General features: G+C 70.2%; 49 protein-coding genes (1 of these 49 running past the window's edge). 26 read left to right on the top strand and 23 right to left on the bottom strand.

Features of this window, described 5'->3' with window-relative positions:
• From AB0395_RS13845 to AB0395_RS13820, 6 genes are all read left to right on the top strand, one after another.
• A protein-coding gene (locus tag AB0395_RS13845) for a biotin carboxylase N-terminal domain-containing protein (RefSeq protein WP_366280596.1) crosses the window boundary here: on the top strand, window positions 1-1,150 show its 3' portion. 887 nt of this gene lie to the left of the window's left edge; 1,150 of the gene's 2,037 nt are visible here — the last part of the coding sequence; the start codon falls outside the window, past its left edge; it ends in the stop codon at window positions 1,148-1,150.
• On the top strand, window positions 1,147-1,959 hold the full coding sequence (locus tag AB0395_RS13840) for an enoyl-CoA hydratase family protein (RefSeq protein WP_366280487.1): 813 nt from the start codon (window positions 1,147-1,149) through the stop codon (window positions 1,957-1,959). Before AB0395_RS13845 ends, AB0395_RS13840 begins: the two co-directional genes overlap by 4 nt.
• On the top strand, window positions 1,959-3,842 hold the full coding sequence (locus AB0395_RS13835) for an acyclic terpene utilization AtuA family protein (protein ID WP_366280485.1): 1,884 nt from the start codon (window positions 1,959-1,961) through the stop codon (window positions 3,840-3,842). Before AB0395_RS13840 ends, AB0395_RS13835 begins: the two co-directional genes overlap by 1 nt.
• 167 nt (window positions 3,843-4,009) lie before the next feature.
• Window positions 4,010-4,234 (top strand): hypothetical protein, encoded by a 225-nt coding sequence (locus AB0395_RS13830; protein ID WP_366280482.1) that lies wholly within the window; start codon window positions 4,010-4,012, stop codon window positions 4,232-4,234.
• Between the two features lie 138 nt (window positions 4,235-4,372).
• Entirely contained in the window at window positions 4,373-5,224 is an 852-nt protein-coding gene (locus AB0395_RS13825) for a helix-turn-helix transcriptional regulator (RefSeq protein WP_366280480.1), read from the top strand.
• Window positions 5,225-5,291: 67 nt separating this feature from the next.
• The gene (locus AB0395_RS13820; RefSeq protein WP_366280478.1) at window positions 5,292-5,552 is read left to right on the top strand and encodes a hypothetical protein; all 261 of its coding nucleotides are present in this window, start codon (window positions 5,292-5,294) and stop codon (window positions 5,550-5,552) included.
• Window positions 5,553-5,576: 24 nt separating this feature from the next.
• On the opposite strand, the gene AB0395_RS13815 is transcribed toward AB0395_RS13820, so the two are convergent.
• On the bottom strand, window positions 5,577-5,957 hold the full coding sequence (locus AB0395_RS13815; RefSeq protein ID WP_366280476.1) for a hypothetical protein: 381 nt from the start codon (window positions 5,955-5,957) through the stop codon (window positions 5,577-5,579).
• A 219-nt stretch (window positions 5,958-6,176) separates the two neighbouring features.
• On the opposite strand from AB0395_RS13815, the gene AB0395_RS13810 reads away from it, so the two are divergent.
• Window positions 6,177-7,520, top strand: a complete 1,344-nt coding sequence (locus AB0395_RS13810) for an FAD-binding oxidoreductase (protein ID WP_366280474.1) — start codon at window positions 6,177-6,179, stop codon at window positions 7,518-7,520.
• Between the two features lie 60 nt (window positions 7,521-7,580).
• Here the strand turns inward: AB0395_RS13810 and AB0395_RS13805 are convergent, their stop codons facing one another.
• The 6 genes from AB0395_RS13805 to AB0395_RS13780 form a co-directional block, all read right to left on the bottom strand.
• Window positions 7,581-8,237, bottom strand: a complete 657-nt coding sequence (locus AB0395_RS13805) for a TetR/AcrR family transcriptional regulator (RefSeq protein WP_366280472.1) — start codon at window positions 8,235-8,237, stop codon at window positions 7,581-7,583.
• A gap of 90 nt (window positions 8,238-8,327) precedes the next feature.
• Window positions 8,328-10,424 carry a glycosyltransferase family 39 protein gene (locus AB0395_RS13800; RefSeq protein ID WP_366280470.1) on the bottom strand — a complete coding sequence of 699 codons (2,097 nt, stop codon included), beginning with the start codon at window positions 10,422-10,424 and terminating at the stop codon, window positions 8,328-8,330.
• Window positions 10,421-11,629, bottom strand: a complete 1,209-nt coding sequence (locus AB0395_RS13795) for a bifunctional glycosyltransferase family 2/GtrA family protein (RefSeq protein WP_366280469.1) — start codon at window positions 11,627-11,629, stop codon at window positions 10,421-10,423. Before AB0395_RS13795 ends, AB0395_RS13800 begins: the two co-directional genes overlap by 4 nt.
• Before the next feature lie 160 nt (window positions 11,630-11,789).
• Window positions 11,790-13,190 (bottom strand): HAMP domain-containing sensor histidine kinase, encoded by a 1,401-nt coding sequence (locus tag AB0395_RS13790; protein WP_366280467.1) that lies wholly within the window; start codon window positions 13,188-13,190, stop codon window positions 11,790-11,792.
• A 13-nt stretch (window positions 13,191-13,203) separates the two neighbouring features.
• The gene (locus AB0395_RS13785; protein ID WP_366280465.1) at window positions 13,204-13,917 is read right to left on the bottom strand and encodes a response regulator transcription factor; all 714 of its coding nucleotides are present in this window, start codon (window positions 13,915-13,917) and stop codon (window positions 13,204-13,206) included.
• A gap of 102 nt (window positions 13,918-14,019) precedes the next feature.
• A complete protein-coding gene (locus tag AB0395_RS13780; RefSeq protein ID WP_366280463.1) occupies window positions 14,020-15,234 on the bottom strand; it encodes a cytochrome P450 in 1,215 nt (404 codons plus the stop codon).
• A gap of 104 nt (window positions 15,235-15,338) precedes the next feature.
• Here AB0395_RS13780 and AB0395_RS13775 point away from each other — a divergent pair, with 104 nt between their 5' ends.
• On the top strand, window positions 15,339-15,896 hold the full coding sequence (locus AB0395_RS13775) for a helix-turn-helix domain-containing protein (protein WP_366280461.1): 558 nt from the start codon (window positions 15,339-15,341) through the stop codon (window positions 15,894-15,896).
• Here the strand turns inward: AB0395_RS13775 and AB0395_RS13770 are convergent.
• Together AB0395_RS13770 and AB0395_RS13765 are read right to left on the bottom strand one after the other, a co-directional pair.
• Complete coding sequence (locus tag AB0395_RS13770) at window positions 15,885-17,399, bottom strand: NAD(P)/FAD-dependent oxidoreductase (protein WP_366280459.1); 1,515 nt, start codon at window positions 17,397-17,399, stop codon at window positions 15,885-15,887. The genes AB0395_RS13775 and AB0395_RS13770 overlap by 12 nt on opposite strands.
• A 261-nt stretch (window positions 17,400-17,660) precedes the next feature.
• On the bottom strand, window positions 17,661-18,578 hold the full coding sequence (locus AB0395_RS13765) for a LysR family transcriptional regulator (protein ID WP_366280458.1): 918 nt from the start codon (window positions 18,576-18,578) through the stop codon (window positions 17,661-17,663).
• Window positions 18,579-18,648: 70 nt separating this feature from the next.
• On the opposite strand from AB0395_RS13765, the gene AB0395_RS13760 reads away from it, so the two are divergent.
• From AB0395_RS13760 to AB0395_RS13740, 5 genes are all read left to right on the top strand, one after another.
• A complete protein-coding gene (locus tag AB0395_RS13760) occupies window positions 18,649-19,935 on the top strand; it encodes a putative sulfate exporter family transporter (protein WP_366280456.1) in 1,287 nt (428 codons plus the stop codon).
• A 117-nt stretch (window positions 19,936-20,052) separates the two neighbouring features.
• The gene (locus tag AB0395_RS13755; RefSeq protein ID WP_366280454.1) at window positions 20,053-20,991 is read left to right on the top strand and encodes a pseudouridine-5'-phosphate glycosidase; all 939 of its coding nucleotides are present in this window, start codon (window positions 20,053-20,055) and stop codon (window positions 20,989-20,991) included.
• A 7-nt stretch (window positions 20,992-20,998) separates the two neighbouring features.
• Window positions 20,999-21,949, top strand: a complete 951-nt coding sequence (locus AB0395_RS13750) for a sugar kinase (RefSeq protein ID WP_366280452.1) — start codon at window positions 20,999-21,001, stop codon at window positions 21,947-21,949.
• Window positions 21,950-22,013: 64 nt separating this feature from the next.
• The gene (locus tag AB0395_RS13745) at window positions 22,014-23,657 is read left to right on the top strand and encodes a hypothetical protein (protein ID WP_366280450.1); all 1,644 of its coding nucleotides are present in this window, start codon (window positions 22,014-22,016) and stop codon (window positions 23,655-23,657) included.
• Between the two features lie 58 nt (window positions 23,658-23,715).
• A complete protein-coding gene (locus AB0395_RS13740; protein ID WP_366280448.1) occupies window positions 23,716-25,269 on the top strand; it encodes an MFS transporter in 1,554 nt (517 codons plus the stop codon).
• A gap of 25 nt (window positions 25,270-25,294) precedes the next feature.
• Here the strand turns inward: AB0395_RS13740 and AB0395_RS13735 are convergent, their stop codons facing one another.
• From AB0395_RS13735 to fxsA, 3 genes are all read right to left on the bottom strand, one after another.
• The gene (locus AB0395_RS13735) at window positions 25,295-27,316 is read right to left on the bottom strand and encodes a hypothetical protein (protein ID WP_366280446.1); all 2,022 of its coding nucleotides are present in this window, start codon (window positions 27,314-27,316) and stop codon (window positions 25,295-25,297) included.
• Window positions 27,313-28,203 carry an SIR2 family protein gene (locus AB0395_RS13730; RefSeq protein ID WP_366280594.1) on the bottom strand — a complete coding sequence of 297 codons (891 nt, stop codon included), beginning with the start codon at window positions 28,201-28,203 and terminating at the stop codon, window positions 27,313-27,315. The genes AB0395_RS13735 and AB0395_RS13730 overlap by 4 nt, the downstream gene beginning before the upstream one ends.
• A 207-nt stretch (window positions 28,204-28,410) precedes the next feature.
• The gene (gene fxsA, locus AB0395_RS13725; protein WP_366280445.1) at window positions 28,411-28,566 is read right to left on the bottom strand and encodes an FxSxx-COOH cyclophane-containing RiPP peptide; all 156 of its coding nucleotides are present in this window, start codon (window positions 28,564-28,566) and stop codon (window positions 28,411-28,413) included.
• A 191-nt stretch (window positions 28,567-28,757) separates the two neighbouring features.
• Between fxsA and fxsT the strand changes: the two genes are divergently transcribed.
• Window positions 28,758-31,286, top strand: a complete 2,529-nt coding sequence (fxsT, locus tag AB0395_RS13720; protein WP_366280444.1) for an FxSxx-COOH system tetratricopeptide repeat protein — start codon at window positions 28,758-28,760, stop codon at window positions 31,284-31,286.
• A 73-nt stretch (window positions 31,287-31,359) separates the two neighbouring features.
• Here fxsT and AB0395_RS13715 read toward each other — a convergent pair whose 3' ends face one another.
• The 4 genes from AB0395_RS13715 to AB0395_RS13700 form a co-directional block, all read right to left on the bottom strand.
• Entirely contained in the window at window positions 31,360-32,799 is a 1,440-nt protein-coding gene (locus tag AB0395_RS13715) for an HEXXH motif domain-containing protein (protein WP_366280442.1), read from the bottom strand.
• Complete coding sequence (locus AB0395_RS13710; protein WP_366280441.1) at window positions 32,796-33,938, bottom strand: FxsB family cyclophane-forming radical SAM/SPASM peptide maturase; 1,143 nt, start codon at window positions 33,936-33,938, stop codon at window positions 32,796-32,798. The genes AB0395_RS13715 and AB0395_RS13710 overlap by 4 nt, the downstream gene beginning before the upstream one ends.
• A gap of 505 nt (window positions 33,939-34,443) precedes the next feature.
• Window positions 34,444-35,253, bottom strand: coding sequence for a hypothetical protein (locus AB0395_RS13705; RefSeq protein ID WP_366280440.1), 810 nt, complete (start codon window positions 35,251-35,253; stop codon window positions 34,444-34,446).
• A gap of 190 nt (window positions 35,254-35,443) precedes the next feature.
• Window positions 35,444-35,875: a DoxX family protein gene (locus tag AB0395_RS13700; RefSeq protein WP_366280439.1), complete on the bottom strand. Its 432-nt coding sequence runs from the start codon at window positions 35,873-35,875 to the stop codon at window positions 35,444-35,446.
• A 79-nt stretch (window positions 35,876-35,954) separates the two neighbouring features.
• Between AB0395_RS13700 and AB0395_RS13695 the strand changes: the two genes are divergently transcribed.
• The gene (locus AB0395_RS13695; protein WP_366280437.1) at window positions 35,955-36,509 is read left to right on the top strand and encodes a MarR family transcriptional regulator; all 555 of its coding nucleotides are present in this window, start codon (window positions 35,955-35,957) and stop codon (window positions 36,507-36,509) included.
• Window positions 36,510-36,627: 118 nt separating this feature from the next.
• On the opposite strand, the gene AB0395_RS13690 is transcribed toward AB0395_RS13695, so the two are convergent.
• The 4 genes from AB0395_RS13690 to AB0395_RS13675 are packed head-to-tail and all read right to left on the bottom strand — an operon-like array spanning window position 36,628 to window position 42,332.
• The gene (locus AB0395_RS13690; protein ID WP_366280435.1) at window positions 36,628-37,791 is read right to left on the bottom strand and encodes an acyl-CoA dehydrogenase family protein; all 1,164 of its coding nucleotides are present in this window, start codon (window positions 37,789-37,791) and stop codon (window positions 36,628-36,630) included.
• Entirely contained in the window at window positions 37,788-38,732 is a 945-nt protein-coding gene (locus AB0395_RS13685) for a hydroxymethylglutaryl-CoA lyase (RefSeq protein WP_366280593.1), read from the bottom strand. Before AB0395_RS13685 ends, AB0395_RS13690 begins: the two co-directional genes overlap by 4 nt.
• Complete coding sequence (locus AB0395_RS13680; protein ID WP_366280433.1) at window positions 38,732-40,756, bottom strand: biotin carboxylase N-terminal domain-containing protein; 2,025 nt, start codon at window positions 40,754-40,756, stop codon at window positions 38,732-38,734. Before AB0395_RS13680 ends, AB0395_RS13685 begins: the two co-directional genes overlap by 1 nt.
• Before the next feature lie 7 nt (window positions 40,757-40,763).
• Window positions 40,764-42,332, bottom strand: coding sequence for a carboxyl transferase domain-containing protein (locus AB0395_RS13675; RefSeq protein WP_366280431.1), 1,569 nt, complete (start codon window positions 42,330-42,332; stop codon window positions 40,764-40,766).
• Window positions 42,333-42,433: 101 nt separating this feature from the next.
• Here AB0395_RS13675 and AB0395_RS13670 point away from each other — a divergent pair, with 101 nt between their 5' ends.
• Window positions 42,434-43,033: a helix-turn-helix domain-containing protein gene (locus AB0395_RS13670; RefSeq protein ID WP_366280429.1), complete on the top strand. Its 600-nt coding sequence runs from the start codon at window positions 42,434-42,436 to the stop codon at window positions 43,031-43,033.
• Window positions 43,034-43,207: 174 nt separating this feature from the next.
• On the opposite strand, the gene AB0395_RS13665 is transcribed toward AB0395_RS13670, so the two are convergent.
• On the bottom strand, window positions 43,208-44,560 hold the full coding sequence (locus tag AB0395_RS13665; protein WP_366280427.1) for a hypothetical protein: 1,353 nt from the start codon (window positions 44,558-44,560) through the stop codon (window positions 43,208-43,210).
• Between the two features lie 253 nt (window positions 44,561-44,813).
• On the opposite strand from AB0395_RS13665, the gene AB0395_RS13660 reads away from it, so the two are divergent.
• The 3 genes from AB0395_RS13660 (at window position 44,814) to AB0395_RS13650 (ending at window position 48,651) form a co-directional block, all read left to right on the top strand.
• Window positions 44,814-47,024 carry a thiamine pyrophosphate-dependent enzyme gene (locus AB0395_RS13660; RefSeq protein WP_366280426.1) on the top strand — a complete coding sequence of 737 codons (2,211 nt, stop codon included), beginning with the start codon at window positions 44,814-44,816 and terminating at the stop codon, window positions 47,022-47,024.
• Window positions 47,025-47,157: 133 nt separating this feature from the next.
• Window positions 47,158-47,604 carry a DUF16 domain-containing protein gene (locus AB0395_RS13655; RefSeq protein ID WP_366280424.1) on the top strand — a complete coding sequence of 149 codons (447 nt, stop codon included), beginning with the start codon at window positions 47,158-47,160 and terminating at the stop codon, window positions 47,602-47,604.
• A gap of 357 nt (window positions 47,605-47,961) precedes the next feature.
• Window positions 47,962-48,651 carry a hypothetical protein gene (locus tag AB0395_RS13650; protein ID WP_366280422.1) on the top strand — a complete coding sequence of 230 codons (690 nt, stop codon included), beginning with the start codon at window positions 47,962-47,964 and terminating at the stop codon, window positions 48,649-48,651.
• 63 nt (window positions 48,652-48,714) lie between these two features.
• On the opposite strand, the gene AB0395_RS13645 is transcribed toward AB0395_RS13650, so the two are convergent.
• Both AB0395_RS13645 and AB0395_RS13640 read right to left on the bottom strand, forming a co-directional pair.
• Window positions 48,715-49,854 (bottom strand): magnesium and cobalt transport protein CorA, encoded by a 1,140-nt coding sequence (locus AB0395_RS13645; RefSeq protein ID WP_366280421.1) that lies wholly within the window; start codon window positions 49,852-49,854, stop codon window positions 48,715-48,717.
• A 10-nt stretch (window positions 49,855-49,864) separates the two neighbouring features.
• Window positions 49,865-50,341: a nuclear transport factor 2 family protein gene (locus tag AB0395_RS13640; protein WP_366280419.1), complete on the bottom strand. Its 477-nt coding sequence runs from the start codon at window positions 50,339-50,341 to the stop codon at window positions 49,865-49,867.
• A 419-nt stretch (window positions 50,342-50,760) separates the two neighbouring features.
• Between AB0395_RS13640 and AB0395_RS13635 the strand changes: the two genes are divergently transcribed.
• The 7 genes from AB0395_RS13635 to AB0395_RS13605 form a co-directional block, all read left to right on the top strand.
• On the top strand, window positions 50,761-51,474 hold the full coding sequence (locus AB0395_RS13635) for a M50 family metallopeptidase (RefSeq protein WP_366280418.1): 714 nt from the start codon (window positions 50,761-50,763) through the stop codon (window positions 51,472-51,474).
• A gap of 300 nt (window positions 51,475-51,774) precedes the next feature.
• On the top strand, window positions 51,775-52,479 hold the full coding sequence (locus AB0395_RS13630; protein WP_366280416.1) for a histidine kinase: 705 nt from the start codon (window positions 51,775-51,777) through the stop codon (window positions 52,477-52,479).
• A gap of 147 nt (window positions 52,480-52,626) precedes the next feature.
• Window positions 52,627-55,287: a class III lanthionine synthetase LanKC gene (gene lanKC, locus AB0395_RS13625; protein WP_366280414.1), complete on the top strand. Its 2,661-nt coding sequence runs from the start codon at window positions 52,627-52,629 to the stop codon at window positions 55,285-55,287.
• 6 nt (window positions 55,288-55,293) lie between these two features.
• Window positions 55,294-55,425 carry a SapB/AmfS family lanthipeptide gene (locus AB0395_RS13620; RefSeq protein ID WP_366280413.1) on the top strand — a complete coding sequence of 44 codons (132 nt, stop codon included), beginning with the start codon at window positions 55,294-55,296 and terminating at the stop codon, window positions 55,423-55,425.
• Between the two features lie 32 nt (window positions 55,426-55,457).
• The gene (locus AB0395_RS13615; RefSeq protein ID WP_366280411.1) at window positions 55,458-55,589 is read left to right on the top strand and encodes a SapB/AmfS family lanthipeptide; all 132 of its coding nucleotides are present in this window, start codon (window positions 55,458-55,460) and stop codon (window positions 55,587-55,589) included.
• Between the two features lie 61 nt (window positions 55,590-55,650).
• Window positions 55,651-55,782, top strand: coding sequence for a SapB/AmfS family lanthipeptide (locus AB0395_RS13610; protein ID WP_366280410.1), 132 nt, complete (start codon window positions 55,651-55,653; stop codon window positions 55,780-55,782).
• A gap of 97 nt (window positions 55,783-55,879) precedes the next feature.
• A partial coding sequence (locus AB0395_RS13605; RefSeq protein ID WP_366280408.1) for an ABC transporter ATP-binding protein occupies window positions 55,880-57,671 on the top strand: 1,792 nt, incomplete at its 3' end.

Here is a 57,671-nt window from a genome sequence, read left to right as displayed (position 1 = left end):
CACGGTCGCGTTCCTGGAGATGAACACCCGCCTCCAGGTCGAGCATCCGGTCACCGAGTGCGTGTACGGCGTCGACCTCGTCGAGCTCCAGCTCAGGATCGCCGAGGGGGAGCGGCTCCCCGAGTCTCCGCCGCGTCCCCGCGGCCACGCCGTCGAGGTGCGGCTCTGCGCCGAGGATCCGGCCCGTGATTGGCTGCCGCAGAGCGGCGTCCTGCACCGTCTCGCCGTCCCCGGCGTCGGCCGCCGCCTCTCTCCTGTGCCGCACGGGCCGTACGGCCTGCGCCTCGACTCCGGTGTCGAAGACGGCTCCGAGGTCGGTGTGCACTACGACCCGATGCTCGCCAAGCTGATCTCCTACGGCGCGGACCGCGCCGACGCCGTGCGGAGACTCGCGACGGCCCTGTCGAACGCCGCGATCCACGGGCTCGTCACCAACCGCGATCTACTGGTGCGGGTCCTGCGCCACGAGGCGTTCCTCGCGGGAGCCACCCACACGGGCTTCCTCGACGAGCACGACCTCACCGGACGCGTCCACGGGGGGCGGGAGCCGTTGCCGCCGGGCACGTCCGCCGTGGCGCTCTCCGCCCTCGCGGCGGCTCTCGCGGGAGCGGCGGCGAACAGGGCGGCGGCGGCCGTACAGGCCGGGCTGCCGAGCGGGTGGCGCAACGTGGTCTCGCAGCCGCAGCGGGTTGCCTTCGCCGAGGCGGAGGTCGCCTACCGGATCACCAGGGACGGCCTGCTGGCAGAGGGGTTCCCCGGCACGGTCCTGGTCAGTGCCACGCCCGGCCTGGTCGTCCTGGAGACCGCCGGGGTGCGGCACCGATTCGCCGTCGCCCGCTACGACGGCGTCACGCATGTGGACTCCCCCCTCGGCCCCGTACGGCTGACGCCACTGCCCCGGCTGCGGGAGCCGGTGGAACAGGTGGTCCCGGGCTCTCTGCTCGCACCCATGCCCGGTACCGTACTGCGCGTCGACGTCGAGCCCGGCGGTCCCGTCGTCGCGGGCCAGGTCGTCGTGGTGCTTGAGGCCATGAAAATGGAGCACCCCGTCACCGCGCCCGCGGCGGGCACGGTGTCGGCGTTGAACGTGACAGCGGGCCTGCGGGTCGAGGCGGGAGCCGTACTGGCCGTGATCAAGGAGCAAGGTTGAACACCGACGCGGGTTGGCCAGTGGAACGCCTGGTGCACAAGGAGGTGTCCGGCGGGGTCGCCACGATCACCCTGGACTCTCCGCGCAACCGGAACGCGCTGTCCGTACGGCTCCTCGGCGACCTGGAGGAGCGGCTCAACCAGGCACTCGCCGACGAGAGCGTGCGGGTCATCGTGCTCACCGGGACCGGGCCCGTCTTCTGCGCGGGCGCGGACCTCAAGGAGCAGCGGGTGGAACCGGGCAACGCCCACGAGGCGCCGGTGACCGCCTCGTTCCCGGAGATCATGAGCCTGATCTGGGAGAGCCCGAAACCGGTCGTCTGCCGGTTGAACGGCACCGCGCGCGCCGGGGGCCTCGGCCTGGTCGCGGCCTGTGACTTCGCCATCGCGCCCGACTCGGCGTCGTTCGCGTTCACCGAGGTACGGCTCGGCGTGGTCCCCGCGATGATCTCGGTGACCGTGCTGCGGCGGCTCGACCCCCGGGCCGCGGCCGAGTACTTCCTCACCGGCGAGACCTTCGACGCCGCGAGGGCGCAGGAGATAGGCCTGCTCACCCGGGCCGTGCCCGAGGAGGCCCTGGACGACACGGTCGCCCACTACACCGGGATGCTGCTGCGCGGCGGCCCGGAGGCGCTGGCGCTCACCAAGCAGCTGGTGCGGACGGTGCCGGCCCTCAGCGTCGAGGAGGGCATGCGCCGCATGGCCGAGCTGTCCGCCCAGCGGTTCACCTCCGCCGAGGGACAGGAGGGCATCACCGCCTTCATGCAGAAGCGTCCTCCTTCCTGGGTCCCCGGAACCAACGAGGGCTGATGCTGCGGATCGCCAACTGCTCCGGCTTCTACGGCGACCGGTTCTCCGCCGCGAGGGAGATGGTCGAGGGCGGCCCGATCGACGTGCTCACCGGCGACTGGCTCGCCGAGCTGACCATGCTGATCCTGGCGGGCAACCGGCTGAAGGGCCGCCCCGGCTACGCGCCGACCTTCCTCGGGCAGCTTGAGGAGGTCCTCGGGACCTGCCTGGACCGGGGAATCAGGATCGTCTCCAACGCGGGCGGCCTGGATCCCGCCGGGTGCGCGGGCGCGGTGGCCGAGCTGGCGGACCGGCTCGGGCTGCCCGCCAGGGTCGCGCACGTCACGGGGGACGACGTTTCCGGGCACGACCTGCGTGGCGCGCGGAACCTGGACACCGGGGAACGATTGTCCTGCGCGCCGCTGACCGCGAACGCCTATCTCGGCGGCAGGCCGATCGCCGCGGCCCTGTCGGCGGGGGCCGACGTGGTGGTGACCGGCAGGGTCACCGACGCCGCGCTCGTGACGGGACCGGGGATCTGGCGGTACGGCTGGCGGCCCGGCGACCACGACGCGCTGGCCGGTTCCGTGGTCGCCGGGCACGTCATCGAGTGCGGCTGCCAGGCGACCGGCGGGAACTACGCTTTCTTCGGCGAGGTGCCCGGCCTGGCGCGCTGCGGGTTCCCGATCGCCGAGCTGCACGCGGACGGCTCCAGCGTGATCACCAAGCATCCGGGGACGGGTGGGATGGTCTCGGTGGGCACGGTCACCGCGCAGTTGCTCTACGAGATCGGGTCTCCCCGGTACCTGGGCCCCGACGCGGTCGCCCGGTTCGACACGATCCGGCTGGAGCAGCTGGGGCCCGACCGGGTCCGGATCTCGGGGGTGCGGGGCGAGGCCCCGCCGGACACGCTGAAGGTCGCGATCACCTATCTTGGCGGCTACCGCAACTCCATGACCATGGTGCTGACCGGCCTGGAGCTGGAGGCCAAGGCGCGGCTCGCGCAGGAGGCCATCTGGTCGCGCGTGCCCAGGGACTCCTTTGAGCGGGTCCACGTCGAGCTGATCCCCCTGTCGGGCACGGTCTCCCCCGCGGACGCCCCCTCGACGGGCGCCCGGTCCCACGGTGTGCCCGGGGACGTCCCTGAGGGGGACAGCACGCCTCACGGGACCGACTCCCTGACGGAGGTCCTCCCCACGGAGGCCACCTCCTGCGGCACCGCGCTGCTCCGCGTCACCGTGATGGACTCCGACCGACGCAGGGCCGGGCGCCTGTTCTCCTCCGCCGTGGTCGAGACGGGGCTGGCCAGCTACCCGGGCTGCTACGGCCTCACCCCTCCCGGTGACGCCTCCCCCTACGGCGTTCTGTGGCCCGCTCTCATCCCGGCGGACGCCGTACAGGCGCGGGTCCGGCTGGACGGCCGGGAGGTCGAATTCCCCGGGCCCGACGCCGCCGAGCCCGGCGGCCACGGGTCTCCCCCGGCCCCGGACGCGCTCCCCACGCCGCCGATGCCGCATGAGGCGCCCGGCGCCCCCAACGGCCGTGAGCGGGCCGCAGGAGACGATGAGCGGCCGGTCAGGCGGGTCCCGCTGGGCACGATCATGGGGGCCCGCTCAGGGGACAAGGGCGGCAACGCCAACCTCGGTGTCTGGACCCGCACCCCGGAGCAGTACGCCTGGCTTTCGACCTATCTGACGGCCGAACGTCTCGGGGAGTTGCTGCCCGCCACGGCCCGCCTGAGAGTCGACCGCTTCGAGCTGCCCAACCTCAACGCCCTGAACTTCGTCGTCCGCGGTCTCCTCGGCCGAGGTGTCGCCGCCAGTCCTCGCCTCGACGCCCAGGCGAAGGCCCTGGGCGAGGAGCTCCGTGCCAGGTACGCGGACATCCCCCCGTACCTGCTGTGACGCTCGTGACCTCTGTCCTGTTCACACCCTCCGTGAACGGACATCCCTTTCGCCGACCCGATGGGGGAAATATGCATATTCTAGTGATTGCAACCCTCCTGCAACCTTCCAAACTCTAGTATTGCGTGCAATTGCACGAAGATGCTGGATCGGGGAAGGAATCAGTCATGCGCTTGCGGTTTCTCGGCTCCACTTCGGAGGCGGGCGCCTGCCCCTCCCTCTACGAGACCGATCGCGGCACCATCGTGGTTCAGGGACTCCGGGTCGTCGACACCGAGGCCCTGTCCGATCTCCGCCACGTCCTGGAGGGCGAGACGGCGGTCGAGGTTCCCCGGGAACTACTCTCCGATATCGCCCGCCGGGTGCTTGCCGTACATATTGATCACGATTGAGGGGTCAGCTATGGCATGATCCGCCTGCTCGGTCTACCCTCATGCGCACCATGCGGAGGATTGGGCGAACGCACGGAGCGGACAAGCCGGCGGGCACGGAGGCACCGCGCCCGGGTTGGCCCGCGAAGGAGAGATCGGGTGAGCGAGTTCCAGCAGGGCCGCACGGAGCTGGGCGCCCAGCTCCGGCAACTGCGCGAGGCGGCACACCTGTCCGGAAAAGAGCTGGCCGAACGGCTGAGATGGCAGCCGTCCAAGGTCTCCCGGATCGAGAACGCACGTCAGACCGCCACCGAGGACGACGTCACCCTCTGGGGGCAGGCCGTCGAGGCCGCCCCCGAGGTCGTCGAGGAACTGGTCGAGCAGGCCTCGGCCCTACTGGAACGCCAGGACTCCTGGCGGCAGCGGCACCGCAGCGGCCTGGCGGCGCTACAGGAGGACATCCGTGACCTGGAGTCGCGGACCATGATGTTCCGGGTGGTCGAACCCGGAGTGATCATCGGCCTGCTGCAGACCACCGAGTACGCCAGGAGCATCTTCACCCGGATCAAGCGCCTGTACAACGCGCCCGACGAGGTCGACGCCGCCATCAGGGTGCGGATGCGGCGTCAGGAGATCCTTTACGACCAGAGCAGGAAGTTCAGGTTCATCATGTCCGAGGCCGCGCTGCGCTACCGGCTGGCACCGCCGGACGTGATGTGCGGCCAACTCGACCGGCTGCTCGCGGTCATCGCGCTGCCGAACGTGGAGTTCGGGGTGCTCCCCTTCGAGACCCAGCTGCCGTCCGCGCCGATCAACGGCTTCTGGATCTACGACAGGAGCCAGGTCGCGGTGCCGACGAGGACCCGTGATCTGATCCTGCGTGACCCCGAGGACATCACGTTCTACGAGCGGAGCTTTGAGGAGTTCTGCGAGGTCGCGGCCTTCCGGGAGGACGCCAGGGCGGTGATCGTCAGGGTGTTGGAGGATTTCACAAAACAATCCTCGGATTAGTATCCGCAATTGCTTGATTAACCTCCCAAGATCGTGCAATTCTCTGTCGAGACGGAGGTGACACACGATGCTGGACACGCTGTCTTGTCTCGAAAGGTTCGCCGCGGCGGCGCGGCGGCATGCCGATCTGGCCGTGCAGAGGGTCTCGTTCGACGATCCCGCATACGTGTCCGTCCGCAACCGCTTCAGCAGCACGCTGACCGAGACCGTGACATGCTCCCAGGACGGTGGATTCATCACCTCGTGGGGTTACCGGCTCGGCAGTGCCGACAACATCGAGGACGCCGCCGCACGTCTGGCCTTCCTGCTCGCCGCGATGCCCGCCTGATCTCCGCACCGCCGTCGGCCCCGCTCAGCAGGACCTCAGCGACCGGACGCCCCGCTCCCTGACCCACTGTTCGAGATTGCCGACGTGGCCGCCGAGGATCTCGGTGATCCCGTCCTGGTGACGGGGGTGTGAGTACAGGCACCACGTGTCGCCGCTGATGTCCCCCACCGACCAGGCGCGGCCGCCGAGTCGCCCCCGCCCGGCGGCGGGCGGGCCGGACGCCGCTGCGCCGGAGGCGTCCCAGTCTTCGCCGTCGTCGGACGCGCGGACGCAGAAGGCCCACGGATCACAGTTCCGGTCGCCCGCCCGCGTGTTCGCCGCGGTCGCGCTCGCGGTCGTTCCCGCGGTCAGGATCACCAGTGCGGACAGGGCGCTCTTCACCCGCAACGTCCGAAGAGCACTCATTTCCGTCTCCCATGAGATCGCCCCGGACCCGCACCGGAGACCGACGCGACAAGCCTTGCTCACCCTCCGTGTTTTCAGCGCCGCGCAGAGAAAGTGTCCGTAACCGGCCATGGCCGCCGGACGGCGTCCATCCCCGACTTGAGGACGGCCTCAAACGAATCCCAAGTCGCGCTCAAATCCGGCGCGACAGAGTGAGGAAACCGACCAAGGGGAGAAATCATGACCATCGGGAACGACCTGCGACGCGCGGTCAAGGGACAGGTGCTGGTCTCGGGTGACGACACCTTCGATCAGGCCAGGCGGCCATGGAGCCTCGTGGTCGACCAGCCCGTCCTGGCCGTGGTCGAGGCCGAGGACGCCGCCGACGTGGCGGCGCTGGTCCGCTACGCCCGCCTGGCCGGACTGTCCGTCTCCGCACAGCCGAGCGGCCACGGAGCGACCGGCGCCGTGGAAGGCGTGATCCTGCTGCGCACCGGACGGCTCGGCGGCGTCGAGATCCGGCCCGGACAGCGAACCGCCAGGGTGGGCGCGGGCGTGCGGTGGAGCGAGGTGCTGTCCGCCGCGAGCCCCCACGGCCTGACCGGGCTCGCGGGCAGCTCGCCCGTGCCCAACGTGGTCGGATACACCCTCGGCGGCGGGCTGAGCTGGTTCAGCCGCCGTCACGGGCTGGCCGCCGACAGTGTCCGCGCCTTCGACGTCGTTGACGCCGAGGGCGTCATGACCAGGGTGACCGCAGACTCGGATGCCGAGCTGTTCTGGGCGCTGCGTGGCGGTGGCGGCGACTTCGCGCTGGTGACGGCTCTGGAGTTCGACCTGTACCCCGCTCCCCACCTGTACGGCGGTCGCCTGATATGGCCCGCGGAACGGGCCCGCGAGGTGCTGGCCGCCTTCAGGGAGGTCACCGCGGAGGCCCCCGAGGAGCTCGCCGTCTGGTTCAACCTGCTGGACTTCCCGCCGCTCCCCTTCCTCCCCGACGCCCTGCGCGGCAAGGCGCTGGTCGCGATCGACACCGCTTTCCTGGGAGAGGCGGGCGAGGGGCGGGCCCTGCTGCGCCGCTTCGAGGAGATCGGCGGGATGACCGACGACACCCGCAGACCGCTGGCGGTCGCCAACCTGGGGGACATCTGCGCGGAGCCGACCGAGCCGACCTCCGGCGTCGGCCACGCCGAGTTGCTGACCGGCCTGGACGACGCGGCGGCCGAGGTGCTGCTGACCGACCCCATCGCCCCGCTGCTCAGTCTGCAGATCCGTCATCTGGGCGGGGCGCTGGCCCGTCCCGTGCCCGGCGGCGGGGCCTGCGGCCACCTGTCCGAGCCCTACTCGCTCTACATGATCGGCGTCACGCCGACAGCGGAGGCCGTCGCCGCCGCCGAGACCCGGCAGAAGGAGATCGCGGGCGCGCTGGTGCCGTACACCAGCGGTCGTAAGCCGTACACCTTCCTGGGGGTCGGGGAGCGGGCGGCCGCGGCCTTCCCCGGCGACGTCCTGGCCCGGCTGCGCGGCGTCAAGCGGGCCCGCGACCCCCGCAACGTGTTCCGCAGCAACTACCCGGTCCTTGGCTGACGGCCGCCCTGCGGCCGTCAGCACGCCGGAGTGGGCGAGCCGGTCCCGGCGGGCGCGAGGTCAGCTCTCGGAAACGGGAGGGCGATCCTCGAAGGTCGCGGGGTCCAGGCCGACCTCGCGGGCGGTGGCGACCCTGGCGTGGTGCAGCAGCCTGCCCCGGGACATGTTGCCCGCGTGCAGGGTGTAGCGGACCACCAGGCCGTCGAGCATCCCGTCGATCCGCTCGGCCGCCCCCTGGGGGTCGTCGCAGGCGAACTCGCCCGCCGCGACGCCCTGTGTGATCACCCCTGCCAGGATCTCGATCCAGGCGCCCTCAAGTTCGAGCAGGATCACCCGGACGTGCGCCTCGCGCACCCCGACGGCCCAGGCGTCGAGCCAGAGGATCCAGCTCTGGTCGGAGCGGGACGCCGGGATGTAGAAGCGCAGAACGCGGTCGAGCCGCTCGACGGCGGTCCCCGGCTCCGCGACGATCTCCCTCAGCCGGTGGATCTCCGACTCGCTGGTGCTGCGGAGCATCTCGGTGATGAGGTCGTCCTTGGTGGCGAAGTGATAGTGGATCAGACCACCGCTCACATTGGTCGCCCTGGCGATGTCCGCGACGCGGGTGCTGGCCAGCCCGCGCTCCAGCACGACCCGCCGGGCGGCTTCGAGCAGCTCCGCCCGGCGCTGGTCCGCCTGGTCCGCGCGGCTGCCGCGCGCCCCTCCTCCGCTTTGCACTGCGCAAGACTACAGCAGCGCGGCTCTGCGACTTCAATACTACTGACTAGCCGTTCAGTCAATAGCTTTCCGCCAGGTTCGGACCGCGTTTCAGCCGCAGCGGTAGAGCGACTGGCCGTCCTGAGTGCCGCCGTACTCGGCCGCGGCGACGGCGGTGCAGTTGGCCTGCACCCAGGTGTTCACCTCCGAGCCACCCGCGTCGGGGCCGCCCCGGTCACCGCCGGGGATCACATAGCGGAGTTCGCCGGAGGCGACGAGTCCTTTGAGCCGGTCGACGGTCATGGCCGGGTCGCTGCCGGTGAAACCGCCCATGGCGATGACAGGCAGGCCGGTCGACAGAATGACCGACGAGGCGCTCTGCGCGCTGCTCACCGCGACCAACCAGGTCGCACCGCCCATGTTCTTTCTCAGGAAGGCGATCATCTGCTCGCTCACGCCCCCGCCGGGGCCACCGAACCCGCCGCGCATGCCGCCGCCGGGGCCACCCTGGCCCGGGTACCGGCCGCCCGCCCCGTCGCCGGGGAATCCCTCGGGGAAACCGCCTTCGGGAAGACCGCCCTCACCGGCGCCGGGCAGGCCGCCCCGCATTCCGCCGGGCATCCCGCCGGGTCCCCGCATGCCGCCGAAGCCGCCGCTTCCCTCGGGGCCCGCGGTGGGGTTGGTGCCGTTGACCGCTGAGCCGAGCGGAGTCAGGGCGTAGGCCGTGGGACCCGCGAGTCCGGCGACCAGCCCGGCGACCAGTGCGACCACCGAGAAACGCCGGGCGAGAACCCGTCCAGGCCCGGCCAGGAGCAGTCCGGCCGCCGCGACCGCCGCCGTTCCCGCGACCGCCCACGCCAGCCAGGGCACGAACTCAGGGGTACGGCGGAGCACCATGAAGGACCACGCTCCGGTGACGGCGAAGGCCGCGGGCAGCACCCACACCCAGGCAGGGGACTCCCGGTGGGCCCGCCACATCAGCACCCCGCCGAGACCGGTCAGCGCCGCGACAGCCGGAGCCATGGCGGTTGAGTAGTACGGGTGGAAGGTGCCGCTGGAGAAGCTGAACACCACGTAGTGGACCACGAGCCAGCCGCCCCACAGCAGCAGCGCCACGCGGGTCTCGCGGAGGGGGCGGCGGGCGGTCAGCACCAGCCCTGCGACGAGGGCGACGGCCGCGAAGGGCAGCAGCCAGGAGATCTGCCCTGCCATGACCTCGTTGAACAGGCGCCCGGCCCCTGACTCGCCGCCGAACCCCGCTCCCCCGCCGAAGCCGCCGCGCCCGCCGCCGGTGACGTTCTGGCCGAGGACACGGCCGAGGCCGTTGTAGCCGATGACCAGGTCCCAGACGGAGTTGTCCGTGCTGCCGCCGATGTAGGGGCGGCTCAAGGCGGGCCACAGGTCGACGACCACCATCCACCAGGCGCTGGAGACCACGAGCGCGGCCCCCGCGGCGAGCAGGCGGCCGAGACGGCGCGGCACCGTGCCGGGGGCCGTGGCGAGGTAGACGAGGGCGAAGGCCGGGAGCACCAGATAGGCCTGGAGCATCTTGGTGTTGAAGGCGAGGCCGACGAGGACGGCCGACAGGACGAGGGCGCGCGTCCGCCCGGTGCGGATCGCCTCCTGGCAGAACCAGGCCGCCAGGACCAGCAGCAGCACCAGGACGGTGTCGGGGTTGTTGTCCCGGTTGATCGCCACCGTGATCGGGGTCAGCGTCATCACCAGCGCCGCGACCAGCCCGGCCGCGTGGCCTGGGGTGCCGGGCAGCGCGCGCCGTACGGCCGAGTGCACCACGCCGACGGCGGCGACGCCCGCGACGGCCTGGGGCAGGAGCATGCTCCACGTCCCGAACCCGAAGATCCGCGCGGAGATCCCCATCACCCACAGCGCGAGCGGCGGCTTGTCGACGGTGATGAACGACCCGGCGTCCAGGGCTCCGAAGAAGAACGCCTTCCAGCTCCGGGTGCCCGACAGGATGGCCGCCGAGTAGTAGGAGTTGGCGTAGCCGTTGCGCCCGAGCGCCCACAGGTGGAGGACCGCGGCCAGCGCGAGGACCGCCCACAGGGCCGGGCGTGCCCACCGGGGGTCGCCGGGGGCGCCGAGCAGCGCCCTGCGCACGGCGGCGCGCGGTCCCGTGCCCTCCCCTCTCGTGGTCGCGGCCGGGGCCGTTTCTTCGGCGAGGGAGGGGTCGTGTCCCAGAGTGGTCATCGGCCTGTTCCCTTCACTCGGCGCGGATTGAAGACCCAGGTGCGCATCAGCAGGAAGCGGACCAGGGTCGCCAGGGCGTTGGCGACGACGACCGCGGCGACCTGGGCGGTCGCCGACGCCTCCGGCAGGAGGTAGCCGAGCAGGGCCAGGCCGCCGGTGCTCAGCAGCAGGCCGATGAGGAAGGCCATGCCGCCTTCGAGCTGGTGGCGCAGGGCGCCGGTGCGGCCGGTGACGCCGAAGGTGAAGCGGCGGTTGGCCGCGGTGTTGGCCACGGCGGTGACGAACAGGGCCACCGCGTTGGCGGCCACGGCGGACATCCCCGTCCGCAGGAGCACGAACAGCCCCAGGTGGGCCAGGGTGCAGAGCACGCCGATCACCGCGAAGCTGGGCAGCTGGCGGCCCATGCCGGTGGGCAGCTGGGCCCGCTGGACGCGCGGCGGGACCGGGATCCTGGCCGCGCCCGACAGTGCCTTGCGCGCGACCCTGGCCATCCCCTTCAGGTCGTCCCGCACCGTCCTGAGGATGTCCACCCGGCTGTCCGGGTCGTCGACCCAGTCGACGGGCACCTCGTGGATGCGCAGGCCGTGCCTTTCCGCCAGAAGCAGCAGCTCGGTGTCGAAGAACCACTCCTCGTCCTCGACGGCGGGCAGCAGCGCCTGGACGATCTCGGTGCGCGCCGCCTTGAACCCGCACTGGGCGTCGGAGAAGCGGGCGCCCATGGCCGAGCGCAGCAGCAGGTTGTAGGTCCGTGAGATGAACTCCCGCTTCGGGCCTCTGACGACGTTCGCGCCCCTGGACAGGCGGGTGCCGATGGCCAGGTCGCTGTGGCCGGACAGCAGGGGGGCCACCAGCGGCAGGAAGGCGTCCAGATCGGTCGAGAGGTCGACGTCCATGTAGGAGACCACGTCGGCGTCGCTGGAGGACCACACCTTGCGCAGAGCCCGCCCGCGTCCCTTCTCGTCCAGGTGGACGGCGTTCACGTGGGACAGTTCCCTGCCGAGGCCGGTGGCGATCTGCCAGGTGGCGTCGGTGCTGGCGTTGTCGGCGATCGTGATGCGGAAGCCGTAGGGAAAGGTGCCCGTGAGGTAGGCGTGCAGGCGCCGGACGCTCTCCGCGAGCACGCGCTGCTCGTTGTACACGGGTATCACGATCTCGACCAGCCGGGTGCGCACGGGCGCGGCCATCTGCTTCACGCTGTCCCCCATGGATGACGCCTCAGATCTCTCATGGCCCCAGGCTCATCAAGTGATCTTGAGTGATCCTGAGCCGCTCATTAACAGCCGGTGAGAAAACCAGCGGATCCAAGAGTGGCGTGAAATAGCTTGATATAACCGAAAAATCACTACGAAAGGGACGGCCTTACCGTCAGGCCCTGACGGCGGAGCCGGGCAGCCGCATCCTGGCCAGGGTGCCGCCGCCCTCCGCGTTCTCCAGGGTGACCTCTCCCCCCGCCTCCCGTACGGCCTGCGCCACGATGGCCAGTCCCAGCCCCGAGCCCGGCATGCTCCGCGCCGACGACGACCGCCAGAAGCGGTCGAAGACGTAGGGCAGCTCCTCCTCCGCGATTCCGGGACCGTGGTCCCTGACGGTCAGCTCGCCGCCGCCGAGCCGTACGACGACCGAGCCCGCGGAGAACTTCACCGCGTTGTCGAGCAGGTTGACCACGGCCCGCTCAAGGGCGGCCTGGTCTCCTCGCACGTACCACGGCTCAAGGTCGACCTCTATCGAGGTCTCCTGGGCGCGGAGCGCGGCCCTGCGCACCGCGGCCCCGACCACCTCGTGGAAGGCGACCTCGACGTGCGGTTCGTGCTCGCTCTCCGAGCGCGAGAGCTGGAGCAGGTCCCCGACCAGCGTGGACATCTCCTCGAACTGGGCCTTGAGGCTGGCCAGCAGCCTGCGCTTCGGGGCGGGGTCGAGCGGGCGCCCGGTGTTCTCGCTGCGCAGCAGCAGGTCGATGTTGGTGCGCAGGCTGGTGAGCGGGGTGCGCAGCTCGTGCCCCGCGTCGGCGATCAGCCTCCGCTGGCGCTCGCGGGAGGCGGCCAGCGCGGTGGTCATCGCGTTGAAGGAGGTGCCGAGCCTGGCGATCTCGTCGGTTCCCTCGATCGGGATGCGGGTGTCGAGGTCCTCGGTCCTGGCGACGTGCTCCACGGCCTCGGCCAGGCGGCCGACCGGGCGCAGCGCCGTACGGGAGATGAGCAGGCCCGCCAGGGCCGCGCCCAGGACGCCGAGCGCGGCGACCCCCGCCAGGATCCCGGCCAGCCAGGTCAGCGTCGACTCGATCTGGGTCAGCGACCGCGACTCCATCATCGCGACACCGGGCGCGACGTTCTCCGTCCGCACCATCACCGGGTCGCCGTCGTCGGTGACACCGTCGCGCAGCCCGGCGCCGCCGGGCGCGCCCTCGGCGACGATTCTGTCGGCCCGGGTCACCACGACCGCCGTCTGGCCGAGCACGCACCGCCTGCCGTTCGTGTAGACGAGCTGCACCAGGGGCAGGAAGGGGCGCAGCCCGTCGCCTCCCTCGGGGGACGTCTGCCCCGCCGCGCACAGCGTGACGAGCCTGTCGACGTCCCGGTCCATCGGCGGCCCCTCCCCGGGCGGGCCGCCGACTCCCCTGGGGTGTCGCTGGAGCGTCCGCTCGACCTGGGCGTAGAGCTGGTTGCGGACGATGAGCCAGCAGGTCCCGGCGCAGGCCGCGATGGCCAGGGCCACGGCCACCGCGATCAGGACGGTGAGCCGGGAGCGCAGGGAGTGGCGTTTCCTCATCGGGAGGGCCGCATCAGGAGGTCCGCAGCACGTAGCCGACGCCGCGGACGGTGTGGATCAGGCGGGGCCGTCCCGCGCTCTCGGTCTTGCGGCGAAGGTACATGACGTAGACGTCGAGGGAGTTGGACGAGGGCTCGAAGTCGAAGCCCCAGACCTGGCTGAGGATCTGCTCACGGGTGAGCACCTGGCGGGGATGGACCATGAACAGCTCGAGCAGGAGGTACTCGGTCCTGGTCAGCTCGAGCGGCTCGCCCGCCCTGGTGACCTCCCGGCTGCCGGTGTCCATCCGCAGATCGCCGTAGACCAGCACGTCGTCGTCCGTGCCGTCGCCCGCCGCGGACGCGGCCAGGGCCCCGCGCCGCAGCAGCGCTCTGACCCTGGCCAGCAGCTCGTCGAGCTCGAACGGCTTGACCAGGTAGTCGTCGGCCCCCGCGTCCAGCCCGGAGACCCGGTCGCCGACCGCGTCGCGGGCGGTGAGCATCAGCACCGGCACGTGGTTGCCTCCGGCCCTGAGCCTGCGGCAGGCGGTCAGCCCGTCCAGCCTGGGCATCATCACATCGAGCAGGACCAGCTCGTACGGCTCCCGCCCCAGCACCTCAAGCGCGGCCTGGCCGTCCTCGGCCAGGCCGACCCGGTATCCCTCGAACTCCAGGCTGCTCTGCAGCGCCTCCCTGAGCGCGGGCTCGTCGTCCACGACCAGCACCCGCGCCGCCTCACCATCGCCCATGCCCCCACGGTAGAGGCTCATCATGAGAACCCCATGAACACCCTCGGACGTGCCCGTCCCCGTCCCCGCCCGTGCTCCCGCCCCTGCCTTCGTCTCTGACGGTCACCACGTCACGGGGAGCGCCCGCATGCCGAAGATCACGCCGTCGTACTTGAACGGCAGCTCGTCGTCCTGCCCGACGACGCGCAGGGTGGGGATCCGCTCGAAGAGCGTACGGTAGGCGATCTCCAGCTCGGCGCGGGCGAGGTTCTGACCAAGGCACTGGTGCACGCCGTACCCGAACGCCAGGTGGTTGCGAGCGCCGCGCCGCAGGTCCAGCTCGTCGGGGCGCTCGAAGACGCGGGGGTCGCGGTTGGCCGAGGCACCGAGCACGAACATGCCCTCTCCCGCCCGCACGGCCTGGCCACCGATCTCCATGTCCTCGGTCGCGACCCGGTCGAAGGCGATCCAGTCGACGATCGAGTGATATCTCAGCAGTTCCTCGACGGCCAGTGGCCAGCCCTCGGGGTCGGCACGCAGCGCGGCGAGCTGGCCCGGGTCGCGCAGCAGCGTCAGGACGCCCAGCGGGATCATGTTCGCGGTGGTCTCGTGGCCCGCGACCAGCAGCAGGAACGTCATTCCGACCAGCGCCTCGTGGGAGAGCTCGCCGGTCTCCCGGCGCGCGGTCACCAGCCGCCCGACGAGGTTGTCCCCCGGCTCTCGCTCGGCCTGGGTGATCAGGCCGTCGAGATACTCCCAGATCTCCGCGAACGCGGTCATGGACTCCTCGGCGCCGATGTTCGCCTCGATCATCCTGCGGGTCCTGGACTGGAAGAAGTCGTGGTCGGCGTAGGGGACTCCGAGAAGCCTGCAGATCACCAGCGACGGCAGGGCCAGCCCGAACGCCTCGACGAGGTCGGCGGTCGAGCCCTGCTTGAGCAGGTCGCCGATGAGCCGGTCGGTCACCTCCTGGATGCCGGGACGCATCTCCCTGACCCGCCTGACGGTGAACTCGGGGATCAGCATCCGCCGGTAGACGTCGTGCTCCGGCGGGTCCATGTCGATGAACTGGCCCACCTGGAATTTCGCCCTGGCCTGCCGTTCCTCCTCGGAGGGCGGCCGTTCGGAGAAGGCGGCCATCGGGTGGCCCGGGGTCGCGGGGTTGGTGCTGATCCGGGGGTCGGTGAGCACCTGCTGCGCCTCGGCGTGCCGGGTCACCAGCCAGACGTCGCCGCCGGGCAGCCGCGTCCTGACCAGGGGCGCCTCCTCGCGGAGGCTCCCGTACTCCGCCGGAGGGGCGAACGGGCAGCCACGGGGAATGGGAAAGCTCTGAGCCATAAGGTTGCTCCTCACAGGCCGGTCATTCCACTTACTTACATGAAAGTAAGTTAGCCTGCACCGGCCGTCAAGCACGACACGAAACAGGGAACGGCGGAACGGCGATGAATGCCCGGCGCAGCGATACCCGGCAACGGATCCAGCAGGTCGCGCTGGAGCTGTTCGCGGAGCGGGGATACGAGAAGACCTCGTTGCGGGAGGTCGCGGAACGGCTGCAGATCACCAGGCCCGCGCTCTACTACCACTTCAAGGCGAAGGAGGACATCCTCAACGGTGTCATCGAGGACCTGAACCACTCGATCGACGAGCTCGTTGAGTGGGCGGGCGCCCAGCCGCACACGGACGCAGCCAGAAAGGTGATACTGGCCCGGATAGCGGTGCTCCTCGAGGACCGGTGGCGACCGCTCATCAGGTTCACCCAGGTCAACCAGGCCGTCATGTCCGACCTTCCGGCCGGCGAGCAGATGCGGCACCGCATGATGAAGATCGTCTCGGTGCTGGCGCGGCCTGAGGACGATCTGACCCGGCAGTTCGAGGCGAGGCTCGCGGTCATCGCGCTCATCCTGGGCAATGCCCCGTTCCTCCTGGGCCTGGACATATCCGACGAGGAACGGGCCGCGACGGCACTGACCGTCGCGATGAAGCTCGCCTCAGGTCAGTAGCGCCATCGCGGCGTTGTGCCCGGGGATGCCGCTGACCCCGCCGCCGCGCAGGGCACCGGCGCCGCAGAGCAGGATCCGCTCGAAGGCGGTCTCGACGCCCCAGCGTCCCGGCTCGCCGTACGGCCACGACAGGTCGCGGTGGAAGATGTGACCGCCGGGCAGGCCCGCCTCCGTCTCCAGGTCGACCGGGGTTTTCGCCTCCAGGCACGGGGTGCCGTCGGGGGCGCGCATCAGGCAGTCCTCGATCGGCTCGGCCAGCACCCGGTTCATCGAGGCCAGGGTGGCCCGCAGCGCCGCCTCCCTGGCCCCCTCCGGGTCGTCGCGGAACAGCCTGGCGGGCATGTGCAGCCCGAACAGGGTCATCGTCTGGGCTCCCGAGGCGCGCAGGCCCGCGCCGACGATGGACGGATCGGTCAGCGAGTGGCAGTAGACCTCGGCGGGAGGCAGCTCGGGGATGCGTCCCGCCGACGCCTCCGCGTGTGCGCGGGCGAGCTGGTCGCGGCCCTCGTTGATGTGGAAGGTGCCGCTGAAGGCCGCCGCCGGATCGACCCGCGCGTCCCTGAGCCGGGGCAGCCGTGACAGCACCATGTTGACCTTGAGCTGGGCACCCTCCGGCTCTGGCGTGCCCGCCCCCAGCAGGCGGGCCAGTACGGCGGGCGGCACGTTGGCCAGGATCCGCTCGCCCGTGACCGCGTGCTCCCCCGCCGCGTCGCGGAAGGCGACCTCCCCCGACGGGTCGACGCCGACGACCTCGGCGCCGGTCAGGATCTCGGCCCCGGCCGCGCGGGCGGCGTCGGCGAGCGCGCCGGACACGGCGCCCATGCCGCCGACCGGGACGTTCCAGTCACCGGTCCCGTCGCCGATCACGTGGTAGAGCAGGCAGCGGTTGGCCAGCAGCCCCTGGTCCCCGGGGTCGGTGAAGGTGCCGATCAGGGCGTCGGTGAGCACCACCCCGCGGACGGTGTCGTCGGCGAACCGCTCGTCCACGACCTCGCCGATCGGCCGTTCGAACAGCTCTCGCCACGCCTCGCCGCCGACCAGGTCTCGCATCGCGGCGCGGTCGACGAGGGGTTCCAGGAGGGTCGGGGCGACCCTGCGCGCGACCTCCGTGGTCATGGCGTAGAAACGCCGCCACGCCTCCAGCTCGGTGGAGCCGCCGGTGACCTGGGCGAACGAGGCGGCGGTACGGCCCGCGTCACCGTTGTCCACCAGCAGGCCGGTGTCCCCCACCGGGGTGTAGGAGGCGTAACGACGGCGGCGCAGCTCGATCCCGAGCCCGAGGTCGGCGACGATTCTCGCGGGCAGCAGGCTGACCAGGTAGGAGTAGCGCGAGAGCCTCGCGTCGACGCCGGGGAACACCCGCGCGGACACCGCCAGGCCGCCCACGTGGTCCAGGCGCTCCAGCACGAGGACCCGGCGGCCCGCGCGGGCGAGGTAGGCGGCGGCGACCAGGCCGTTGTGGCCGCCTCCGGCGATCACTACGTCATAGCGGGAACGGAACACGAGGCATCCCGGGTCTCTGGGGGTCGACAGGGGACCGGTCCCCGGGTCAGAGCCCGCTCTGCCAGTGCGGCTCAGGACAGAGCACGCTCGACTTCTCAGAAGCCAACATGCCCCGCACCATATAGCGAAGAAGACAAAACGGTCTATACCTGCCACTCGGTTCACTTCCCTGCCGAGCGGGAAAGGTCCGGCCGCATCCGCCCGCGGCGGGGAAAGATCTCAGACCACGCCTCCCTCCCGGACCGCTCGTGCCCTCCCGGGTCACTCCCGCGTCGCGGAAGTCGCGGAGAGGGTGATCCTCAGCAGGGTGGCGGCGGGTCCTGTGGGAGTCCGGCCACGCCGCCAGACGGCGCGCAGGCGGCGTTCGAGGTCGATGCCCCGGGTCTGGACCTCGATCAGGCGGCCGGTGGCCAGTTCCCCCGCGACGGCGTACCCGCTGAGCACGGCCGGGGCGGCCCCCTCGCTGGCCGCCCCCTTGACCGCGGCGTTCGAGCCCAGCTCGAGGCGGGGCGCGGCGACCTCGTGCCCCGCAAGCGCGCGGTCCAGGGTCTCGCGGGTTCCCGAGCCCCGCTCACGCACGACCAGCGGGGTCGCGGCCAGCTCCGCGGCCAGCAGCGCCGTACGGCGCCGCGCCCACGGATGGCCGGGCGCGACCACGACGACGAGACGGTCCGTCGCGACCACCCGGGAGGCGAGCCCCTGCGGGACCGACGGCCCCTCGACGAAGCCGAGTTCGATGCCGAGTTCGATGCCGCCGCCGACCAGCCTGGCGACCTCCGCCGAGTTCTGCACATCGAGCCCGACCTGCACCTGGGGTTCACGGCTCTGTAGTTCCCCGAGCCAGCGCGGCAGGAGGTACTCGGCCACGGTCATGCTGGCCGCGATGTGCAGGTGGGCCTCCCTGCCGTGCCGTACCGCCTCCGCGCCGCGCATGAGCTCCTGTGCCGCCGCCAGCACCTGCGACGCCCAGGCCGCGACCATCACGCCCTGCGGGGTGAGCGTGGAACCGCGTGGGGTGCGTTCGAGCAGGGGGAGCCCGAGGCGGCGTTCCAGCAGCGCGATCCGTTTGCTCGCCGACGGCTGGGCGATGCCCGCGGCCCTGGCCGCCTGGCCGAGGCTGCCCAGGCGGTCCACGTCGACGAGCAACCGCAGGGACTCCAGGTCGGGCAGATCGCTCATAGCTCTAGGCTATGACCTTCCAGGGAGATGGCGCCTACCGGCCGCCTTTGCCCGCTTCGAGACTCGAAGCATGACCCTCTCCCCGCCTTCCGGCCCCCGCCACCTGCCTTCCGGCTCCCGCCACGCGGGCGCGGCCGGTTCGAAGACCCGGCGGCTCCACAGGGTGGATTCGCCGGACCTCACCCCCGGTGAAACCACCCGCGCCCCGGGAGGCACGGACGCGCCTACCCCGTGGGACGCGCGTGAGGAGGCGCACGGGAAGGCGCCGCGGAGAGCGCGGCGGGAGAGGGCCTGGGCACGGGCCGCGCGGGGGGCCCGCGCCCTCGCTCCCGGGCTCGCCCTGACGGCCGCCGCCGTGACCGCGTCCCTGTGGGTGAGCCGCATGCTCCCCGGGGTGAGCGCGGCCGTGCTCGCGGTGGTCCTGGGGGTCGCGCTGACCAACCTCGGAGGCTTGCGTCCGGCGTTCGGCGCCGGGCTGCGGTTCGCGAGCCGCAGGCTGCTCCGCCTGGCAATCGTGATGCTCGGGCTGCAGATCGCCCTGCCCGAGGTGCTGGCGCTCGGCTGGCGAGCCCTGGCGCTGATCGCCGTCTCCACCGCCTGCACGTTCCTGGCCACCCGGTGGCTCGGACCGCGGATCGGGGTGAGCCCCCGTAGATCGCTGCTCATCGCGACCGGAGTCTCGATCTGCGGGGCCGCGGCGGTGGCCGCCATGCACGAGGTCGCCGACAGCGACGACGACGACGTGGCGAGCGCGGTCGGCGTGGTCGTCCTGTACGGCAGCGCCGCGCTCGTCGCGCTGCCGGTGCTCGCACGGCTCCTGGGCCTGACCCCGCACCAGCTCGGCGTGTGGGCGGGCGCCTCGGTTCACGAGGTCGCCCAGGTGGCGGCCGTTGGCGCGGCCGCGGGGGCGGGGGTGCTGGCGAGCGCGGTCGTGGTCAAACTGGCCAGGGTTGTGCTGCTCGCCCCGATCGTGGCCCTCACCTCCATCGCGCTGCGCCGTACCGCCGCCTCCCGCACCGCGGCGAAGCCCGCAGGTGAACCCGGCGACGCGCCTGCCGGGGACCTCACGACGCGGGCCGGGGAACCGGGAACGGGACGGCGCCCGCCGGTGGTGCCGCTGTTCGTGCTGGGGTTCCTTGCGACCGTCACGATCAGGAGCCTGGGCGTGGTGCCCGCCGGGGTCACCCAGATGCTCCCTCAGGTGACGGGATTGTCGCTCGCCGCCGCGCTCTTCGCGCTGGGGACGGGCGTCAACCTCAGGGAGCTGGTCCGAGGCGGGCGCTCGCTGGTGCTCGGCGGGGTGGCCACCACTGTCATCGGCGCGATCTCACTGATCGGCGTCGCCGCCCTCGGCTGATCTCCAAGTAGACGCCATCCGGTAACCCCCGTAACGTGCTCTTTCTGGAACAAGCAGCCTCTTTACCCCGTTTCACAGGGCATCCATCTGGCCCGGACGAGGAGACAGAACCCGCTCATGCGTACCACCCACCAGCCCATCGACAGCCTGCTCCGCCTGTCCGACGAGGTGGCCGAGGCACTGGAGCAGGGAGCTCCTGTCGTGGCACTGGAGTCCACGATCATCTCGCACGGTCTCCCCCAGCCCCGCAACCTGGAGGTCGCGGCAGAGCTTGAGGAGATCGTCCGCGAGACGGGGGCGGTGCCCGCGACGATCGCGGTACTGGACGGCGTGGCACGTATCGGCCTGGACAGGGACGGCCTGAAGCGGATCGCCACCGAGCCTGGCCTGCGCAAGCTCGGCTTCCGCGACCTGCCCGCCGCCGCGGCGCTCGGGGTCAGCGGGGCGACCACGGTCTCCGCGACCTCGTTCCTGGCCGCCAGGGCGGGCATCCGGATCTTCGCGACCGGGGGGCTCGGTGGCGTGCACCGCGAGTGGACCACGAGCCAGGACGAGTCCGCCGACCTCGACATGCTGAGCCGTACCCGCATCACCGTCGTCTGCGCGGGCGTGAAGTCGATCCTGGACGTGCCCGCGACCCTGCAGCGCCTCGAGACCCGCGGTGTCAGCGTCGCGGGGTTCCGCACCGACGAGTTCCCCGGCTTCTACCTGCACACCTCGGGCGAGCCTGTCGACTGGCGGATCGAGACGGCCGCGGAGGCCGCGGAGATCATGCGGGCCCAGGACGCGTTCGGCGGCCCGGAGACGGCGCTGATCGTGGCCAACCCGGTTCCGGTGGACGAGCAGCTCGACCCCGCCCTGCACGACCGGGTCCTGGCCGAGGCCCTCGCGGCGGCGGAGCGACAGAAGGTCACGGGACAGGCCATCACGCCGTTCCTGCTGGGCTACCTGGTCAGGGGCACAGGCGGCGCCTCGCTTGAGGCGAACCTGGCCGCCGTGCGCGGCAACGTCCGCGTCGCCGGGCAGATCGCGGCGTCGTGGAGCCGGGGAAACTGAGGCGGCCGTGACCGGAACGGGCCTGCTGGTCATCGGTGACGTCGTCACCGACGTCGTCGCGCTTCACGAGGGACCGGCGCTGGCGGGGCTGGCCGTGGGGACGGACACCACGGCCGACATCGTGCTGCGTCCCGGCGGCTCAGGAGCCAACACCGCCTCCTGGGCGGCCCACCTGGGCGCGGACGCGCGGATTCTGACCAAGGTCGGCTTCGACACCGGGGAGTGGCACGCCGCCGAGCTGCGCCGCAGCGGGGTCAGGGCGCACCTGCGGGTCGACCCGGAGCGGCCGACCGCCGTGGTCATCGCCATGGTCGACCCGACCGGAGAACGTTCCATGCTCACCAACCGCGGCGCGGGCGGCCACATCTGCGCCGACGACTGGGACGAGGGCCTGCTCGACGGGGTCGGCCACCTGCATCTGTCCGGCTACACGCTGTTCGCCGAGCCGGGACTTCAGCTGTCCCGGCTGGCCCTGGCGGAGGCCTCAAGGCGCGGTGTGACGATCAGCGTCGACCCGGCCTCGACCGGCTTCCTGCGCTCATTTGGCACCGAACGATTCATCAGGGAGACCCTGGCCGCCCAGCTGGTCATCCCGAACCTGGACGAGGCCCTGCTGCTGACCGGCGCGCCCTCCGCGGAGGGCGCGGCCGAGAAACTGAGCCGCCGGTACGGCGCCGCGGCCGTGAAGCTCGGCTCACACGGCGCCCTGATGGCCAGGGAAGGAAAGTTGACCGCACGGGTTCCCGGACTCGCCACCGAGGTGATTGACTCAACGGGAGCGGGTGACGCGTTCGCCGCCGGTCTGTTGACCGCCCTGCTGAGAGGGGCTGACGACGAGGCCGCGCTGGACACGGGACGCCGGGCCGGAGCCGAGGCCGTGACAGCGGTCGGCGGCCGTCCTCGCATTCTCGCGTCCGATTTGGGTACCAACCAGCTTTACCCTCTTAACACCAATTGATAGCTTGCGGCGTAGGCTGCACCATTAGCCACATGCGTCACTTTGGGGAGGTTGCGGTCCGCCGATGGATGCCGAGTCATCGATCTGCCTGAGCGATCTGGTCCCAGCCCTGCGCTGGAGCAGAGCCCAGCAGGTCGCCGAAGCCCTGGCCGATCCCCGCCTGCCCGCCGGGTGGTGGTCGTCGGTCGCCCTGCCCAAGGCCCTCAACACGGCCGGGCTCGACTGGGTCTGCGACCGGCTGGCCCGGCTCTCGGTGTCCCGCTGGGACCACCTGCCGCTGAGCGACGTGCTGCCCGCGTTGCATGTGCACACGGTCGATGCCACCCTTCCCGGCTGGCCAGAGCCCGCCCGCACGGCCATCAGCGGGATCGGCGGCTGGTCCAGGCTTCGCCGCCTGACCGCGGGTGACCTGGGCGGCTCCTCGCTGCCCACCGCTCCCGAGGTCGTGATGACCGCGGTGTTCCGCGAGGTGCTCAGCCAGATCCCCGGCGTCGAGCAGCCCGCCCAGGCCGCGCAGCCCGCCGCCGAGGCGCCCGCGCCCGCCGAGCCGCAGCAGCAGCCGCAGCCGCAGGCACCGTCCGTGCCCCAGCAGGCGCCGGTGCCGCAGCAGGCGCAGGCTCCCGAGCCCCAGCAGGCGCCGATCAAGCTCAGCGACTACCCGCTGGTCGGCCTGGTGGACAACATGTTCCGCGACTGGAACCCGCTCGAACGCGCGGTGGCCGTCGAGCGGCTGTTCGCCGTCGACCCGATCAGCCTGCGCGCCCTCGCGCACAAGCTCAACGCCGACCTCAGCGCCCTCTCCACCGCCCAGCGCGCCGCCGAGGAACGCATCCTGCTCTGGCTGCGCTCTTCGGAGTCGGCCCCGCTCACCGGCCACATGTTCGGGCTCACCGAGTGGCTGGGCGCCGCGGCGACCCAGGATCAGCTCGTCGGCGCCGACCCCGCCCACCCCGTCGAGGTGCCCACGCTGCGCACCCCGCTCTGGCGGGTGCTGGTCACGCTCATGCCGGACCGGCGGCTGCAGGACGGCTGGCTCGTCGTCGGCGACCTGGGAGGCCTGCGGGACCGTACCCGACAGCTCCTGGGAGGCAAACCGGCCGACGCCGAGACCTTCTCGCTGATGGAGCAGCGGCTCGGCATCCGCACCCACTCCGCGCAGGCCTGGCTCGACGCGCTCGCCGCGAGCGCCGACTCCCAGGGCGCCGCCGCCCAGGAGGCCCCGGAGACCGTCACCAAGCAACTGCCGCGCCGTACTCCGGGGGCGAACGGCCACCACCACAGAGGCGGCCAGCCGATCCCGCAGGTGAACACCAGCTCCATCGACCCCCGCGCGGCCCTGGCCACGTTGTCCGCCCTGTCGGGCGGCAACACCAGGCCCCACCTGATCACCAGCCAGCGCGCCCCGCTCCACCCTCCGACCAGTCCGACGACCGACCCGAGCCGCTGGCAGCGCATCGAGGTGACCAGCGAGCACCTGCGGGGCGGGCCGGTCGCGGTGCCCGAAGGGTACGCAACCCAGCTCGGCATGCGCCCCGGCACGCTGCTGTCGGTCACCGGTCCCGGCGACAACGCGGTGGTGCTGGTCTGGCGGGACCACCCGGTCTTCGACTCCCTGCAGCCGGTGCTGATGCGCCTGAACGCGCGCCCCGGCGACCAGGTGTACGTCACGGTCGACGGCTACCGTTTGGACGCCCAGCTGCCCAGCTGATCCGGACGGTCGCCCGGCAGACCAGTTGATCTTGCACCTCGGCGTTCTCTTCAGCGCTATGCTGCTGAACGCCTCACACGATGTGAAACGCACCGGGGCCGGTTTTCCTCAGGCCCCGGTAATCGCTCGTGCAAAAACCGTCATCATTTTTCTGAAAAGGGAAGTCAGTGTGGTCCCTCCCACCGCTGCGCCTGTGGGCTGTCCCCCAACGGCGCGGACGGGAACAGAGGACGAGCGCACTGTGGGGGCGGAACCCGGGAAGGGCGCGGAGACCTCGAACGGGTCAGGACGGACAGAGGCACCGGCACCCGTAGAAACACAGCACGAGAAGACGCCTGCGCCTGGAGGCAAGCAGAACCCGCTGCGGTTAAGGAACGCGGCCTTCACCCGTGTCTGGGCGGGATCGATCTTCTCCTCCGTGAGCTCTCGCACCTTGGGCGTCGCCTATCCCCTGCTGGCCCTGGCGCTGACCGGCTCGCCGGCGCTGGCGGGCTGGGCCAGCTTCACCCTGACCCTGCCGATCCTGCTCTTCTACGTTCCCGCGGGTGTCCTGGTCGACAGGGTGGACCCGCGCTCGCTCATGTTGTTCACCGAGACCTTCCGCGGCCTGGCGGTCACCAGCCTGCTCCTCGCGTTCGTTCTCGGAGTGCCGTCGATGCCGCACGTGCTGGCCGCGGCCTTCCTGGAGGGGACCCTGTGGGTTTTCTACACTCTGGCAGAGACGGCGCTGCTGCCCTCCCTCGTCCTTGAGGAACAGGTGACCAGGGCGATGGCGAGGAGCGAGACCGGCGCTCACATCGCGGTCCTGGCGGGCAGGCCACTGGGAGGACTGCTGTTCGGGATCGCGCACGCGGTGCCGTTCGCACTGGACGCGGTGCTGTTCCTCACGTCGACGCTCTGCCTGCTCGGCCAGACGTCCGAGGGGGAGACGCCCGGCGGAAGACGGCACCGGCAGGCACACGCCTTCAGGCAGATAGCAAGCGGCGTCAGAGAGCTGGCCGGCCGCGCGCTGCTGGCGGAGATGGTCGACGGGGTCAGGGAACTGGCCAGGCATCGGTTTCTCCGCAGGGCCATGGCGCTGACCACCGTCACCAACCTGATGGTCAACACCCTCATCATGATCTTCATCGCGGGTTCGGCGAACCTGTCCCCGCTGGAGGTCGGGCTGGTCCTGGCGGCCGGGGGCGTGGGCGGGGTGCTGGGGTCGAGTTTCGCCCCCAGCGTGAAGCCAAGACGCGCCATGCTGTTCACCCAGATGTGGATCTGGGTGTTCGCCCTGTCTCTGGCGGCACTCGGCGAGCACCCCCTCTTCTTCGGCCTGGCGACGCTGATGACCGGATACACCGGAGCACGCAACAACGTCGCCATCAGGAGCTTCGAGATCCACGCCGTCGACAGGAGCAAGCTCGCGCGGGTCACGAGCGTCCACCGGCTCGCGGTGTACGGCGCCGTGTGCCTGGCCGCGCCTCTCGGCGGGGTCCTCGTCTCGGCCTTCGGGACACACGAGGCGGCCATGAAACTGTTCAAGGCGATGTTCGCCATCGCCATCGCCGTGACAGCCACGCGCTTCCTGCGCTGCATCGCCGTGACGGCCACGCGCCTCCCACCCTGAGACGCCAGGCCCGGGCCACCCGTGATCAAGCCGGCCCGATCAGGCGATCGGCCTCCGGCCCCATGTGCGCGGGCAACGCCGGAGCCACGGCCCTCTTGGCCAGCCGGGCCAGCTCCACGGCGGAGGCGCGGTCACCGGCCAGCGCCTTGAGCCTGGCCGCATAGAGCAGCACGGGGCCGTGATCCCCCGCTTCGGCCAGCACCGCGGTGATCTCTCGTTCCGCCTCCGCGAAGCGCCGGACGGACGCCAACGCGAGGGCGTGCGCGGCACGGGTGGACGGCCATTGCAGCGGCCTGGCCCGGTCCAGGTCTCGCAGCGCCGCCTGCGCGCGTCCGAGGTCGGCGAGAATCTCACCTCGCGCCCGCAACGCCTCCGTGAGGTTTCCCTCCCTGGCGAGCACGTCGTCGAGAACGTCCTTCGCCGCCTCGGGGTGGCCGCCGTACCACAGCGCCCAGGCGAGCTCGGTCTGGATGCTCATGTCGTTGGGAACCCGGCTTATCGCGGAGTGCAGTTCCCTGACCGCGACGGCGGGGCGTCCCTGGGCCAGCCGCAGCCGTCCGATCCCCGCCAGCAACCTGCCGACGGCGGAGGTCGCCCCCAGCGTCTCGAAGAGGACGGCGGCGGTGCGGTAGTGCGAGACCGCCTTGTCGAAGTCCTCGCGCTTGTGCGCGACGTTGCCCAGAAAGGACTCGATCTCCGCGCGGAGCCGGGTATTGTCCCCGCTCCGTTCCAGGGCCTCCTCTGCCTGTTTCGCCGCGAGCCTGAACTCGCCGTCACGCAGGGAGCGCTCGGCCGCGCGGAGGTACTCGCCGGGCTCGGTCCGGCCGTCCACGTACGCCGCGCCGCTATCGCTCTGCAGGATCGGCTGGATGAGGCGCTCGTGGGACAGCTCGCACCACCGCGTGCCCGCCCTGATGTCCTCGCGTAGGACATGGCGGTCCACCAGCGCCCTGACCACGGAGTTGGACACCCCCGCGGTGACGGTCTCCCCTTGGTAGACGATCTCACGCGTGCCAAGCTCGGTGATGAAGTTACGGCGCAGCCAGCCCCTGAGCCCGGCGACGTCGCCGTCGAAGTGGTCCCGGGCCACCTCCGCGATCATCCGCTCCGAGAAGTCGGTGAGGGATCGGTCGGCGTTGGCGAACCGGCGGACGTGGTCGGCGGAGATGACGCGTACGTCCTCGGGCAGAGAGTGCCACATCGCCGAGCAGACGACCTGCAGCTGGACCGGTTCGACCGTCTTGACTTCGACGACGACCTCGTCGCCGAGAACCGTGCTCACCTTGATCATACGAAGGTCGTCGACCAGGCAGCGCGCCGCGCCGGTGGCGAAGGAGCGCGCTGTGCCCTCCAGGGGTCCCTCGGTCGCCCGCACCGCCGAGACCACGTCGAGCGCGGCCAGCGAGAACCGGCTTCTGGCCATGCCCGCCAGCTTCGGCTCATAGGGAAGAACGGCGGCGAGGTAGTCCTCCCGGATCGAGATGAGCAGGCGCAGGTTGGGGTTGTCGTCCAGCGCCTCGGCGAGCTGGCCGATGAACGACTCGCGGTACGACTGGCGATGGGCGAAATCCCGGAACAGCTCCTCCGCCTGGTCGATCGCGGCCAGGGTGAGCACCGGATCGCCGTAGGGATCCTGGCGCGGCGGGCGCCGCCGCAGGAACTCGCGGAGCGTGAGACCGGCCAGCCGGGTCGGCGTCTCCTCGGGGGACCATGAGGACAGCAGGGCGAAGACGTGCGGGTTGTGCTGCGAGAGCGCGGCGGAGGGAAAGGCCGAGCCGTGTGAGACCCGGCCGATCGGGAGGATATCCGTTTTGTTTGGATCCAGCAGCGGAAGGACTCCGGCCTGGATCAGCGAGGTCTTGCCCACGCCGGACGGCCCGTACAGGACGGTCAGCCGGTTGGCCTGCCACAGGTCGGAGACCTCGTGGGACTCCCTGGCCCGGCCGAAGAACTTGGAGTCGTCCTCCCTCCGGAACGCCCGCAGGCCGACATAGGGCTGATCGGCCGCCTCCGAAGGAAGGCCCGGGTGAGGGGCGCCGGGGGTCACGACACCGATCCCATCCGTCGCCGCAGCTCGCGGCAGAACTCCTCGGCCGTTCCCCAGAAGATCGAGATCCGCCAGCCCTCGTAGTATCTGGCCAGATCGTTCTGGACCTGCTGGACGTCCATCCGGGTACGCGCCAGGGAGGGGGCGAGCTGAACGCTCACGTGCCTCCGGCGGTTGATCCCGGGAACCGCTTTCAGCAGGCCGTAGAAGAAGACGCGAAACGTCCAGTCCTGGAGACTGTAGCCGATGAAGAGAAGGGGCCTTCTGGTCAGCGCCGCGAGAATCGAGGCGGGAAGCATTCTCTGGCTTTCCGCGACGCCGTCCACGGCGAGGTTGGTGAGGAACTCGATATAGTCGTCCTCCGCCAGGACGATCGACGCCGGATCCTGCAGGTTTCCATGCAGGTGATAGATGAGCGGCGCGTCGGGCTTCGGATTCCATCCCGCCTCGCTGCCGAAAAGATCATCCGCATAGGCCAGCCCCCTGTTCCAGGGACATATAGCGACATTTGGGTTTTTTCCGACAGCTTTAAGCGATCGAAAGATGAAATCGTCGTAGTTCGTCGTCAGATACACCGGCAGCGGGAAATCGGCGAGCAGCGCGTGCGGCTCCAGCGGGTCCAGGAAGTCCGGGACCCCACCCGCGCCGAGTGCTTTGCAGATCCGTCTCTTGATGTAGATGGATTCGCCGTACTTCATCGCCGCGAACTGCGCCACCTTCGCAAGGTTGTGATCGTCGTCGAAGGGGTAGCCCGACTGCCTGGCCATTTCCCGACTCAGCATCGCCCCGGTGGGGAGGGTGCCGGCGCAGGCGCCGGCCCCCAGGAAGGGCGTGCAGTCCCCGCTGACGAGCTGGTCGATCAGCCGCTCCCACTCCGCGTCCCCCATGTCGTGCACGCAGGACACCACCTCACGGACCGGGGGCCCGGCCGCCTCGCGGACCCGAAGGCGTACGACTCTATTGGCGCACCCGGCGGCAGGGTCAACCCCCGGCCGCCGGTGGCGCCCCCTCGGGACCGGGGAAGGCGAGAGGGCGCCGGGACGCTTCGCGGTCACTTTTCCGCCGCCGTTTTCCGGAAACAGCGGGACGACCGCTCAGATCGAGCTCTGGAATCCTGCCACCGGCTCGCCCGAGTCTTTGGCGAACCACTCGAGCACCCTGCGCAACAGACCGTCCTCGACCCCTTGAAGCGCTTCAAGGGAGAGATCACGGACATCAAGACTGATCTGTCCCGACTCGATATCATGCATACATGCTCCCTTAACCAACGCATCGGGCACCGGGATTCCGGCCGACCCAAAACACCGAAGGCCGCGTCCCTTTGCCGGCGAATCCTCCGTGGTCTGTGTTTGACATTCTATGTGATTCTGTAATACGCGCCCCTTCGAATCAACCTCTAGTATGGCCTCATAATCCCTTTGACCTGAAAGGGGAGGCCGGAGTGACGGAGCTTTCACACGCGACGAACGCAGTGCCGGAGCGGCAGCCCGAGGTCTGGGAGAAGGTGCCGCCGAGAAACAGGAACTTCACCGGCAGGGAAGACCTCCTTCTCGGACTTCGGCAGGGCATCAGCACCGTCACGGCGGTCGTCCCCCAGCCGCAGGCGCTCCAGGGCCTGGGGGGCGTCGGCAAGACCCACCTGGCCATCGAGTACGCCTGGCGCTACCGGTCGCACTACGACCTCGTATGGTGGATCCCCGCGGACCAGCGCGTCCTGGTGCCGTCGGCGCTCGCGGCGATGGCCCCGTACCTAGGGTTGCCCCCCGCCTCCGCCACCGGTGTCGAGGACGCGGCGGAGTCCGTGCGCAAGTCGCTGCAGAACGGCGACCCCTACCGCCGCTGGCTGCTGATCTTCGACAACGCGGAGGAGCCGGGCCACGTCGAGGAGTTCATCCCGCGCGGCCCCGGCCACGTCCTGATCACCTCGCGCAACCCCAAGTGGGAGGACCACTTCGAGACCCTCCAGGTCGACGTCTTCCATCGCGAGGAGAGCGTGACGTTCCTGAAGAAGCGTCTGCGCGGGGAGGTCTCGGACGAGGACTCCTCACGCCTCGCCGAGCAACTCGGAGACCTGCCGCTCGCGCTGGAGCAGGCGGGGGCGCTGCAGTACGAGACGGGGATGTCGGTCGATGAGTATCTCCACCTGCTCGAGGAGCAGACGAGCAGGCTGCTGGGCGCGAACAAGGCATCGGGGTATCCACTGTCAATGACCGCCGCGTGGCGGGTTTCGGTCTCGCTCCTGGAGGACCGCCTTCCCGAGGCGATCAAGGTCCTGCAGTGCTGCGCGTTCTTCGGCCCCGAGCCCATCCCGCGTGACGTCTTCCGCAGGGGCAACAAGGCCTTCGTCCCCCGGCTGAGTGCGATCCTGTCCGACCCCATCCTGCTGGCCAAGGTCCTGAGCGAGCTCAGGCGCTTCGCGCTGGCCAGGATCGATCCGACCACCCGCACGATCCAGGTGCATCGCCTGGTCCAGGCGCTGCTACGCGACGACCTACCGGAGGCCGACCAGCTGGAGGTGCGCCACGAGGTTCACGTGCTGCTGGCGGGCGGCGCCCCCACCGATCCCGACTCCCCGGGAAAGTGGCGTGAGTTCGAGGAGTTGGTGGCCCATGTCAGGCCCTCGGACCTGGGTAGTTCCTCAGACCCCGGGGTTCGCAAGTTCGCGCTCGACATCGTCCGTTACCTGTACGTGGCGGGGAACTACCAGTCGGCCCGCACCTTCCTGAAGGACTTCATCGACAAGTGGGCGAAGATCGGCGGGGCGCGCCATCCGGACGTGCTGGTCGCCTCGAAACACCTGGGCAACGTCCTGCGCGCGCTCGGTCAGTACGGCGAGGCGTACGACGTCGACAAACGAACCCTCGACGAGATGCACGAGGTGTTCGGTCCCGACCACGCCGAGACTCTGCAGACGACCAACGGCTACGGAGCCGACCTGCGCGCCCGTGGCGACTTCCTCGCCGCCCGCAAGCTGGACGACCAGTCCATGGAGGCCCACGAGCGGATCTTCGGCCTCACCGACGCCTCCACCCTGCGCGTCAAGAACAACCTGGCTCACGACTACGCCCTCACCAGTGACTACATGACGGCGCGGAGACTCCACAAGGAGACCTACCTAGAGCAGAGTGACGCGGTCGGCATCGGCGGCGCCGCGGTGCTGACATCCTGGAACAGCCTCGCCAGGACCGTCCGGCTCTGCGGCGACTACAGCGAGGCCTGCGACCTGGGCGAGGAGGCCTATGCCTACGGCCTGCAGGAGCTGACGCTCGACCACCACATCACGCTGCTGACGGCCAAGGACCTGTCCATCGCCAAGCGCAGGTCGGGGGAGGTCGACGAGGCGATCAGCCTCGCGCGCGAGACGCACACCCGGCTTCAGCGGCTTTTCGGAGACGAGCACCCCGACACGATGGCCGCCGCCGTCAACCTCTCCAACGCCCTGCGAACGGGCGGAGAGATCGACGAGGCGTTCGCCATAACCGAGAAAACCGTGCCCCGCTATCCCAAGGTGTTCGGCCCCGACCATCCGTACAGCCATGCCTGCCGGGGAAACCTCGCGGTCCTGCACAGACTCATGGGCGATCCCGGGACGGCGAGGGGCCTGAACGAAGAGGTCCTGAGAGGTCTGGCCACCAGGATCAGCCGGAATCACCACTACACCCTGGCCTGCTCCATCAACCTCCAGACGGACCTGGCGGTCACCGGCGAGAACGCCCGCGCCCGCGAACTGGGCGAGGACACCCTCGGCAGGCTGCGAAGGATCTTCGGGCAGAGCCACTTCCTGACGCTTTCCTGCGCGTCCAACCTCATCATCGACCTGAGAGCGGCGGGGGCGGAGAAGGAGGCCGAGCTGCTGCGTGCGGACACCATGCGCCGTTACGAACGCCCCCTGGAGTTCGCCCACCCCGATGCCTTCCTCGCCCACCAGGGCAGGCGCATCGATTGCGACTTCGACCCGCCGCCGATCTGACCCGCGACCGGGGCTGGATGAGAGGTGAGGCGGGGCCGGGCGGAGAACCGGTGAGGCCAGGGGCGTGCGCCGGTCAGGGGTTGCGCCTGACCCACGCCTCCAGGTGCTGGTCGGCCTCAAGCCTGGCCTGGGCCGCCGCGGCACGGCCGACCGGCTCCGACAGCAGGCGTTCGAGGGTGCGCCGCATCTCCCGGACGAACCGCTCGCCGCGTTCGTTCAGCCCTCCGCTGTTCATGAGCGTCTCGCTGACCAGGTAGGCCCCCTCCCTCCAGCGGGCGAACTCCACCTCGGCGCGGAACGCGGGCTCCCCGCGCTCGACCCTGCGCTGGCGTCCCCAGAACCGGGCCACGCCCAGATAGGCGTAGGAGCCCTGCAGCAGTCCGTAGACAGGACGGGGGTCATCCCTCCACGGCGCGTAGTGGCGACCGCCGGCCTCCGGCAGGGTCAGCTCGACCTGATCGATCAGCGCGGTGAGCTTGGCGTGTTGCATCTCGTGGGCCAGGGTCGCGGCAAGCCGCAGGCCGTTGCGAGGCTCAGAAAGCGCCACGGCCCCGAAGGTCTCCCGGGAGGACGCGCTGTTCTCACCCCGGGCCGGGGCGGTGATCGGGGTGAACACCCGTATGCCGGAGATCACCTCCTCTGCGACCGTGCGATGATGCGCGCCCAGCACCTGCCAGGCGTCTCGCATGCACACGCGCCATACGCGGCGTTGTTCGTCGGTCAGACGCGGCTCCACGCCCTCATAGACCGGGCTGGCGTGCGCGGCGGGCCAGCGGTATGGGTCGAGATCGTCGATGACCAGCCCCTCTCCCGCAGGTGCGGGCAGCCGGTGGAGAGGCTCCCAGCCGTCGCCGTCCACCTCGTCGGAGGCGGAGACGCGGAGCCTCGTCCCGGCGACGTCGAGCCTGGCTCCGTCCCCGTCCGGCCGCACGCCGACGTCGACCACTCCCCGCACATCGGGCAGGGTCACGCGCCCCAGGGACGGCAGCATGATTGTGCCGTCGCTGACGGGCAGTTGGACGGCACAGGCGACACCGGACCTGATCGCGACCGCCAGGGCCAACGCTCCCAGCCTGCCTGGATCCTCGACGGCCGTGTCCTTCCCGCCGCCCTTCCCACCCCCCCTGCCCACGCCCTCGGCCATGTGCCCGGCCGTTCCTCCCGCGGTGCCTCTCACGGCGTCCCCGGCGTCTCCCCTGATGGCCTTCGCCGCGTGCCCCATCAGCGACCGGTAGGCCCGCCACGCCCACGCGCCCACCGCCGGATACACCAGCACCCGCTGAACCTCATCGGCCGCATGACGCTCCATTTCCGCCAGGAGCCCATACGCGCGCTCCGCGAGATCGGCATGAGCGTGACCGGTCAGCCGTGCCTCCACGACGACACCGCGGACCAGCAGCCTGTTCTTGAGTGCCTGCGCCGCGCGCAGCTCGCCCACGGCTCCGGCGCCCCCTCCCCCGGCGGCCACTCCGAAAAAGGTCTCCTGGGACATCGCACGGGGAACCAGCTTCATCGCTTTCCCTTCAGCCGAGCGACATCGCGCGCGAATCTCGTGCGGACGTGTGTGATGAGGTGGTAGAGATCCGGGCAGTAGACCGAGGGCCCGAGAAACCCACCCGTCGTGCTGTACCGATGCGCGTACTGCCCACCTCCACAGACGGTGCGCAGGTCACAGGCCTGGCACACGGAGGCCAGCGCGAGTTCGCCGATCTGCCTGGCGGCCACGGCGGGGTGGAGGAGCGCGGTGTCGAACGAGTCGCGCAGGACGTGCAGCCTGGTCGCGGCCGCCCCGTGGTAGCTGGACTTCAGGATGTCGGACTGCTCGACGCTGCCGTCTGTCTCGACGACGACCATCCGGACGGGCGAGAGTCCCACCGTCTCGCTGCGCGAGGCGCCCCCCGTCAGCAGGCGCACGATCTCACGGAACAGGCGGACCTCCGTCTCGCCCGCAGCCAGGCCGTACCAGCGGTCGAAGATCGGGATCAGCCAGTCGGCGTACGGCGTGGCGGCCGAGCCCGGCTCCCGGAGAGGCGGCGGCGCGGCCCAGTTACCGTGCGGCAGCAAGAAGTCGACGGCGGGCGGATCGAACTCCAGGAGCGCCTCGTAGGTCGTCAGCGGATCGTTTCGGACGTCGATCGTGCACAGCAGACCGCTGAACAGGTGGTGGAAGGGGCCGCTGGCCAGCCTGCGCAGCGAGGCGGTGACGGCCGCGTGGCTGCCCCTGCCGTCGGCATGGCGCCGGTGCCGGTCGTGGGCCTGGGCGTCGCCGTCCAGACTCACCCCGACCCGGATCTCCAGGCTGTCGAAAAGACGCAGGTAGTCGTCGTTCAGGCGCAGCCCGTTCGTCTGCACCCCGACACGGACCCTGGTCCCCACGTCGGCGGCGGCGCTCCTGATCACGCGCACCGCATGGGAGATGAGCTCCGGACCCGCCAGAAGCGGTTCCCCTCCGTGGAGGATCACCTCGACCTCCGGCAGCTCGTGCGTAAGCGCGTGTTCCGCTATCCGCTTCGCCGTACGGTCGACCACCGCATGTGACATACGGCGCGGCTGGGCCTTCCAGGACTGGTCCGCCATCTCGTAGACGTAGCAATGCCTGCACGCGAGGTCACACCTGCTGTGGATCTTCAGGATGAACTGCCGGAAAGCCAAAGGCCGCCATCCCGAAGCCAGCAAAGCGGCCACGTCGAGCGTCGCCGGAAACATGTTTCCGGTCGGCTGGATTTCCGATGAGGGCTTCTCTGGCAAATGAGGCACACCTCTCTTTGCGCCATTTTCTATCTCGCACGACTTTCCCTCAATAGTCAAGCTTCCAAGGTGCGAACACACGGCCCACCCGGGGGAACGGCCGGATCGGCGCGCCCTCCGCCTCCCTCCCGCCCCGTAACCCTCTTCCGAGGGTCGCATAACATCGCCACGGAACATCGGGCACCCCGTGCGGGAAGTCGGCGCCGAAGGATTCACCGCCATCGGATTTGGCCAGCGAATACCACCCGTGCACAAAATGGCTGATTTCAGCAGGCGTGGTCGCCTGATACGAATGCCACGGGCGACTTTCGCCGCCGTCGCGGCGAGAACCGCCGGACACATCCGTGCGCGTGGCGCCGAGAGCGGGCGGTGACGCCGGGGCGGGAGAACCGGCTCTCCCCGGGGACGATCAGTCCCGGGCCTCCACCACGTCGGCGGAGGCCGACTCGGCGGCTCTCCCGGAAGCCGGTCCGGCGTCCACCGCCGCCTCCCAGATGTGGTCGAACTGCTCCACCCAGTACCTGTACCAGCGCTCGTCACGCCCGCGCGTCAGCTCCAGATGCATGCGAGAGGAGGTCGACGGGTTATGGAAGCCGTGAATCTCCACGATCACCCGGCCCTTCGGGGACTCCGGGTCGAGGAGCACGAGGCTGAATCCCGGGCTGTAGGAGAGCAGGCGGTAGTCGAAGGTGCCCGTGGTCTTCCAGCGGCTCATGAGCCGGAGCCGTTCCATCGTGCTGTCGAGCGCGGCGCGGAGCCGCTGGACGGGAAACTCGAGCGACTCGTCGAGCTGTTTCGACGCCTGCCGGACTGCCGCCTCCTCGCGGAAGTCGAGGATGACGATCCTGACGCTGCCGTCCTTGCGCGCGAGGACGCTGTTGCGCAGGATCTCGCAGGTCTGCGCCGACAACAGGTTGACCGCGGAGGGGGCGAACACCCGGACATCGCGCACGTTGGCCAGCAGCGACGACATCGGGACTGCGTCGTAGATCGACCGGTCGTGCAGGATCCCCGGGGACAGTGCCGAGGTCTCCTCCGACAGCGTGCGGTAGATCAGCAGCCCCACCCCTGACAGGAGCGCGGCCCATCTGAGGTTGGCGCCCAGCTCGTCACTGAAGATTGACAGCAGGGCGAAGAAGAAGATGGCGGCGGTCAGGGCGTAGGCGTCGATGTTCTGCCGGGCCTTGAGATCACCGGTGATCCGCCGCAGCCACCCCACACCGGCCCCCAGTTCCGCAGACTCCGTTCCCGTCGTTGAGCCGATTGTCGCCCGTCCGGGTCCCGTGATCCATCGAACGGGAGGTGACACCTGGGTTCGGCTCGGAGTGACCGGCGACCGGGTCGCTCCCACCCCCTTCTCGAGGGCGACCCGGCGTGGAGACGTGAACCGGCATCACGTCTCCCTCGTGCTACGCCGCGACAGTCTCGGCTTGCCTCCGCTGCCAGATGCCGTCGAGGGCGAGCAGCCCGCCGCCGCTGAAGGCGACGGCCAGGAGACCCGCGATGAGGGAGAGGGCGAACTCGTAGCCACCCTTCTCCACCGCGAACCCGTTGGCCGAGTGAAGGAAGACGATCGCGCCGAGCATGTCCAGGATGAGCAGGACACCGGCGATCGGCAGAGCGGCGCCCAGGATGAGGGCGATGCCGCCGACGACCTCGACCACGGCCACGACCGGTGCCGCCACGCCGGGCAGCGGGATGCCGAGCTGCTGGAAGAACCCGGTCGTCCCGGCGATCCCCATCGTCGTGAACTTCTGCCAGCCATGGACGAGGAAGATCGCGCCGATGCCGATCCGTGCCAGTAGCAGGGCGATAGGCCTAATGCGCTCAAGCAAAAGCATGAGGGCTCCTCATTTTTGTTCGAATTTGAACCACACCATAGTTGGTGGTTCAAATTCAAACAAGACATACACTGGAAAAGTGGCTGATACGAGATGGTTGACCGAGAGCGAACTGGGCGCCTGGATGGCCTATCTCAGAGCGACGCACCTGCTGGAGCGCCGTGTCGAGGAGCAGTTGAAAGCCGACTCCGGGCTCACCCACGCCCACTACGAGATCCTCGCGAAGCTCTCCGCCTCCCCCGGCGGGCAGCTGCGGATGACCGACCTCGCGCGCAAGGTGGTCGTCTCCAAGAGCGGGCTCACCTACCAGGTCGGCCAGCTGGAGAAGCGAGGGCTCGTCGAGCGGGCGGACTGCCCCTCCGACGAGCGGGGGGTGCTGGCGGTGCTCACCGACGAGGGCACACGCTGCCTTGAGAAGACCGCGCCCGGCCACGTGGCCGTCGTCCGCGCGTTCCTCATCGACCAGCTGACCCCGGAGGAGCTGGAGACCATGACGCGGATCATGTCGAAGGCCACGGCGGCGATGGCCGCGGCCCCCGAGGGTGCACCCGGCGGGAAGGCGGACACCGCGAGGGCAGACGGCAGGAAGGCCGGCGGGAAGAAAACGAAGAAGGGCCGCCCCGCCTCCGCCTGATCATCCGCTCTCAGATCGCGGATGCCCCGCGCTGGGAGGTGGGAACGGGGCCGGCCCGAGGCGGACCTTGCGGCGAGCGGTCCGGATACGGCCGCCCGCCGCCTGTCGTGAACGTGCCTCAGAGGCCGGACAGGCCCAGCTCGCGGGCGATGAGCATGCGCTGCACCTCGCTGGTGCCCTCGCCGATCTCCAGGATCTTGGCGTCGCGGTAGAAGCGGCCGACGGGGTACTCGTTCATGAACCCGTAGCCGCCGAAGATCTGGGTGGCGTCGCGGGCGTTGTCCATGGCCGCGTCGCTGGCGACGAGCTTGGCGATGGCCGCCTCCTTCTTGAACGGCTCGCCCGCCAGCATCTTGTCCGCGGCGTGGTAGTAGGCCAGGCGGGCGGTGTGGGTGCGGATCTCCATGTCGGCGATCTTGAATTGGATGGCCTGGTAATGGCCAATCGGGTGGCCGAACGCCTGGCGCTCGCGGACGTAGCGCAGGCACTCGTCCACGCAGCCCTGGGCCAGACCGGTCGAGAGCGCGGCGATCGCGATGCGGCCCTCGTCGAGGGTCTGCAGGAACTGCGCGTAACCCCGGCCGCGCTCACCCAGGAGGTTGGCCGCCGGGACCCGGCAGTCGGTGAAGGAGAGCTCCCGGGTGTCGGAGCAGTTCCAGCCGACCTTGGAGTACTTCTTCGAGACGGTGAAGCCGGGCGTTCCCGCGGGAACCAGGATCGTCGAGATTTCTTTCCTACCGCCCTCGCGCTCGCCCGTGATGGCGGCGACGCCGACGACACCGGTGATGTCGGTGCCGGAGTTGGTGATGAACGCCTTCGAGCCGTTGATCACCCACTCGTCGCCGTCGAGCACGGCCGTGGTCCGCATGCCGCCCGGCACGTCGGTGCCGCCGCCCGGCTCGGTCAGGCCGAACGCGCCCAGCATCTCGCCGGACGCGAGGCGGGGAAGCCACTGCGCGCGCTGCTCGGCCGTACCGAACCGGTGGATCGGCATGGCGCCCAGCGAGACCGCGGCCTCCAGGGTGATGGACACGCTGGAGTCGACCCTCGCCAGTTCCTCCAGGGTCAGGCAGAGCGCGAAGTAGTCCCCGCCCATGCCGCCGTACTCCTCCGGGATCGGCAGCCCGAACAGGCCCATCGCGCCCATCTGCCGCACGATGTCGTAGGGAAACTCCTCGCGCTCGTAGAGGTCCCCGATCACCGGGGCCACCACGTCGCGGGCGAACGCCTCGACGGTCTTGCGGAGGTCTTCGTATTCCTCATCGAGCTTGGGCATCGTCACTCCTTGACGTTCGTGTCGGTGGCCGGGGCGGGTCCCAGGGCTTGTACGACCCGGGAGGGGCTGGGGCGGCCGAGCTCGCCCGCCAGCCAGGTGCTCGTCTCCACCAGCGACGGCAGGTCGAGCCCGGTCTCGACGCCGAGCCCGTGCAGCATCCACACCAGGTCCTCGGTCGCGAGGTTGCCGGTGGCGCTCTCGGCGTACGGGCAGCCCCCGATGCCGCCGGTCGAGGCGTCGACCACGGTCACTCCCTCGCGGAGGGCGGCGAGGGTGTTGGCCAGGGCCTGGCCGTAGGTGTCGTGGAAGTGCACGGCGAGCTGCTCGGGCCCGCCGAAGGCCCCGATGAGAGCGGCCACGTGCCCCGGAGTGCCGACGCCGATGGTGTCGCCGAGCGACAGCTCGTAGCAGCCCAGGTCGAGGAGCCTGCGCCCGACGGCGACCACCTGCTCGACGGGCGTCGGCCCCTCCCAGGGGTCGCCGAAGCACATCGACACGTACGCCCTGACGCGCAGGCCGTGGTCCAGTGCCCTGGCGACTACCGGCTCGAACATCTCGAACTGCGACTCCAGCGTCCGGTTCAGGTTCTTGCCCGCGAACGTCTCGGTAGCGCTGGCGAAGATCGCGATCTCCTGGACGCCGTGCTCCAGCGCCCGGTCCAGGCCACGCTCGTTGGGCACGAGCACCGGGTAACGCACGCCGGGAACCCGTTCCATCCCAGCCAGCAGCTCGGAGGCGTCGGCGAGCTGGGGCACCCACTTGGGGTGCACGAAGCTGGTCGCCTCGATCACGCGGTGCCCGGCGGCGGCGAGCCTGGCGATGAACTCCGCCTTGACCTCGACGGGGACCACGACCGACTCGTTCTGCAGCCCGTCTCGCGGGCCGACCTCGTAGACCGTGACCCGCTCCGGCAGCCCCGCCGCCACGACCCGGTACGGCTCCCGCATCACGACTCCTCCTCCCGCCGCACGACCGCGAGCACGGCGTCCATGTCGACCGCCTGGCCCGCTCTGACCGGCAGCTCCGCGACCACTCCGGCGACCGGCGCGGTCACGGTGTGCTCCATCTTCATGGCCTCGACGACGAGAAGCGGCTGGCCCTCCGCTACCTGCTCCCCCGCGGCGACCTTGACCAGCAGGACGGTGCCCGGCATCGGGCTGCGGACCACACCGTCGCCGGTGCCGCCCGCGCCCGCCCTGTCGCCCGGGTCGCCCAGGTGGTGGCGGGTCAGTGACCAGGCCTCCCCGTCGCGGCCGAGCCAGACCGTGTCGCCGTGGTCGCCATGGCCGCCGTGACCGTCCCTGGCGAAGGCGTAGCGTCTGCGGACCCCGTCCAGAGTGACCAGCAGGTCGGCGCCGTCCAGCTCCAGTCTCGCCCGCGCGATCCCTCCGCCGGGCAGGCGGACCTCGGCTCCCGCGGCGGGCAGCCCACGCACGCCGGTCTCGGCGACCCCGTCGCGGCTCTCCAGACGCCAGGTGGTCCAGGCGGCCTCGCCCAGACGCCAGCCGTCCGGCACGTCCCACGGGTCCGCCGCCGCCGGTACGGCGGGCACCCGGTCGTGGTGCAGCAGCAGCGCCGCCGCGGCCAGGACGTCCTCCGGGACGCCTCCGTGCGGGACCAGGGTGTCCAGATGGCGTTCGACCAGGCCGGTGTCGAGGTCTCCCGCGACCACCTCGGGGTGGGTGACCAGCGCGCGCAGGAAGGCGATGTTGGTCGGCACGCCCAGCACGGTCGTGGCGGCGAGCGCCCCGTCGAGCCTGCGCAGCGCGCTCGCCCTGTCGGGTCCCCAGGCGACGACCTTCGACAGCATCGGGTCGTAGTCGCTGCCGACGACCCCGCCCTCCGCCAGGCTGGAGTCGACCCGGACGTCGGCGGGTTCGCGCAGCGCCAGCACCCTGCCCCCGGTCGGCAGGAAGCCTCGGGAGGGGTCCTCGGCGTAGACGCGGGCCTCGACGGCGTGGCCGCGCAGCCGTACCTCGTCCTGGGTGAGCGGCAGGGGCTCACCCGCGGCGACTCTGAGCTGGAGCTCGACCAGATCGAGGCCGGTGACCAGCTCGGTGACGGGGTGCTCGACCTGGAGCCTGGTGTTCATCTCCATGAAGTAGTAGTCGCCGGTCGTGCCCTGCACGATGAACTCGACCGTCCCCGCGCCGGTGTAGCCGACGGACCTGGCGGCCTCGACGGCGGCCGCGCCCATGCTCGCCCTGGCCTGCGCGTCGAGCAGCGGGGAGGGGGCCTCCTCGACGATCTTCTGGTGGCGGCGCTGGAGGCTGCACTCGCGCTCACCCAGGTGGATGACGTTGCCGTGGGTGTCGGCCATCACCTGGATCTCGATGTGCCTGGGCCCCTCGACGAACCGCTCGATCAGCAGGGTCGCGTCGCCGAACGCGGCGGCGGCGGTACGGCGGGCGGACTCCAGTGCCTCGGGCAGCTCCGCGGCGGAGCGCACCAGCACCATGCCCTTGCCGCCGCCGCCCGCGGAGGGCTTGATCAGCGCGGGGAAGCCGACTCGCCTCGCGGCCTCGGCGAGGTCGTCCGCGGGTTCCGCACCGCCGGGGACGACGGGCACGCCCGCGGCGGAGACGGTGGCCTTCGCACGGATCTTGTCGCCCATGGCCTCGATGGCCTCGGGCGGCGGGCCGACGAACACCAGCCCGGCCTCGGCGCACCGCCGGGCGAAGGCGGGGTTCTCCGCCAGGAAGCCGTACCCGGGGTGCACGGCCTGGGCGCCGGTCGCTTCCGCGGCGGCCAGAATGAGGTCGATGTCGAGGTAGCCGCCGCCGAGCCGTACCGCGACGTCGGCCTCGCGGACGTGGCGCGCGCCCGCGTCCGCGTCGCTGTACACCGCGACGGAGCGGATGCCGAGTCTGCGAAGCGTGTGGATGACGCGCAGGGCGATCTCGCCCCGGTTCGCGACGAGGACGGTGCCGAACATGCCGCGCGGGGCGGGTGCCGGGGTCACAGGTGTCATGGGGTGATCACATCCGGAAGACGCCGTAGCCGACGGGGTCGAGGGGGGCGTTGGCCGCGGCGGACAGGGCCAAGCCGAGGACGGTGCGGGTGTCGAGGGGGTCGATGACGCCGTCGTCCCAGAGGCGGGCGGTCGAGTAGTAGGGGTTGCCCTGGTCCTCGTACTGCCTGCGGATGGCGTCGGGGTCCGCGTCGCCGACCGTGGAGAGCACGTTCGCGGCCTGCTCTCCGCCCATCACCGAGATGCGGGCGTTCGGCCACATCCACAGGAAGCGCGGCGAGTAGGCACGACCGGCCATCGCGTAGTTGCCCGCGCCGAACGAGCCGCCGACGACCACGGTGAACTTCGGCACCCTGGCACAGGCGACGGCGGTGACCATCTTCGCTCCGTGCTTGGCGATGCCGCCCGCCTCGTAGGCCTTGCCGACCATGAAGCCGCTGATGTTCTGCAGGAAGAGCAGGGGGATGCCCCTGCGGTCGCACAGCTCGATGAAGTGCGCGCCCTTGAGCGCGGACTCGGCGAACAGGATGCCGTTGTTCGCGACGACCCCGACGGGGTGGCCGTGGATGTGGGCGAAGCCGGTGACGAGTGTGGTGCCGTACTCGGCCTTGAACTCCAGGAAGCGGCTGCCGTCCACGACGCGGGCGATGATCTCCCGCACGTCGTACGGCGTGCGGGTGTCGGCGGGGACGATGCCGTACAGGTCACGGGGGTCGTGCGCGGGCTTCTCCGCGGGGACGCGGTCCCAGGGGGACGGGTTCCTCGGCGCGAGGGTGGCCACGATGTCGCGGACGATCCGCAGGGCGTGGGAGTCGTCCTCGGCCAGGTGGTCGGTGACACCGCTGACCCTGGCGTGCAGGTCGCCGCCGCCCAGCTCCTCCACGGTGACCTCCTCTCCCGTCGCGGCCTTGACCAGGGGCGGGCCGCCCAGGAAGATCGTGCCCTGGTTGCGGACGATCACCGCCTCGTCGCTCATCGCGGGGACGTAGGCGCCGCCCGCCGTACAGGAGCCGAGGACTGCGGCGATCTGCGGGATGCCACGCGCCGACATGGTCGCCTGGTTGTAGAAGATGCGGCCGAAGTGCTCGCGGTCCGGGAAGACCTCGTCCTGCCTGGGCAGGAACGCGCCGCCCGAGTCGACGAGGTACAGGCAGGGCAGGTTGTTGTGGAGGGCGACCTCCTGGGCCCGCAGATGTTTCTTGACGGTGATCGGGTAGTAGGTGCCGCCCTTGACCGTCGCGTCGTTGGCGACGACCACGCACTCGCGCCCCGAGACCCGGCCGACTCCGGTGATGATCCCGGCCGCGGGCGCCTCGTCGCCGTACATCCCGGTCGCGGCGAGCTGGGAGAGCTCCAGGAAGCGCGAGCCCGGGTCGAGCAGGGTGTCGACGCGGTCGCGGGGCAGCAGCTTGCCGCGGGCGACGTGCCTGGCGCGCGACCTCTCCGGGCCGCCGAGCCCGGCGGCGGCGACCCGCTCTCCGAGGTCGGCGACGAGCCGCTCGTTGGTCTCCGCGTTGCCCTTGAAACCCTCACCGCCAGGATCGCAGGCGCTTCGCAGCACCGGCCAGCCACTCATGCGAGCCCCCTTGCCCGATCCTCGTCCGAACTCCGTCACCGTTGGTTAACGGTCGCTAACGTCACTGCCGATGTTAGTCATCATTAACGTCAGCGTCTACCATGCGAGATGTGACGACTGCCAGAACCCCTACCCGCAATCGCGGGACGCGGCGCGTTGAGATCCTGGACGCCGCGGCCGAGCTGTTCGCGGCGCGGGGCTTCCACGGCGTCTCCATCGAGGACATCGGCGGCGCGGTGGGGGTCTCCGGCCCCGCCCTCTACCGGCACTTCAGCGGCAAGGAGGCCCTGCTCGCCGAGATGCTGCTGGATGTCAGCGAGCGCCTGCACGCCTCGGGGGCGAGCCGGGTGACCGAGGCCCCCGATCCAGAGCTGGCCCTGGACGCCCTGCTCACCGGCCAGATCGAGTTCGCCCTCAGCCACCCGTCGCTGATCACCGTGCACGACCGCGAGCTGGGCAACGTCCCGGAACCCGCGCGCCGCCAGATCCGCAGGCTCCAGCGCCTCTACGTGGAGGAGTGGGTCACGGTGCTGAGCGAGCTGCACCCCTCGTGCCCCCCGTCCCGCCTGCGCGCCGCGACACACGCCGTCTTCGGCCTGCTCAACTCGACCCCGCACAGCGCGGGCGAGCTGCCGAGGGAGACGATGGCGCAATTGCTACTGGGCATGGCCCGCACAGCACTCGCCGCACTTCAAAGTTAAGGATCATCGCACCCAGAAGTTAAGGATCGTTAACTTTCGGACACGGAAACGTCGGGGAATGCCGGGGACAGGGACAAGGACGGCGGACGGGAACGGCCCGGGTGCCGGGCACCCGGGCCGTCCGTCAGGTCCGTTCACGCCGGAGCGGACCTCGTTCTCGTCACCGCTCGCGCGTCAGCGCCTGACGACCCTGACGTAGTCGCCGGCGCTGACGCTGCCATAGAAGTCGTCGTCGCCCTTGAAGACGATCCTCCAGTATCCCGAGCCGTAGGCCTTGGCCTTGGTGAGGATACGGCCGTTGTCCGCGGCCCAGGCGGTCTTCACGTACTGCCACTTGTGCGCCCCTCTGGGCTTGAAGTACAGCCCGACCTTGGCGCCGTACCCCTCCCATCCGTCGTCGTCACGGACCTGGAGCGCGCCGGTGAACCTCAGGTACCGGCCGTAGCGGCCGGGCTCGGGCGAGGCGTTGAACCTGGCGATCCGGCTGCCCGCGCGCTCGGGCTCGGGGGCCGGCTCGCGGACGGTCACGTGGTCGGCGACGCTGCTGGAGCCGTCGACGCCGTCGGCCCCGTCGAACTCCGCACGCCAGTCGCCGGAACGCGCGGCGGCCACCTCGACGCCGAAGCGGCCGTGCTCGTCGGTCCAGGCGGTGGCGGCGTCGTTCCACCTGGATCCGTCGTCGGCGCGGAACAGGACGAAGACCTTACGGCCCCGGTAGGGCTGCCAGCCGTTCCCGGTGTCGGCCTGCAGGAGACCGCGGACGCTGATCCGGTCGCCCTGGTCGACCGGGTCGGGCCTGGCGCCGAAGTCGACGATCCGGCTGTGCCGGACCGCACCCTTGACATCGACGCGGTCGGTCTCGCTCCTGGCGCCCAGGGTGGTTGGGGAGCCGTCGTACTCGGCCCGCCAGTGACCGGTCTTGAGCGCCTTGGCCCTGATCCAGAACCTGCCCTGACCGTTGGTCTCGACACTGCCGGGGAGCCGGTCGTAGGAACCGCCGAGCGGTCTGAAGGCCAGGTAGACCCTGGCGTTGGGCAGCGGGGCCCAGCCGTTGGTCCCGTTCTGCCTGAGCACGCCGGTGAGGGTGATCCGGTCTCCTTCGTCCACGGACGACGGGGTGGCCGCGATGTCGTCGAAGTCGGTCTCGAAGACCTGCTTGACGGTGAATCCGGTGGACCTGGGCGCGGTGTTGGCCGTCACCGCCCTGAAGGTCCAGGCGCCCGGGGCGAACTGGCGGTTGACGTCCTTGGTGAACTTCCACCGGGCCCTGCCCGAGCCGAGGTCGTCGGACTTGGCCAGCTTGAACTCCGTCTCCACGCCGAGCGAGGGCTTGATCCAGCCGGTGACGGCCGAGGCGTCCCCGCTGGTCTCGGCGGTGAAGGTGACCTTCACCGTCTCTGCGCCCTTGACCTCGACGGGGTTGGGGCTGACTGATACGTCGGTGACCGCGGGATCTGCCGTGCTCGTTCCCGCGGATGCCGTCACAGCCGGGCCGGCGACCAGGGCCGCCACGCCCAGTGCTGCCACGACAGCGACACGAATGCGTTTCACCATTCGGGTCTTCCGTCCTTCCCGTTGGGTGTACGCGGCTTGAGGGTGCCACGTCATTACTTCAAGTAGACGTATAAGTCAGGTCATCGGTTGATAGATCTGACAAGCTGTCATGAATCTTCGTCGGAAAGGCTGTTCCACCGGCCACGACGCCCCGAACCGCCGTCCACAGGCCCCCAAAGACACCAAGGTCCGGTGCGGGAGACGCCGATGGGGACATAATCGGGCTGTGGCGCGCGACGCGGTTGAGACCCATTTCGCCGAGGCGGTGGCCGCCCTGTCTCCCGGGCCGCCGCGTGACCCCCGCATGCCCGTGCGCGAGGGCACGGGCCTGACCGGAGCCCGGTGCCGCGAGCTGTTCGAGTTCCAGCTCGGCAGCAGACTCCTGGACGTCGCCGCGCGCTGGCTACGCGAGCAGGATGAGGGCTTCTACACCATCGGCTCGTCAGGGCACGAGGGCAACGCGGCGGTCGCCGCCGCGCTGCGCGCCACCGACCCCGCCCTCCTGCACTACCGCTCGGGAGCCTTCTACCTGGCCAGGTCTGCGATGGCGGGGCGGCTGCCGGAGGAGGGCCTGCGCGACGTGCTGCTCGGCCTGACCGCCGCGGCCGAGGAACCGATCGCGGGAGGCCGGCACAAGGTCTTCGGCCATGCGGGCCTGGCGGTGATCCCGCAGACCTCAACGATCGCCAGCCACCTGCCGCGTGCCGTCGGCGTCGCCTTCGCCATCGAACGTTCCCGCCTGCTCGGCCTGCGGGGGGCCTGGCCCGACGACGCGATCACGGTGTGCAGCTTCGGAGACGCCTCGGCCAACCACGCGAGCGCGCTGTCGGCTCTCAACACCGCGGGCTACGTCTCCTACCAGGGACTGGCGCTGCCGATCCTGTTCGTCTGCGAGGACAACGGCCTGGGCATCAGCGTGCGGACCCCGAGAGGCTGGGTCGAGGCCGCACGCCATCCCCGGCTGACCTACTTCGCGGCCGACGGCTGCGACCTCGCCGAGATCCACGACGTGGCCAGGTCGGCCGTCGAACACGTCCGCCTGCGCCGCTCCCCCGCCCTGCTGCATCTCGGCACCGTCCGGCTGATGGGTCACGCGGGCTCGGACGTCGAGCTGTCCTACCGGACGAAGCGGGAGATCAACGCCGACCTGGAACGCGATCCCCTCGTCGCCACCGCCAGGCTGCTCGTCGAGGCGGGCCTGGCCACGCCGGAGGAGCTGCTGCTGCACTACGAGACGACGCGAGAGCACCTGCTCAAGATGGCCCTGGAGAGCTCACGGCGCCCACGCCTCGGCTCTGCCGCCGACGTCATGAAGCCGCTCGCCCCCCGGACCCCGCGGGCCGTCGCCGCGGCCTGCGCGGTGGCCGCCGACTCCAGGGAGAAGGCCTTCGCGGGCAGGCTGCCGGAGCGGGAGGGCCCGCTGACCCTCTCCCAGGCGATCAACCGGACCCTGGCCGACCAGCTGGCCGCCCATCCCGACGTGCTGGTCTTCGGAGAGGACGTGGCCCGCAAGGGCGGCGTCTACGGTGTCACGCGAGGGCTGCAGAAACGCTTCGGCGCGGCCCGGGTGTTCGACACCCTCCTCGACGAGCAGGCCGTGCTGGGCCTGGCGCTCGGCTCCGGCGTCTCCGGGCTGGTGCCTGTGCCCGAGATCCAGTACCTCGCCTATCTGCACAACGCGCTGGACCAGATCAGGGGCGAGGCCGCGACGCTGCCGTTCTTCTCCCAGGGGGCGTTCCGCAACCCGATGGTCGTCCGCGTCGCCGCCTACGCCTACCAGAAGGGCTTTGGCGGCCACTTCCACAACGACAACTCCGTCGCCGCGCTCCGCGACATCCCCGGTCTCATCGTGGCGTCGCCTGCGCGCCCGGACGACGCAGCCTCAATGCTGCGCACCTGTATGGCGGCCGCCCGCGTGGACGGCAGCGTGTGCGTCTTCCTCGAGCCGATCGCCCTGTACAACACCCGCGACCTGTTCGCCAACGGCGACAACGGCTGGCTCTCGCCGTACGTGCCACCGGCCCGCTGGGCGGAGACGCACGTCCCGGTCGGCAGGGCACGCGGCTACGGCGACGGCCGCGACCTGACCATCGTGACGTTCGGCAACGGCGTGCGGATGAGCCTGCGCGCCGCGATCAGGCTCACCGCGGAGGGCTACGGCTGCCGGGTCCTGGACCTGCGCTGGCTCTCCCCACTGCCGGTCGAGGATCTGCTGCACGCGGCGGAGCTGACCGGAAGGGTGCTGATCGCCGACGAGACCCGCCGCGCGGGCGGTGTCTCGGAGAGCGTCGTGGCCGAGCTGCTCGACGCCGGTTTCACCGGCCGGGTCGCCCGGGTGACCTCGGCCGACAGCTTCGTCCCGCTGGGCGAGGCGGCCGGGCACGTGCTGCTGTCGGAGACCGAGATCGAGGACGCGGCGCGCAAACTGCTGGCCTGACCAAGAACCCGCGAAACCCCACCCGCCGCTTCCCTTTTCGTGTTCAATTGGCGACACACCGTTACGGCCTCTTGACGCGGTTCACCGGTGAACAGAGCCCCCATCCCCCCGATCAGGAGATACCATGCCCGCCGTGGCGACGAAGAGCACCGACCTGCGAGTGGCGACGCTCGAATCCTGGGCCTTCAGGACGGACGCGGACCTCACCGAAATCAAGAAGACCCACGACAATCTCCCCGCGATCATCCGGGAGGAGATCATGACGTACACCTCCCCGATGCTCGAAGAGATCATGAACAGGATGGCCACCAAGGAGGACCTCGCCGCGCTCACCGGAAAAGTGGACGGCCTGGAGAGCAAGGTAGATGGTCTGGAGAGCAAGGTAGACGGCCTGGGGAGCAAGGTAGACGCTCTGGAGAGCAAGGTAGACGGCCTGGAGAGCAAGGTAGACGAACTGGGCGGCCGGATGAGCTCCATGGAGAGCCGGATGGACTCCATGGAGGGACGCATGGACTCCATGGAGGGACGCATGGACTCCATGGACGGCAAGCTCGACCTGATCCTGGCCAAGCTCGGCTGACCACAGACACAGGAGGCCCCGGCCGTGCGCCGGGGCTTCTTCGCGTTCCGGTACGGCGAGAGCCGCCGAACACCCCAGGGGCGGCCACCGAATCAACCACAATGCCAATTCGCCACATATTCGACATATCCCACTATTGACCCACCCGGCCTTTCCTTCCTCGCAAATCCGGCAAATTCCTCACGAGACGTCCAAACAATCCGCTTTCGCCCCCGCGGGGGCCATCAGCGATGACATATTAGAAAATTGTCATAAAAACGCAGCACGATTCGGCCGGAAAAAATCACGAGGCTGCTTTACCGTCTCGTGGCAAAGCATGCGTCATGTCCGTCGTTTCGTTTCACGCGTGGAGGGTCGATGGTCTCCGTCAACCAAGGCGCCTGGGTGCCCGGCAGCGACATCTACCGATACGGCTACAACTCAATACCCAACATCCCGATCACCGGCGCGCCCGCCGACACCACCTTCCGCCGCTGCTCGATGCTCCACGACGGCACCGACTACCGTCTCTACGCCTTCAGGGACGGTAGCCGCGACACCCTCTACCAGTTCGCCTGGAACGGCACCTCCTACGCCTACGGCCACGACTCGATCCCGGTCCTCACCCTGGCGAACATGCCTGCCGACGCCGACAGCGGCAGCATCTCGCTACTGCACAGCGGCGAGGCCTACCACGCCTACCTGCGCAAGCTCGGCGACCCCACCACCCTCTACCAGTTCGTCCACGTGCCGGGAACCTCGACCTACCGGTGGTCGTACGACGACTACATTCCCGTCCTGCGGATCACCGGCTTCCCCCCGGACACCGACTGGTCACGCTGGTCGATGCTGCACGACGGCACCACGTACCGCATCTACGCCTTCCACTACGGGCAGAACGACAGGTTCTCCCAGGGGTCGTGGAACGCCTCCGCGCACGAGTACCAGTACGCCCACGACTCGATCCCGCAGCTGAACCTAGAGGGCTACCCGTCCAACAGCGACCTCGGCCGGGTGGCGATGTTGCACGACGGCGACGACTACCGGCTCTACTTCCAGACGCTCTGAGGACTCCGCCGCCCGGTGAGGGCTGCGGTGCAGGGGCCTCTGGGCCGGGTGACACGCCCGGTCCTACAGCCAGTCGCGGCGTTTGAAGACCACGTAGAGGGTCGTACAGACGGCGGCCATCAGGAGCACGGCGAACGGGTAGCCGAACGACCAGTGGATCTCCGGCATGACGTCGAAGTTCATGCCGTAGATGGTGCCGACGAGTGTCGGGGCGAAGAGGATGGCCGCCCAGGCGGAGATCTTCTTGACCTCCTCGTTCTGGGCGTTGCTGGCCTCTGTGAGGTCGGTCATGTGCTCGTTCTGGGCCTGAGCGACCATGGTCGAGTTGACCACCAGGATGTCGTGAAGCATCTGGCGGAAGCCACCGACCCGCTCGACCACGGTGATCGCGTGGTCGGCGACGTCACGCAGGTGCCTCTGCACCTCCTGGTCCACACCGTACTTGGCCGCCCCCGCGATGAGCCCCTCGATCATCTCGAGCAGCGGCTGGGTGGCCCGCTGGAACTCGATCACCTCGCGTGAGAGCTCGTAGATGCGGCGGGAGACGCTGGGCTGGTTGCCGAAGACCTGGACCTCGATCTCGTCGATGTCGTTCTGCAGTCCCGCGACCACCGGCGCGTAGCCGTCGACGACCGCGTCCAGGATGGCGTAGAGCACCGCCTGCGGGCCCTGGGCGAGCAGTTCGGGGTCGCCCTCCATCCGCCTGCGGGCCTGCGAAAGGTCGGGGGCCTCGCTGTGCCGTACGGTGATCACGAAGTTGTGGCCGACGAAGACGTGCAGTTCCCCGAAGTCGACCTCCTCGGTCTCGTCGATGTATCTGGCGGGACGCAGCACCACGAACAGCGTGTCGCCGTAACGGTCGGCCTTGGGCCGCTGGTGGGCGACGATGGCGTCCTCGACGGCGAGTTCGTGCAGGTCGAACTCCTCGGCGACGTTGAGGATCACCGCGTCCTCTGGACGGTAGAAGCCGATCCAGGCCATGCTGTCCGGCGTCTTCTTCAGGAACTCGAAGGCCTCGGGCAGAGACTCGGGGGTCACGTCCCTGCACCCGTTCACGTAGATCGCGTTGTCGATGACATGCGAGCGGGGCGGCAGCGGCTGGTCGTCCGCGCGGGGGTCCATCGACCGCTCGGGAGAGTCGTGGACGTCGCCGGAGCGCCCGCGCACCAGGCTCAATATGCTTCGCATCTGCCGATCAGCCACGACTGTCTCCTCATCCGGCTCTCATGAAGTCATCCAGCGACTGCATCGCCCCGCCCCGGATCGTCGCCCGAAACATGGGAGTCCAGCCGAACAACAGGCCACCCGGCCTGCCCAGCGCCATCCTGGACCAGCGCCTGAAGTCGAATTCGTCGTGATGCCGGATGATCAGGTCGTCCTCGAACCTGAACAGGGCGTCGATCTCGTTGACCACGGGCCTACCCGTGCCGCCGAAGGTGTAACGGACGGTCCAGTGCGCCGTGCCGTCGTGGTCCCGCGCGGTGACGTCCCTGACCGTCACACCGACGTCGCCGTTGCGGCCCAGCAGCATCCGCCACATGCCCATGACCCTGCCCCTGCCCTCCAGCTCCTGGAAGACGGGATCTCCAAAGGTGACGTCGGGGTGGTAGCACTGTTCCATGGCCTCGGAGTCGCGGCGGGCGAAGGCGTCGTAGAAGCTCCTGATAAGCCCAAGATTCCGGTCGTTCACGCGATTTCCCCCGATCATGGGTGTTTCGATGACCGAGTGTAATCGGCAGCCGGATCGAGCAGCAGCCGGCGATCGACGCACGCTCCGCGCGTGGGCGCGGACTCCAGGGTCGGGGCGCAAGATGACCGAGGGAAGACATCCGGGGGTACGGCACGCGAAGTCGAGCGTCCAGTCCCCCGAGCGGGGAGTCATGCGCCCCATGCCACGGGGCGGTCACGCGATGCCGGCTTGGTCATCGCAGGCCCGGCGACCGCGACAAGCCCCGCGGAGAAAATTCAGAGGACACATGAGGGACCGTTCCGCGTCTACTCCTCGCCCTAAAGGACAGGCATCCATGCTGGAGGAACGTGATTTTTTATCGCCAGCACACCGGATGTCGTGGGACGCTTTGCTTCGACGTCGTGAAGGAGAAGTGATCGTTGTCCGAGGTCTGGGGGGCTCTGACCAGGGCCCAGGCGGGGCCGCCCGCGTGGGTCGTGCTGCTGTCCGCGCTGGCGGCCATGGCCGTGGTGACGTGGTCCACCTCGTGGCAGCTGTCGCGGGGCCTGATCACGATCGCGCACGAGGGCGGGCACGCGCTGATGGCGCTGCTCACCCGGCGCAAGTTGCAGGGCATCCGGCTGCACTCGGACACCTCAGGGGTCACTCTCACCCGGGGCAGACCGACAGGGCCGGGGATGATCCTGACCGCCGCCGCCGGATACGTCGCCCCCTCCCTGCTGGGGCTCGGCGGGGCGTGGCTGACCTCCGCGGGTCACGTGACGGTGCTGATCACGATCATGATCGGGCTGCTCCTCTGCATGCTGTTGCTGATCCGCAACCTCTTCGGCGTTGTGAGCCTGCTGGCGACCGGCGGGGCGATCTTCGCCTTCACCTGGTACTCCGCACCTGACATGGACGCGGTCCTGGCCTACCTGGCCGTGTGGTTCCTGCTGTTCGGCGGTATCCGGCCAATCCTGGAGCTGCGTCGCAAGCGCCGCCACGGCCACACCCCCGACTCGGACGCCGACCAGCTCGCCCGACTGACTTTCCTGCCCGCCGGATTCTGGATCTTCCTCTTCCTCCTGGTCGCCGGCGCCGCCCTGGTCTTCGGTGCCTACCTGCTGAGCCCGCTGCCGCTGCTCCCGCGCTGAGCGCCCCGGCCTCGTGCCGGGCAGCCGAACGGCCCCGGCACGTCCCGGCGACCCCACGAACAGGCCCACGGCACCGTGGCGAGCCGGAGCGTCGCGTCACCGGGAATCGGCATCCGGAAAACCGCCTGACCCCTCCGGCTCAGGCGACCATGAGTCAATGTTATGGGATCCATAACACATAACGGCCCGACGTCATTCTTTCGGCGGCCGACCGCCACCGAGTAGTGTTCTTGTTCATTGACAATTAAACGGTTTTTTGACTTTATTGCGATGTATGCGCCTCCTCCGTAAGAGTTGTTGATGCCGCACCAGCTGTACGCCGTCATGGCGATCGCGGGCGGGATCCTGCTGGTCTCGCTGGCCGTCACCGCGGCCCTGGCACTCCGGATCAGACGGCTCCGCGCCGAGCGGGACAGGGCCGTCACACAGGCCCAGGAGGAGCTCGCGCGTGACGTCCACGACCTCGTCGGGCACTGGCTCTGGCTGGCGTCGATCAAGAGCGAGCTAGCGTACCGGCGCGCGGCGGGCGACGCCCGGCTGCGCGGCGAGCTAGGCGAGGCACTCCAGGCCGTACGGCACGCCGCACACGCGGTGCGCCACGTTTCCAAGGGCAACCGACACCTGTCTCTCCAGGGAGAGAGCACGCGGGCCGAGGCCCTGCTGACAAGCTTTGGAGTCGACTGCTCGGCCGGGATCGAGTCCGCAGGACTGCCCAGAAACGTCAGCGCAGTCCTGGGAACCGTGGTCCGCGAGGGCGTCACGAACATGCTGCGGCACAGCACGCCCGGCAGGTGCGTGATCGAGCTGACCGAACAGGACGGCCTGCTGCGGCTGACCGTCGCCAACGACGGCGCGCCCCGCCTTGAGCGACCCAGCCCCGGCGGCGACGGCCTGGACAACCTGCGGCACCGCGTCGCCGGGATCGGCGGCACGCTGCGGACCACAACCGGCGAGGACGGCTGGTTCAAGCTGATCGCCGAAGTCCCCGGAAAGTTTTCTGAATAAGTTTCACCTATGTCGCGAACGCCCAGGTAGCGCACAACTTCACGATTAAACCTGTGAATTTCGCATACGCGACTCGTGGAGTTTGTAACTAGTCATTTCTCGGGTTATCCGGAATTCTCTCTTCTGGAAGACAGCAGGGAGATTGCCGTGAATGACCAGTATGAGCTTTATTGCCTCGCGGACCGGATCTTTTACGACACCCTTGACGGCCGCCGGGGCGAACACCCCGATTTCCCCCAGGCCACTCGGGAGGTGCCGGCGGGCTGGAGGCACCAGGCGAGCGACACCTGGATGCACTACGCGCCGGCCGGCGGGAAAACTCCCGCGCAGGGCTGGAAGATCCATGTGTCGGCGTGCGCCGAGGACGCCGAGCGCGCCCTCGATGTCGTCTGGGACTACTGCGTCTCGCGAGGCGTCGCGTTCAAGTTCCTGCGCAGCCTGCCGGTGATGACCATGCTGAACTCCAAGGCCGCGGCCCGGGGCTCGAGCGGCAAGCTTGTGACGATCTACCCTGTGGACGAGGGCCAGCTCGAACTCGTTCTGAAGGAACTTGACGAGCTGCTGCGGGGCGTCAAGGGGCCCTATGTCCTGAGCGACCTGCGCTACGGCGAGGGCCCGCTGTTCGTGCGGTACGGAGGCTTCGTGCCACGGCACTGCCTGGGCGAGAACGGCGAGCCGGTGCTGGCCGTCGAGGACGGTGACGGGCGCCTCGTCCCTGACGTCAGGGAGCCCGCCTTCACCGTGCCCTCGTGGGTGACGCTGCCGGGGTTCCTCGAGCCCCACCTCACGGCCCGCAACGCGGTCACGACGAACGGCCTGCCGTACCAGGTCGAGAGCGTCCTGCAGTTCTCGAACGGCGGGGGCGTCTACCTCGGGCGCGACCAGCGCACCGGTGCCCGCGTCGTGCTGAAGGAGGCGCGCCCGCACGCCGGGCTCGACGCCGCGGGGCGGGACGCGGTCGCGCGGCTGGCGCATGAGCGCGACATGCTGGAACGGCTGTCCGGGCTCGACGCGGTGCCCGCCCTGATCGACTACTTCACGCTCGGCGACCACCACTTCCTGGTGCAGGAGTTCGTCGACGGCAACCCGCTGCAGCGGATCCTGGTCCAGAAGTATCCCCTGACCAGGGTGGACTGCGACGACGAGGCACTCGCCACGTACACCTCGTGGGTGCTCGAAACGCTCCCGAAGGTCAGGCAGGCGGTCGAGTCCCTGCACGGACGCGGCGTGGTCTTCGGCGACCTGCACCCGAACAACATCCTCGTCACCGGTGACGAACGCCTCGTCCTGATCGACTACGAGGTGGCGACCCTGGCGGCGGACCGGGGCCGCGCGGCCCTGGGGCATCCAGCCTTCGGGGCGCCGCCCGGCCTGCACGGCGTCGACATCGACGTCTACGCCCTGGCGTGCCTGTGCTTCGGGCTGTTCGCCCCGCAGCTGACCATCATGCTTCCGCTCGACCGGGCCAAGATCCTGCAACTGGCCGAGCTGATCACGGAGACCTTCCCGGTGCCGCCCCAGGTGGTCGAAGAGGCGGTCGGCACCATCGTGGGCGAGCGGCAGGTGACGCCTCCACTGATTCCCCGGCCTGGACGCGACGGCTGGCCGGAGATCAGGGAGGCGATGACCAGGGCGATCCTGGCGAGCGCGACCCCCGAGCGCGAGGATCGCCTCTTCCCCGGAGACGTGGCCCAGTTCCGCCCCGGCGGGGGCATCAACTTCGCCCACGGCGCCGCGGGGGTGCTCTATGCCCTGGAACGGGCGGGGATGGGCCGCTTCCCCGAGCACGAGGAGTGGCTGCGCCGCAGAGCGCTGGACCCCGCTCCGGGAACGGGCCTCGGCTTCTACGACGGCCTGCACGGGGTGGCCCACGTCCTGGACCTGCTCGGGTATCGCCAGGACGCGCTCGACATCGTCGAGCGGTGCCTGCGGGAGAGGTGGGAGGCGCTGGATCCGGGCATGTTCGGCGGTCTATCCGGCATCGGGCTCAACCTGTTCCACCTGGGCGAGACGACCGGCGAGCCCGGCCTCACCGAGCTGGCGCACCGGATCGCCTGCGTCTGCGCGGACAGGCTCGGCGGCCCCGACGACGTGCCGGAGATCAGCGGGGGGAGCAACCCCCGTGCCGGGCTGATGTACGGCTCCTCAGGAGTTGCTCTGCTCCTCACCCACGCCTACGAGCGCAGCGGCGACGCCTCGCTGCTCGACAGTGCGGCCGTGGCGCTCCGACAGGACCTGCGCCGGTGCACCGTGAGCGAGGACGGCTCCCTCCAGGTCACCCAGGGCTGGCGCATCCTTCCCTATCTCGACGAGGGGTCCGTCGGCATCGGCCTGGCACTGGCCCGTTATCTGGCCCACCGCGACGATGAGCGTTTCAGGGCCGCGCTGAACGGCTGCGAGCTCGTCACCCGGGGAGGCTTCTACGTCCAGCCCGGCCTGTTCACGGGACGGGCCGGCATGATCGTGGCCCTCGCCGCGAGACAGGCGGCGGCACAGAGCGCCCCAGCCCCGGGCGTCGGCGCCGACATCGACATCAACATGGCCGCGCAGCTGCGCGGGCTGGGCTGGCACGCACTGCCGTACGGCGGCGGCCTTGCCTTCCCCGGCGACCAGCTGCTGCGACTCTCCATGGACTTCGCGACCGGCACGGCCGGAGTCCTCTTTGCGATGAGCACCGCCCTGCACGACGGGCCGGTGCTCCTCCCCTTCACCGGACCGCCCGGCGGCACAGGCTCCCTGGCCAAGGCAACGCCTGTGCGTGAACCCGCCGAGCGGCTTCACTCCCACGAGCCATCGAAGGAGGTGTAAAAACACATGGTACTTCTCGACCTGCAGAGCCTGGAAGCCCCCAACGGCGGCGGCCACGGCGGTGGCGGCAGCACTCTCACCGTCCTCGGCTGCGAGTCCCACACCCCGAGCGCGCTCAGCCTCCTCCTGTGCCACTAGTCCTTCCAGCTCACCAGAAGTGGAGTAACACCATGGTTCTTCTCGACCTGCAGACCCTGGAGACCCCCGGCGGCGGCGGTGGCGGTGGCGGCGGTAGCACCCTGACCGTCCTCGGCTGCGAGTCCCACACGCCGAGCAACCTCAGCCTGCTGCTCTGCCACTGATCGGCACCCCTTTTCCACGAAGTCACCGGCACTACTCGTTCCCAAGAAGTGGAGTAACACCATGGTTCTTCTCGACCTGCAGACCCTGGAGACCCCCGGCGGCGGCCACGGCGGCGGCGGCGGTAGCACCCTGACCGTCCTCGGCTGCGAGTCCCACACGCCGAGCAACCTCAGCCTGCTGCTCTGCCACTAGTGAGACAGGTGCCCGGGACGGCCGGCGACGGCAGCCGTCCCGGGCATCGCCCTTTTCGAAGGCCTCTCCACGAGGACCCGGCTGCGAAGGAGAAACGGTGCGGACGGCAGATCGGCTGGTGGCGCGGGCCGTACGGCACAGCGGTCCCTGGCTGTACATGCTGGTGATCACCTCCGTCGTGGGCGCGCTGTCCGAACTGGCGCTCCCGCTCATCCTGGGCAGGACGGTCGACAGCCTCGTCGCGGCCGGAGCCGGGAGCCGCGCCTGGCTCGTGACCTGCGCGGCCGTCGTGATCCTGATCGCGACCTGCGACGTCCTGGGCGTCTGGGCGGCAGGAGGCAGCGGCGCGCGGGCCACCCAGTGGCTCCGCCTGCGGATCCTGCGGCACGTGCTCGGGGTCGGGCCCGCGATGACCCTCCGTTTCCCCGAGGGAGACCTGGTCACCCGGATGGGAGTGAACGCCGAGGAGGTCGGGCGCGGCCCAGAGTCGATCGTCACCGGGGCGACGCTGGTCCTGCCAACCGCCGGTGGCATCGTGGCGTTGGTCCTCATCGACCCGTGGCTGGCCCTGACCCTGCTCGCCGGCCTCGCGCTCATCGCGCTCGTGCTGCGTGCCTTCCTCAGTACGAGCACCTCGATCGCCGGTGACTACCAGCGGACGCAGAGCGACATCGCCACACGCCTGGTCGACGCCCTCGCCGGGGTCCGCACGATCGCGGCCGCGGGCACCGAGGACAGGGAGCGGGCACGGGTGCTGAGCGCCCTTCCCCGACTTCGCCGGCACGCCATGGACATGTGGCGGGCCAACGCGCGGGCGGGCGTGCAGGCGGGTGCCGTGGTTCCGCTGCTTGAGGTGGCCGTGCTCGGCGTCGGCGGGCTGCGGCTCGCGGCGGGCGACCTCACCGCCGGGGAGCTGTACGCCGCCGCCCGCTACGTCGTGCTCGGCGCGGGCCTCGGCGCCGCCCTGGGCTACGTCAGCCGCCTGGCCAGGGCACGCGCCGCCGCGGCCCGCCTCGTGGAGCTGACCGAGGAGCCCGCGGTCGCGTACGGCGACCTGCCGCTGCCCGCCGGTCCAGGCACCCTGGAGCTGCGCGGCGTCACCGCGGGCCCCCTCCGCGGGATCGACCTGGCCGTTCCCGGCGGATCCTCGGTCGCCGTCGTCGGCCGGTCGGGCGCGGGCAAGTCCCTGCTCGCCGCCCTCGCGGGCCGCCTGATCGACCCCGACGCCGGGCAGGTCTCCCTGGACGGCGTGCCGCTGCCCGAGCTGTCATCTCGGGCTCTGGGCGAGGCCGTCGGCTACGCCTTCGAGCGCCCCGTCCTGGTCGGTGAGACGATCGAGGACGCCATCGGCCTCGGCCGTACGGGTCCCGCGGAGGCGGCCGTGCGCGCCGCGGCCAGCGCGGCGTGCGCCGACGCCTTCGTCCGCAGGCTCCCGTTGGGGTACGGCACGCCGCTCGACGACGCCCCGATGTCCGGCGGGGAGCGTCAGCGGATCGGCCTGGCCAGGGCCTTCGCGCACGGGAGGCGTCTACTCGTCCTCGACGACGCGACCTCGAGCCTGGACACCGTCACCGAGCGCCAGGTCAGCCGCGCACTGGCGGGCGAGTTGGGGGGCCGTACCCGCCTGATCGTGGCGCACAGGGCGGCGACGGCCGCGGCGGCCGAACGGGTGATCTGGCTGGACGGCGGCCAAGTGCGCGCCTACGACACGCACACGAGGCTGTGGCGGGACCCCGGCTACCGGGCCGTCTTCCAGGTCGCAGCCCCGCCCGGCGAGAACGTCCCGCCGCGTGAGAGTTCCTCACCCGAGATGCCCCGGGCGGGGGGGGGGGCGGCACCCCCCTCGCGGCGCTGGCCGCCGGGAGGCGCCGAGCCCGCGGGTGCGGGAG

The organism is Streptosporangium sp. NPDC051023 (genome assembly GCF_040689595.1).
Classification (GTDB): domain Bacteria; phylum Actinomycetota; class Actinomycetes; order Streptosporangiales; family Streptosporangiaceae; genus Streptosporangium.
Note: the sequence above shows the minus strand (reverse complement) of the source record. Positions and strands in the feature narration are given on the sequence as shown.

Coding starts and splice junctions, on each gene's coding strand:
- AB0395_RS13775 (WP_366280461.1), top strand. CDS start 15,339: ATGAATGCCCGGCGCAGCGATACCCGGCAACGGATCCAGCAGGTCGCG.
- AB0395_RS13760 (WP_366280456.1), top strand. CDS start 18,649: ATGACCCTCTCCCCGCCTTCCGGCCCCCGCCACCTGCCTTCCGGCTCC.
- AB0395_RS13630 (WP_366280416.1), top strand. CDS start 51,775: ATGCCGCACCAGCTGTACGCCGTCATGGCGATCGCGGGCGGGATCCTG.
- AB0395_RS13765 (WP_366280458.1), bottom strand. CDS start 18,578: ATGAGCGATCTGCCCGACCTGGAGTCCCTGCGGTTGCTCGTCGACGTG.
- AB0395_RS13810 (WP_366280474.1), top strand. CDS start 6,177: ATGACCATCGGGAACGACCTGCGACGCGCGGTCAAGGGACAGGTGCTG.
- AB0395_RS13620 (WP_366280413.1), top strand. CDS start 55,294: ATGGTACTTCTCGACCTGCAGAGCCTGGAAGCCCCCAACGGCGGCGGC.
- AB0395_RS13755 (WP_366280454.1), top strand. CDS start 20,053: ATGCGTACCACCCACCAGCCCATCGACAGCCTGCTCCGCCTGTCCGAC.
- fxsA (WP_366280445.1), bottom strand. CDS start 28,566: ATGCATGATATCGAGTCGGGACAGATCAGTCTTGATGTCCGTGATCTC.
- AB0395_RS13790 (WP_366280467.1), bottom strand. CDS start 13,190: ATGAGGAAACGCCACTCCCTGCGCTCCCGGCTCACCGTCCTGATCGCG.
- AB0395_RS13745 (WP_366280450.1), top strand. CDS start 22,014: ATGGATGCCGAGTCATCGATCTGCCTGAGCGATCTGGTCCCAGCCCTG.
- AB0395_RS13815 (WP_366280476.1), bottom strand. CDS start 5,957: ATGAGTGCTCTTCGGACGTTGCGGGTGAAGAGCGCCCTGTCCGCACTG.
- AB0395_RS13700 (WP_366280439.1), bottom strand. CDS start 35,875: ATGCTTTTGCTTGAGCGCATTAGGCCTATCGCCCTGCTACTGGCACGG.
- AB0395_RS13830 (WP_366280482.1), top strand. CDS start 4,010: ATGCGCTTGCGGTTTCTCGGCTCCACTTCGGAGGCGGGCGCCTGCCCC.
- AB0395_RS13610 (WP_366280410.1), top strand. CDS start 55,651: ATGGTTCTTCTCGACCTGCAGACCCTGGAGACCCCCGGCGGCGGCCAC.
- AB0395_RS13820 (WP_366280478.1), top strand. CDS start 5,292: ATGCTGGACACGCTGTCTTGTCTCGAAAGGTTCGCCGCGGCGGCGCGG.
- AB0395_RS13680 (WP_366280433.1), bottom strand. CDS start 40,756: ATGACACCTGTGACCCCGGCACCCGCCCCGCGCGGCATGTTCGGCACC.
- AB0395_RS13650 (WP_366280422.1), top strand. CDS start 47,962: ATGGTCTCCGTCAACCAAGGCGCCTGGGTGCCCGGCAGCGACATCTAC.
- AB0395_RS13800 (WP_366280470.1), bottom strand. CDS start 10,424: ATGACCACTCTGGGACACGACCCCTCCCTCGCCGAAGAAACGGCCCCG.
- AB0395_RS13730 (WP_366280594.1), bottom strand. CDS start 28,203: ATGGGGGACGCGGAGTGGGAGCGGCTGATCGACCAGCTCGTCAGCGGG.
- AB0395_RS13795 (WP_366280469.1), bottom strand. CDS start 11,629: ATGGGGGACAGCGTGAAGCAGATGGCCGCGCCCGTGCGCACCCGGCTG.
- AB0395_RS13780 (WP_366280463.1), bottom strand. CDS start 15,234: ATGGCTCAGAGCTTTCCCATTCCCCGTGGCTGCCCGTTCGCCCCTCCG.
- AB0395_RS13670 (WP_366280429.1), top strand. CDS start 42,434: ATGCGAGATGTGACGACTGCCAGAACCCCTACCCGCAATCGCGGGACG.
- AB0395_RS13685 (WP_366280593.1), bottom strand. CDS start 38,732: ATGCGGGAGCCGTACCGGGTCGTGGCGGCGGGGCTGCCGGAGCGGGTC.
- AB0395_RS13785 (WP_366280465.1), bottom strand. CDS start 13,917: ATGGGCGATGGTGAGGCGGCGCGGGTGCTGGTCGTGGACGACGAGCCC.
- AB0395_RS13675 (WP_366280431.1), bottom strand. CDS start 42,332: ATGAGTGGCTGGCCGGTGCTGCGAAGCGCCTGCGATCCTGGCGGTGAG.
- AB0395_RS13835 (WP_366280485.1), top strand. CDS start 1,959: ATGCTGCGGATCGCCAACTGCTCCGGCTTCTACGGCGACCGGTTCTCC.
- AB0395_RS13740 (WP_366280448.1), top strand. CDS start 23,716: ATGCTGCTGAACGCCTCACACGATGTGAAACGCACCGGGGCCGGTTTT.
- AB0395_RS13715 (WP_366280442.1), bottom strand. CDS start 32,799: ATGAAGCTGGTTCCCCGTGCGATGTCCCAGGAGACCTTTTTCGGAGTG.
- AB0395_RS13615 (WP_366280411.1), top strand. CDS start 55,458: ATGGTTCTTCTCGACCTGCAGACCCTGGAGACCCCCGGCGGCGGCGGT.